The organism is Pseudomonas sp. WSY_20 (genome assembly GCF_043104335.1).
Classification (GTDB): Bacteria; Pseudomonadota; Gammaproteobacteria; order Pseudomonadales; family Pseudomonadaceae; genus Aquipseudomonas; species Aquipseudomonas parafulva_B.
On record NZ_JBICKP010000022.1, the window covers coordinates 56,903 to 114,573 of the forward strand.

General features: G+C 62.5%; 47 protein-coding genes (2 of these 47 running past the window's edge). 24 read left to right on the forward strand and 23 right to left on the reverse strand.

Going from position 1 to position 57,671, the window contains the following annotated elements; translation table 11 throughout:
* On the reverse strand, positions 1-85 hold the 5' portion of the coding sequence (locus ACF8E5_RS06950; RefSeq protein WP_326383280.1) for a tetratricopeptide repeat protein. The gene continues 872 nt to the left of window position 1, outside the view; 85 of the gene's 957 nt are visible here — the first part of the coding sequence; its start codon is at positions 83-85; its stop codon lies beyond the left edge, outside the window.
* A gap of 597 nt (positions 86-682) precedes the next feature.
* On the opposite strand from ACF8E5_RS06950, the gene ACF8E5_RS06955 reads away from it, so the two are divergent.
* The 10 genes from ACF8E5_RS06955 (at position 683) to ACF8E5_RS07000 (ending at position 11,393) form a co-directional block, all read left to right on the forward strand.
* Positions 683-1,144 carry an Lrp/AsnC family transcriptional regulator gene (locus ACF8E5_RS06955; protein WP_058603024.1) on the forward strand — a complete coding sequence of 154 codons (462 nt, stop codon included), beginning with the start codon at positions 683-685 and terminating at the stop codon, positions 1,142-1,144.
* 184 nt (positions 1,145-1,328) lie between these two features.
* Positions 1,329-3,011, forward strand: a complete 1,683-nt coding sequence (locus ACF8E5_RS06960; RefSeq protein WP_197844395.1) for an NAD(P)/FAD-dependent oxidoreductase — start codon at positions 1,329-1,331, stop codon at positions 3,009-3,011.
* Between the two features lie 13 nt (positions 3,012-3,024).
* Positions 3,025-3,831 carry a carbon-nitrogen hydrolase family protein gene (locus ACF8E5_RS06965; protein WP_197844396.1) on the forward strand — a complete coding sequence of 269 codons (807 nt, stop codon included), beginning with the start codon at positions 3,025-3,027 and terminating at the stop codon, positions 3,829-3,831.
* Between the two features lie 47 nt (positions 3,832-3,878).
* Positions 3,879-6,206 (forward strand): pyrroloquinoline quinone biosynthesis protein PqqF, encoded by a 2,328-nt coding sequence (pqqF, locus tag ACF8E5_RS06970; RefSeq protein WP_197844397.1) that lies wholly within the window; start codon positions 3,879-3,881, stop codon positions 6,204-6,206.
* 127 nt (positions 6,207-6,333) lie between these two features.
* Entirely contained in the window at positions 6,334-6,405 is a 72-nt protein-coding gene (gene pqqA / locus ACF8E5_RS06975) for a pyrroloquinoline quinone precursor peptide PqqA (protein ID WP_003243383.1), read from the forward strand.
* 84 nt (positions 6,406-6,489) lie between these two features.
* Positions 6,490-7,401, forward strand: a complete 912-nt coding sequence (gene pqqB / locus ACF8E5_RS06980) for a pyrroloquinoline quinone biosynthesis protein PqqB (RefSeq protein WP_078479231.1) — start codon at positions 6,490-6,492, stop codon at positions 7,399-7,401.
* 40 nt (positions 7,402-7,441) lie between these two features.
* Positions 7,442-8,197 (forward strand): pyrroloquinoline-quinone synthase PqqC, encoded by a 756-nt coding sequence (pqqC, locus tag ACF8E5_RS06985; protein WP_023532576.1) that lies wholly within the window; start codon positions 7,442-7,444, stop codon positions 8,195-8,197.
* Positions 8,194-8,469 (forward strand): pyrroloquinoline quinone biosynthesis peptide chaperone PqqD, encoded by a 276-nt coding sequence (gene pqqD, locus ACF8E5_RS06990; RefSeq protein ID WP_058603019.1) that lies wholly within the window; start codon positions 8,194-8,196, stop codon positions 8,467-8,469. Before pqqC ends, pqqD begins: the two co-directional genes overlap by 4 nt.
* A complete protein-coding gene (gene pqqE, locus ACF8E5_RS06995) occupies positions 8,441-9,601 on the forward strand; it encodes a pyrroloquinoline quinone biosynthesis protein PqqE (protein ID WP_392475061.1) in 1,161 nt (386 codons plus the stop codon). Before pqqD ends, pqqE begins: the two co-directional genes overlap by 29 nt.
* Positions 9,567-11,393: a S9 family peptidase gene (locus ACF8E5_RS07000; RefSeq protein ID WP_392475062.1), complete on the forward strand. Its 1,827-nt coding sequence runs from the start codon at positions 9,567-9,569 to the stop codon at positions 11,391-11,393. The genes pqqE and ACF8E5_RS07000 overlap by 35 nt, the downstream gene beginning before the upstream one ends.
* 37 nt (positions 11,394-11,430) lie before the next feature.
* Here the strand turns inward: ACF8E5_RS07000 and ACF8E5_RS07005 are convergent, their stop codons facing one another.
* Both ACF8E5_RS07005 and ACF8E5_RS07010 read right to left on the reverse strand, forming a co-directional pair.
* Complete coding sequence (locus ACF8E5_RS07005; RefSeq protein ID WP_023532725.1) at positions 11,431-11,589, reverse strand: YqaE/Pmp3 family membrane protein; 159 nt, start codon at positions 11,587-11,589, stop codon at positions 11,431-11,433.
* Positions 11,590-11,732: 143 nt separating this feature from the next.
* Positions 11,733-12,977, reverse strand: coding sequence for an aspartate aminotransferase family protein (locus tag ACF8E5_RS07010; protein WP_392475063.1), 1,245 nt, complete (start codon positions 12,975-12,977; stop codon positions 11,733-11,735).
* A 203-nt stretch (positions 12,978-13,180) separates the two neighbouring features.
* On the opposite strand from ACF8E5_RS07010, the gene ACF8E5_RS07015 reads away from it, so the two are divergent.
* On the forward strand, positions 13,181-14,104 hold the full coding sequence (locus ACF8E5_RS07015; RefSeq protein ID WP_058603015.1) for a LysR family transcriptional regulator: 924 nt from the start codon (positions 13,181-13,183) through the stop codon (positions 14,102-14,104).
* Positions 14,105-14,414: 310 nt separating this feature from the next.
* Here ACF8E5_RS07015 and ACF8E5_RS07020 read toward each other — a convergent pair whose 3' ends face one another.
* The 9 genes from ACF8E5_RS07020 to bioB all read right to left on the reverse strand — a co-directional run bounded on the left by ACF8E5_RS07020 (position 14,415) and on the right by bioB (position 24,745).
* On the reverse strand, positions 14,415-16,193 hold the full coding sequence (locus ACF8E5_RS07020) for an acyl-CoA dehydrogenase C-terminal domain-containing protein (protein WP_196121325.1): 1,779 nt from the start codon (positions 16,191-16,193) through the stop codon (positions 14,415-14,417).
* A gap of 122 nt (positions 16,194-16,315) precedes the next feature.
* Positions 16,316-17,599: a diguanylate cyclase gene (locus ACF8E5_RS07025; RefSeq protein ID WP_392475064.1), complete on the reverse strand. Its 1,284-nt coding sequence runs from the start codon at positions 17,597-17,599 to the stop codon at positions 16,316-16,318.
* 151 nt (positions 17,600-17,750) lie between these two features.
* Entirely contained in the window at positions 17,751-19,556 is a 1,806-nt protein-coding gene (locus tag ACF8E5_RS07030) for a phenylacyl-CoA dehydrogenase (protein ID WP_058639094.1), read from the reverse strand.
* 263 nt (positions 19,557-19,819) lie between these two features.
* Positions 19,820-20,116: a pyrroloquinoline quinone biosynthesis protein PqqE gene (locus ACF8E5_RS07035; RefSeq protein WP_145253952.1), complete on the reverse strand. Its 297-nt coding sequence runs from the start codon at positions 20,114-20,116 to the stop codon at positions 19,820-19,822.
* 171 nt (positions 20,117-20,287) lie between these two features.
* Positions 20,288-20,968: a dethiobiotin synthase gene (gene bioD, locus ACF8E5_RS07040; RefSeq protein WP_058639092.1), complete on the reverse strand. Its 681-nt coding sequence runs from the start codon at positions 20,966-20,968 to the stop codon at positions 20,288-20,290.
* Between the two features lie 9 nt (positions 20,969-20,977).
* Positions 20,978-21,796, reverse strand: a complete 819-nt coding sequence (gene bioC, locus ACF8E5_RS07045; RefSeq protein WP_392475065.1) for a malonyl-ACP O-methyltransferase BioC — start codon at positions 21,794-21,796, stop codon at positions 20,978-20,980.
* Positions 21,789-22,520 (reverse strand): alpha/beta fold hydrolase, encoded by a 732-nt coding sequence (locus tag ACF8E5_RS07050; RefSeq protein ID WP_196134814.1) that lies wholly within the window; start codon positions 22,518-22,520, stop codon positions 21,789-21,791. Before ACF8E5_RS07050 ends, bioC begins: the two co-directional genes overlap by 8 nt.
* Complete coding sequence (gene bioF / locus ACF8E5_RS07055; protein ID WP_392475066.1) at positions 22,513-23,685, reverse strand: 8-amino-7-oxononanoate synthase; 1,173 nt, start codon at positions 23,683-23,685, stop codon at positions 22,513-22,515. Before bioF ends, ACF8E5_RS07050 begins: the two co-directional genes overlap by 8 nt.
* A gap of 1 nt (position 23,686) precedes the next feature.
* Positions 23,687-24,745 carry a biotin synthase BioB gene (bioB, locus tag ACF8E5_RS07060; protein WP_392475068.1) on the reverse strand — a complete coding sequence of 353 codons (1,059 nt, stop codon included), beginning with the start codon at positions 24,743-24,745 and terminating at the stop codon, positions 23,687-23,689.
* A gap of 87 nt (positions 24,746-24,832) precedes the next feature.
* Between bioB and ACF8E5_RS07065 the strand changes: the two genes are divergently transcribed.
* The 4 genes from ACF8E5_RS07065 to rarD all read left to right on the forward strand — a co-directional run bounded on the left by ACF8E5_RS07065 (position 24,833) and on the right by rarD (position 28,433).
* Positions 24,833-25,567 (forward strand): ComF family protein, encoded by a 735-nt coding sequence (locus ACF8E5_RS07065; protein ID WP_196186069.1) that lies wholly within the window; start codon positions 24,833-24,835, stop codon positions 25,565-25,567.
* An 81-nt stretch (positions 25,568-25,648) separates the two neighbouring features.
* Complete coding sequence (locus ACF8E5_RS07070) at positions 25,649-26,413, forward strand: TOBE domain-containing protein (RefSeq protein WP_392475069.1); 765 nt, start codon at positions 25,649-25,651, stop codon at positions 26,411-26,413.
* 95 nt (positions 26,414-26,508) lie between these two features.
* Positions 26,509-27,483: a serine/threonine protein kinase gene (locus tag ACF8E5_RS07075; RefSeq protein WP_078479242.1), complete on the forward strand. Its 975-nt coding sequence runs from the start codon at positions 26,509-26,511 to the stop codon at positions 27,481-27,483.
* Between the two features lie 62 nt (positions 27,484-27,545).
* Entirely contained in the window at positions 27,546-28,433 is an 888-nt protein-coding gene (gene rarD, locus ACF8E5_RS07080; RefSeq protein ID WP_078479243.1) for an EamA family transporter RarD, read from the forward strand.
* 245 nt (positions 28,434-28,678) lie between these two features.
* On the opposite strand, the gene ACF8E5_RS07085 is transcribed toward rarD, so the two are convergent.
* The gene (locus ACF8E5_RS07085; RefSeq protein WP_392475070.1) at positions 28,679-29,197 is read right to left on the reverse strand and encodes a glycine cleavage system protein R; all 519 of its coding nucleotides are present in this window, start codon (positions 29,195-29,197) and stop codon (positions 28,679-28,681) included.
* Positions 29,198-29,641: 444 nt separating this feature from the next.
* Between ACF8E5_RS07085 and ACF8E5_RS07090 the strand changes: the two genes are divergently transcribed.
* The gene (locus ACF8E5_RS07090) at positions 29,642-31,819 is read left to right on the forward strand and encodes a malate synthase G (protein WP_392475071.1); all 2,178 of its coding nucleotides are present in this window, start codon (positions 29,642-29,644) and stop codon (positions 31,817-31,819) included.
* A 67-nt stretch (positions 31,820-31,886) separates the two neighbouring features.
* Here the strand turns inward: ACF8E5_RS07090 and ACF8E5_RS07095 are convergent, their stop codons facing one another.
* Positions 31,887-32,339, reverse strand: a complete 453-nt coding sequence (locus tag ACF8E5_RS07095) for a response regulator (protein ID WP_058603000.1) — start codon at positions 32,337-32,339, stop codon at positions 31,887-31,889.
* Between the two features lie 208 nt (positions 32,340-32,547).
* On the opposite strand from ACF8E5_RS07095, the gene ACF8E5_RS07100 reads away from it, so the two are divergent.
* The 3 genes from ACF8E5_RS07100 (at position 32,548) to ACF8E5_RS07110 (ending at position 38,106) form a co-directional block, all read left to right on the forward strand.
* A complete protein-coding gene (locus ACF8E5_RS07100; protein WP_392475072.1) occupies positions 32,548-34,485 on the forward strand; it encodes a putative nucleotidyltransferase substrate binding domain-containing protein in 1,938 nt (645 codons plus the stop codon).
* The gene (locus ACF8E5_RS07105) at positions 34,482-35,192 is read left to right on the forward strand and encodes a PolC-type DNA polymerase III (protein ID WP_078479247.1); all 711 of its coding nucleotides are present in this window, start codon (positions 34,482-34,484) and stop codon (positions 35,190-35,192) included. The genes ACF8E5_RS07100 and ACF8E5_RS07105 overlap by 4 nt, the downstream gene beginning before the upstream one ends.
* A 115-nt stretch (positions 35,193-35,307) precedes the next feature.
* Complete coding sequence (locus ACF8E5_RS07110) at positions 35,308-38,106, forward strand: dermonecrotic toxin domain-containing protein (RefSeq protein WP_197844408.1); 2,799 nt, start codon at positions 35,308-35,310, stop codon at positions 38,104-38,106.
* Here ACF8E5_RS07110 and ACF8E5_RS07115 read toward each other — a convergent pair.
* The 8 genes from ACF8E5_RS07115 to glnE all read right to left on the reverse strand — a co-directional run bounded on the left by ACF8E5_RS07115 (position 38,079) and on the right by glnE (position 48,128).
* The gene (locus tag ACF8E5_RS07115; RefSeq protein ID WP_196127751.1) at positions 38,079-39,521 is read right to left on the reverse strand and encodes a lipopolysaccharide kinase InaA family protein; all 1,443 of its coding nucleotides are present in this window, start codon (positions 39,519-39,521) and stop codon (positions 38,079-38,081) included. The two genes, ACF8E5_RS07110 and ACF8E5_RS07115, sit on opposite strands and share 28 nt — an antisense overlap.
* Positions 39,521-40,273, reverse strand: coding sequence for a lipopolysaccharide kinase InaA family protein (locus tag ACF8E5_RS07120; RefSeq protein ID WP_197844409.1), 753 nt, complete (start codon positions 40,271-40,273; stop codon positions 39,521-39,523). Before ACF8E5_RS07120 ends, ACF8E5_RS07115 begins: the two co-directional genes overlap by 1 nt.
* Positions 40,270-41,004 (reverse strand): lipopolysaccharide kinase InaA family protein, encoded by a 735-nt coding sequence (locus ACF8E5_RS07125; RefSeq protein ID WP_058602994.1) that lies wholly within the window; start codon positions 41,002-41,004, stop codon positions 40,270-40,272. Before ACF8E5_RS07125 ends, ACF8E5_RS07120 begins: the two co-directional genes overlap by 4 nt.
* Positions 41,004-41,810, reverse strand: a complete 807-nt coding sequence (gene rfaP / locus ACF8E5_RS07130; protein WP_058602993.1) for a lipopolysaccharide core heptose(I) kinase RfaP — start codon at positions 41,808-41,810, stop codon at positions 41,004-41,006. The genes ACF8E5_RS07125 and rfaP overlap by 1 nt, the downstream gene beginning before the upstream one ends.
* The gene (locus tag ACF8E5_RS07135) at positions 41,807-42,931 is read right to left on the reverse strand and encodes a glycosyltransferase family 4 protein (RefSeq protein ID WP_058602992.1); all 1,125 of its coding nucleotides are present in this window, start codon (positions 42,929-42,931) and stop codon (positions 41,807-41,809) included. The genes rfaP and ACF8E5_RS07135 overlap by 4 nt, the downstream gene beginning before the upstream one ends.
* Positions 42,931-43,989 carry a lipopolysaccharide heptosyltransferase I gene (gene waaC, locus ACF8E5_RS07140; protein WP_058602991.1) on the reverse strand — a complete coding sequence of 353 codons (1,059 nt, stop codon included), beginning with the start codon at positions 43,987-43,989 and terminating at the stop codon, positions 42,931-42,933. Before waaC ends, ACF8E5_RS07135 begins: the two co-directional genes overlap by 1 nt.
* A complete protein-coding gene (gene waaF, locus ACF8E5_RS07145) occupies positions 43,990-45,039 on the reverse strand; it encodes a lipopolysaccharide heptosyltransferase II (RefSeq protein ID WP_392475073.1) in 1,050 nt (349 codons plus the stop codon).
* A 155-nt stretch (positions 45,040-45,194) separates the two neighbouring features.
* Positions 45,195-48,128: a bifunctional [glutamate--ammonia ligase]-adenylyl-L-tyrosine phosphorylase/[glutamate--ammonia-ligase] adenylyltransferase gene (glnE, locus tag ACF8E5_RS07150; RefSeq protein ID WP_197844410.1), complete on the reverse strand. Its 2,934-nt coding sequence runs from the start codon at positions 48,126-48,128 to the stop codon at positions 45,195-45,197.
* A gap of 384 nt (positions 48,129-48,512) precedes the next feature.
* Between glnE and aceE the strand changes: the two genes are divergently transcribed.
* The 5 genes from aceE to ACF8E5_RS07175 all read left to right on the forward strand — a co-directional run bounded on the left by aceE (position 48,513) and on the right by ACF8E5_RS07175 (position 57,275).
* Positions 48,513-51,158, forward strand: coding sequence for a pyruvate dehydrogenase (acetyl-transferring), homodimeric type (gene aceE, locus ACF8E5_RS07155; RefSeq protein WP_058602988.1), 2,646 nt, complete (start codon positions 48,513-48,515; stop codon positions 51,156-51,158).
* A 13-nt stretch (positions 51,159-51,171) separates the two neighbouring features.
* Positions 51,172-52,821, forward strand: a complete 1,650-nt coding sequence (gene aceF, locus ACF8E5_RS07160; RefSeq protein WP_197844411.1) for a dihydrolipoyllysine-residue acetyltransferase — start codon at positions 51,172-51,174, stop codon at positions 52,819-52,821.
* Positions 52,822-53,144: 323 nt separating this feature from the next.
* Positions 53,145-55,832: a putative bifunctional diguanylate cyclase/phosphodiesterase gene (locus ACF8E5_RS07165; RefSeq protein ID WP_392475075.1), complete on the forward strand. Its 2,688-nt coding sequence runs from the start codon at positions 53,145-53,147 to the stop codon at positions 55,830-55,832.
* A gap of 151 nt (positions 55,833-55,983) precedes the next feature.
* Complete coding sequence (gene msrA, locus ACF8E5_RS07170; RefSeq protein WP_058639072.1) at positions 55,984-56,649, forward strand: peptide-methionine (S)-S-oxide reductase MsrA; 666 nt, start codon at positions 55,984-55,986, stop codon at positions 56,647-56,649.
* A 2-nt stretch (positions 56,650-56,651) separates the two neighbouring features.
* Positions 56,652-57,275 (forward strand): glutathione S-transferase, encoded by a 624-nt coding sequence (locus tag ACF8E5_RS07175; protein ID WP_392475076.1) that lies wholly within the window; start codon positions 56,652-56,654, stop codon positions 57,273-57,275.
* Positions 57,276-57,327: 52 nt separating this feature from the next.
* Here ACF8E5_RS07175 and ACF8E5_RS07180 read toward each other — a convergent pair whose 3' ends face one another.
* Positions 57,328-57,671, reverse strand: partial view of an ATP-dependent zinc protease gene (locus ACF8E5_RS07180; RefSeq protein WP_392475078.1) — the 3' portion only. 157 nt of this gene lie beyond the right edge of the window; the window shows 344 of its 501 coding nt (coding positions 158-501); the start codon falls outside the window, past its right edge; the stop codon is at positions 57,328-57,330.

Below are 57,671 nucleotides of genomic sequence, written 5' to 3' on the forward strand. Positions count from 1 at the left end.
TGTCCAGATCCTGCTCTCGGAACGCCGCCCAGCCCTGGTCATTGAGCGCAGTCGCCTGCTCGGCACTGAGTGTTTTCTTGTTCATGAACCACATAGTGTTTCCTGCCTTGCGAGGGCGTCCCATTCTAAAGGCGTGTATGGAAGCCAACAAGACAATGGCTCTGCTGGGCAGGTTTGAACCGTACCCGCCACACCCAGGCTGCGGCGGCGTGGATCCGAAGCGGGCGCAGCAGCAGGAAGCTAAATGAGTCTATGCATGGCTTTCAATGACTTAGCTTGAGGACATCGCCATCAACTGTTAATCCCTTGGTGGACGGTTCGCGTCCGTATGGGTCCAACCTTTGCCAAGCCGTGCATTCGCGCGGCTTTTGCTATTCACGGTGATGCAATCCGCGCCAAGCCTAGTCCGATCAATAATTGATGAGCCGATTAACCAGCCTATTCGGCTCATTTGATGAGCCGAATAGGCTGGTTAATCGGCTCAAGTGAATACCACTCATTGATAAACCGGCGCGTCGCTGGAGAAAAATGGCAAGCATGACCCCAAGCAGGACATCACCGCAGCACAACACCAAGCCGTGGCGAAGGCAACGAACGGCTGGGTTCACTCGTTCACTCCTCCTTGCCCCCACCCACCCACGCTAGCTAGGCTACCTCCCCCTTCCGCTCGCCGAGCCACGCCATGCCAGACCTTCGCCCATTTGCCCTGGATGAAATCGACCGCCAGCTGATCGCCCTGTTGCAGATCAATGCCCGCGAAAGCGTAGCCATGCTCGCGCGCCAGTTGGGCATCGCTCGCACCACGGTCAACTCACGGCTCGAGCGGTTGGAGAAGAACAAGGTGATTTCCGGTTACGGCGTGCGCTTGGGGCAGCAGGTGATGGGCGGTGGGCTACAGGCGTATGTGGGCATCAAGGTGCAGCCACGCTCGGGCAAAGAGGTCGTCAAACGGCTAAGCGCGATGGCCGCTGTGCGGCAGTTGTGCGCGGTGAGCGGTGAATTCGACTACGTGGCCTGGCTGCACACGGAGTCACCGGAACTACTGGACCAGTTGCTGGACCGGATCGGCAACGTCGAGGGCGTCGAAAAAACCACCACGTCGATCATCCTCAGCAGCAAGGTGGATCGCGGTCAGGCGCTTTGAAACCTGTATTCACAAACATGAATTCGTCAAAATACTCACAAACCACGCCACTATGACCAAAGAGGAGACATTTCGACCTCATTCTGCTTCTTAATAACGAAATGCCCCCTCTCTAAAATGACCGCCAGACGTCTCCTATACTCAGGCTCAGCACATCGCGCAGCCGCTCTGGCAAGGTCCTTTAATGAACAAGAACAACCGGCACCCTGACGACGGCAAGAAACCCATCACCATTTTCGGCCCTGACTTCCCATTCGCCTTCGATGACTGGCTGGAGCATCCGGCGGGCCTGGGCACGATTCCGGCGCAACGCCACGGCGAGGAAGTCGCGATCATCGGCGCCGGCATCGCCGGCCTGGTGGCCGCCTACGAGCTCATGAAACTGGGGCTCAAGCCAGTGGTGTACGAAGCCTCGAAGCTGGGTGGCCGGCTGCGCTCGCAAGCCTTCAATGGCACCGATGGCATCGTCGCCGAGTTGGGTGGCATGCGCTTTCCGGTGTCGTCCACGGCGTTCTATCACTACGTGGACAAACTGGGGTTGCAGACCAAGCCCTTTCCTAACCCATTGAGCTCGGCCTCCAGCAGCACGGTGATCGACCTCGAAGGGCAGACCTACTACGCCGAAACCCCTGCCGATCTTCCCAAGCTGTTCCATGAGGTGGCCGATGCCTGGGCTGACGCGTTGGAAAGCGGTGCGCAATTCGCCGATATCCAGCAAGCCATCCGTGATCGCGATGTACCACGCCTAAAGGCGCTGTGGAACAAACTCGTACCGCTGTGGGACGACCGCACCTTCTACGACTTCGTCGCCACCTCGCGCTCGTTCGCCAAGCTCAGTTTTCTGCACCGGGAAGTATTCGGCCAAGTGGGCTTCGGCACAGGCGGTTGGGACTCGGACTTCCCCAACTCGATGCTGGAGATCTTCCGGGTGGTCATGACCAACTGCGACGACCACCAGCATCTGATCGTGGGCGGCGTGGAGCAGGTACCGCAAGGTATCTGGCGCCATCGGCCCGAGCGCTGCGCCCATTGGCCCGAGGGCACCAGCTTGCGTTCCCTGCATGGCGGTGCACCCCGCACCGGGGTCAAGCGGATCCAGCGCGCTGCCGATGGCCGCCTGGCCGTCACCGACAACTGGGGGGACACCCGCCAGTACGGCGCCGTGCTCGCCACCTGCCAGACTTGGTTGCTGACCACCCAGATCGACTGCGAAGAATCGCTATTTTCCCAGAAAATGTGGATGGCACTGGACCGTACCCGCTACATGCAGTCGTCGAAAACCTTCGTCATGGTCGACAGGCCGTTCTGGAAGGACAAGGACCCGGAAACCGGCCGCGACCTGCTGAGCATGACCCTGACCGACCGCCTGACCCGCGGCACGTACCTGTTCGATAACGGCGACGACAAGCCGGGGGTCATCTGCCTGTCCTATGCCTGGATGAGCGATGCCTTGAAGATGCTGCCGCACCCGGTGGAGAAACGCGTGCAGCTGGCCTTGGACGCGCTGAAGAAGATCTATCCGAAAACCGACATCGCCGGCCACATCATTGGCGACCCGATCACCGTTTCGTGGGAAGCGGACCCGTATTTCCTCGGTGCCTTCAAGGGCGCCTTGCCGGGTCATTACCGCTACAACCAACGCATGTACGCTCACTTCATGCAAAAGAACATGCCCGCCGAGCAACGCGGCATCTTCATTGCTGGCGACGATGTGTCGTGGACGCCTGCCTGGGTAGAAGGCGCCGTGCAGACGTCGCTCAATGCGGTGTGGGGTATCATCAATCACTTCGGCGGGCACACCCACCCCGAGAACCCGGGGCCGGGCGATGTGTTCGACGAGATCGGCCCGATCGCGCTGGCCGACTGACCCAGGAGCTGTCATGCGCATAGCCTTGTTCCAAGCCCTGCCTGGCCCGCTGGATGTGCCCGGCAACCTGCAGCGGTTGCGCGATCAGGCTCAGTTGGCAGCCGGCCAGGGCGCGTCATTGCTGGTGTGCCCGGAAATGTTCCTGACCGGCTACAACATCGGCTCGGCTCAGGTGCAGCAACTGGCCGAAGCCTGCGATGGCCCGTCAGCACAGCACATCGTGCAGACCGCGCGCACCTGCGGTATCGCCATCGCCTACGGCTATCCGGAACGGGATCCGAACGGTGCCATTTTCAACAGTGTGCAATTGATCGCTGCCGATGGCCGCCGCCTTTGCAACTACCGCAAGACGCACCTGTTCGGCGAGCTCGATCGCACGATGTTCGAGCAGGGGCCGGATCACTTTCCGGTCGTCGAGCTGGACGGCTGGAAAGTCGGCCTGCTGATTTGCTACGACATCGAGTTCCCGGAAAATGCCCGTCGGCTGGCCTTGGCCGGCGCCGAACTGATCCTGGTCCCGACGGCCAACATGCAGCCCTACGACTTCGTTTGCCAGGTGACGGTGCGGGCACGGGCCCAGGAAAACCAGTGTTACCTGGTGTATGCCAACTACTGCGGCGCAGAAGACGCCATCGCCTATTGCGGACAAAGCAGCATCGTCGGCCCGGATGGCGGCGTATTGCGCATGGCAGGCCATGAAGAGTGCCTGCTGCTGGCCGAGCTGGAACAGCAAGCCGTGGTGCAGGGCCGTCGGGCCTTCCCCTACCTCACCGACCTGCGTCAGGCCTTACACGGACGAATGCCCCAGCAGGATCACTGACAGCGCACCGCTTGCAAGCTAGCATGGTCGGACCACACGGAGCCCCCATGCCTGACACCATCCGCCAGCTCACCCTTGCCAACGGCCTGCAGCTCAGCCTGCGCCACGCCCCTCGTCTCAAGCGCGCGGCGGCGGCGCTCAGGGTGCACGCGGGCAGCCATGATGCCCCTGCCAAATGGCCTGGGCTGGCGCATTTTCTCGAGCACCTGTTTTTTCTGGGTACAACGCGCCATCCCCTGGAAGATGGCCTGATGCGCTACGTGCAGGCGCTCGGCGGCCAGGTCAATGCCAGTACCCGCGAGCGGACGACGGACTTCTTCTTCGAAACCCCGCCCACAGCCTTGGCGGGCGGTTTGATGCGGCTGTGCCAGATGCTGGCCGAGCCGGACCTGGCCATCGCCCGCCAACGCGACGAGCGCGAAGTGATCCACGCCGAATTCATCGCCTGGTCGCGTAGCCGCCAGGCCCAGGCGCATCATGCCTTGCTGCAAGCCGTGGCGCCGGGGCATCCGTTGCGGGCCTTCCAGGCCGGTAACCGTTATACCTTGCCGCTGCAAGACCCCGCCTTCCAGCGAGCGTTGAGCGAGTTTCACCGAGGCTATTACCAGGGTGGTCAGATGGTGCTGGCGGTGAGCGGCCCTCAGTCCCTGGATGAGCTGGAACAGTTGGCGGTGCAATCCGCTCGACTGTTCGCCAGCGGCACGCGCGTGTTACAGCGCCCTCCACCCCCATTGGGCACAAGCTGCAACCGGCAACTGTTCGCCCATGAGCAGATGCCGGCTGGCGCTGAGCAGGCCCTGGCGCTGCTGATCAGTTGTCTGAACGACAGTCGCCCCGGCATGTGGCTCGCGGCCGCGCGCCAGCACTGCGGGTTGCAGGCCATCAAGGTGGAAACGCTCTACGCCTTTGCCGGGCAGCTGCTCTGGCACATTGACCTGACGCTGGGCGCCGGTATGCCAACTGGGCAGGCCATGGCCCTGCTGCACGGCTGGTTCGGATACATGCAGAACGCGGATTTTGCGCAGCTCAATCGAGAATTCGGGCGTCTGCAAAAGCGCCGTGAGCACAGCGCCAGCGCCATGGAGCTGGCACGCAGGGACAGCGCAGGGCTTCCCTTCACCGCGCTTGATACACAGGGGCAGCACGCCTTTACTGCGCTTCTGGCAAGCTTGCCGCGTTCGGACCTGGGCCGTTGGCAGTTCCCTTCGAGCGAGCCATTGCTGCACACGCGGTTGCCTGAAACCGGTGAGTGTTCGTTACCCGGCGGGCTGAGTATCAGCGACGCCTTGCCCACCGCGCGTCAGCACGCCGCCCTGCTTGTACGCTGGCAGGTGCCCCTTGCTTTGAAGGAATCACTGCATGCTGTTCTGGACCAAGCCCTTGCCCCACTCAAAGCGCGCTGTGAGCGCGCCTCGGTACAGCTACAGTTCAGCGGAGCGGGCCAGGGATGGGAGCTGCGCTGTGCAGGCGTAGCCTCGGCCGTGGTCACCGCCATCGGGATTGCCCTGCCCTTGTTGAAGGCCCCGCCGGCCGACTGTTGGGCTGACCATGCTGGGCCACCCAGTCAACCCATGCCCATCAGGGCATTGCTGGAACAGTTGCCAAACGCCGTGGCAGGCCTGGACGTGCAAGCGGTGGCCGGGTCACGACAGAGCCAGCCCCAACTCGACAGGCTCTGGCAGCAGGCCACCTGGCACGGGCTGGCCGTCGGTTTCGATGCAGATGCACAGCAGGCACTGTCAGCCGTCCTGCAAGGCCTGCCCGGCCATAGCGGCGCGCCTGTTCCCGTTCCGCCGCTCACCCGTCGTTGGTACACGGTGGGCGGGTACGGCAGCGAACATGCCTTGCTGGTGTTCTGCCCTTTGCCAGCGGGCATGGAGGCAGCGGGCAGGCTGCTGGCTCACCTGCTGCAAGGCCCTGTCTATCAACGTCTGCGGGTCGAGCTGCAACTGGGCTATGCGGTGTTCAGCGCCTTGCGCCAAGTAGAGGGGGTGCACGGGCTGATGCTCGGCGTTCAATCGCCTCACGCCAGCCCGGACATGATTCTGGAACAGGTGGTCACGCTATTGCGCGAGCGCGTCACGCTGGACGTTCCCTCGCAGCAACTGCTGGCCGATCAGTTCGATGAAGTGGTCATGAGCAATGTCGAGGTTGTGGAGTGGGCCTGGCAGACACACCTGGCTACACAACCCCGGACGCTAGATGACGTACGCAAGGCTATCCTCAACGTGCGGCAGCATGATCTGGAAAGGCTACAGGATGCATTGCTCGATGGGCAGGCGCCCTGGACCTGTCTGGCCAACGCTGCCGCGCCACCTGACTTTCAGGCGCAGCAGCGCGAGATTGTTGCACCTGGTGCAACGCTACTTTCCTGATACACAGTCTTCGGATGAACGGTTTTCTTGTAAGATAGCGCAACCCTGATTCAGGGAACCTCCTGCCTATGGCGGTACCCAAGTAGTAGTCAAGCGTTCCTCAAACCCATTCGGAAGGAGTAATCCCATGTGGACCAAACCTGCATACACTGACCTGCGTATCGGCTTCGAAGTCACCATGTACTTCGCCAACCGCTAAGCACGGCTTAGGGTACGACGCCTCGGCCTGCCGGGGCGTTTTCGTTTTTTGGACATGACTTTCCGCACAGCATAGAGAGCACCCATGTATATCCAGGTTCTCGGCTCGGCCGCCGGTGGCGGGTTTCCGCAGTGGAACTGCAACTGCGACAACTGCAAGGGCTTCAGGGACGGTACCCTGCGGGCCACTGCCCGCACCCAGTCATCCATCGCCCTGTCAGACGACGGTGTGCATTGGGTGTTGTGCAACGCTTCGCCAGACATTCGTGCACAGCTCCAGGCCTTCGCGCCCATGCAGCCTGCCCGAGGTCTGCGCGATACCGGCATAGACGCCATCATCCTGCTAGACAGCCAGATCGATCACACCACTGGCCTGCTCAGCCTGCGCGAAGGTTGCCCGCACCCGGTCTGGTGCACGGACATGGTCCACCAGGACCTGACCACCGGCTTTCCGCTGTTCACCATGCTCAGCCACTGGAACGGCGGCCTGCAATGGAACCGAATCGAGCTTGAAGGCAGTTTCGTCATCCAGGCCTGCCCTAACCTGCGGTTCACCCCTTTCCCGCTGCGCAGTGCGGCACCGCCCTATTCCCCACACCGCTTCGACCCGCACCCAGGCGACAACCTTGGCCTGCTGGTGGAGGACACCCGCACCGGTGGCAAGCTGTTCTATGCCCCGGGCCTTGGCCAGGTGGACGAGCAGTTGCTGGAGATGATGCAAGGCGCCGATTGTCTGCTGGTCGATGGCACCTTGTGGGAGGACGACGAGATGCAGCGCCGCGGGGTGGGCACGCGTACCGGCCGTGAAATGGGGCACCTGGCCCAGAACGGCGCCGGCGGCATGCTCGAAGTACTCGACGGCTTTGCGCGCCAGCGCAAAGTGCTCATCCACATCAACAACACCAACCCGATTCTCGACGAAGACTCACCCGAGCGCGCCGAAGTGCTGCGCCGCGGTGTGGAAGTAGCCTTCGACGGCATGAGCATCGAGTTGTAACGGGCCTGCCTGCCACCCCAGCCTTCCAGGAGCCAGCCGAATGAGCGATGCACTGCCAATGTCCCCTGCCGAGTTCGAGCAGGCCCTGCGCGCCAAGGGCGCCTACTACCACATTCACCATCCCTACCACGTAGCCATGTATGAAGGCCGTGCTACCCGCGAACAGATCCAGGGTTGGGTAGCCAACCGCTTCTATTACCAGGTCAACATCCCGATGAAGGACGCCGCCATCCTGGCCAATTGCCCGGATCGCGAGGTACGCCGGGAGTGGATACAGCGCTTGCTCGACCATGATGGCGCACCTGGTGAAGACGGCGGCATCGAAGCCTGGCTGCGCCTGGGCCAGGCGGTTGGCCTTGACCCTGAGCAGTTGCGCTCACAGGAATTGGTATTGCCGGGGGTGCGCTTTGCCGTGGATGCCTACGTGAATTTTGCCCGTCGCGCCAGTTGGCAGGAAGCGGCCAGCAGCTCGCTGACCGAACTCTTCGCCCCGCAGATCCACCAATCACGCCTGGACAGCTGGCCGCAGCACTACCCCTGGATCGACCCGGCAGGCTACGCGTATTTCCGCACGCGCCTTGGCCAGGCTCGCCGCGATGTTGAGCATGGCCTGGCCATTACCTTGCAGCACTACACCACCTGGGCTGGGCAGCAGCGTATGCTGGAAATCCTCCAGTTCAAGCTGGACATCCTGTGGAGCATGCTCGATGCCATGAGCATGGCCTATGAGCTGAACCGGCCGCCCTATCACTCCGTCACCCAGGAGCGGGTGTGGCATAAAGGAATCACTCTATGAAATTCGATCGTCAGCAAGTGCCCAGGTGGCGCCAGGGTTACCGCTTCCAGTACGAGCCTGCCCAGAAAGGCCATGTACTGCTCTACCCTGAAGGCATGATCAAGCTCAACGAAAGCGCCAGCCTGATCGGTGGGTTGATCGACGGCCAGCGCGATGTGGCAGCCATCATCGACGCACTCCAGCAGCAATTCCCCGATGTGCCGGAAGTGGCCGACGATATCGAGCAGTTCATGGAGGTGGCCCGTGCCGAACACTGGATCGAGCTTGCCTGAGCTACCGCCCACGCCCGAGGTCGGCCTGCCGCTGTGGCTGCTGGCCGAGTTGACCTACCGCTGCCCGCTGCAGTGCCCCTATTGCTCCAACCCCCTGGATTTCGCAGCCCAGGGCCAGGAGTTGAGCACTGCGCAGTGGTTCAAGGTCATGGCCCAGGCCCGCGAGATGGGCGCCGCGCAGATTGGGTTTTCCGGGGGCGAGCCGCTGGTTCGCCAGGACCTCGCCGAGCTGATCGCCGAGGCCCGCCGGCTGGGGTACTACACCAACCTGATTACCTCGGGTATCGGCTTGACCGAGGCGCGCATCGCCGCCTTCAAGCAGGCCGGCCTGGACCATATCCAGATCAGCTTCCAGGCCAGCGACGAGCAGGTGAACAACCTGCTGGCCGGTTCCCGAAAGGCGTTCGCACAGAAGTTGGAAATGGCCCGCGCCGTGAAGGCCCATGGTTACCCCATGGTGCTCAACTTCGTCACCCACCGGCACAACATCGACAAGATCGACCGCATCATCGAGTTGTGCATCGCCCTGGAAGCGGATTTCGTCGAACTGGCCACGTGCCAGTTCTACGGTTGGGCGCACCTTAACCGGGTTGGGCTGTTGCCCACCCGTGATCAGCTGGAGCGGGCCGAGCGGATTACCAACGAGTATCGCGACAAGCTCAAGACCGAAGGCAACCCGTGCAAGCTGATCTTCGTCACGCCGGACTACTACGAAGAGCGGCCCAAGGCCTGTATGAACGGCTGGGGCAATCTGTTCCTGACCATCACCCCCGACGGCACCGCCCTGCCATGCCATGGGGCCCGTCAGTTGCCGGTGCAGTTCCCCAACGTGCGTGAGCATGACCTGCGACACATCTGGTATGAGTCGTTCGGCTTCAACCGCTTCCGTGGCTACCAGTGGATGCCGGAACCCTGCCGCTCCTGCGATGAAAAGGAGAAGGACTTTGGTGGCTGCCGATGCCAGGCCTTCATGCTCACCGGTGATGCCAGCAATGCCGACCCGGTATGTGCCAAGTCGCCCGACCACGGCTTGATCCTCAAGGCCCGCGAGCAGGCGCAAGGCGCCGACCTCGCCATAGATCAGATGACTTTCCGAAATGAACGAAACTCCCGTGTCATCGCCCGAGGCTGAGTTCACCGCCGCCCAGGCCGTCGCCGCCGGCACCGATTTCGCCGAACTCAAGGTCGGTGATGCCGGCCTGTTCTGGGTTGAATTTCGGCCGGCCGACGACGCTTGCCGCATCTGGCACTGGCATCATCACCAGGCACGTTGCCTGACCCCGGACGGCTTCAGTGTACGCAGCCGTGTCTACGAATATGGTGGGGGCAGTTTCTGCCTGGGCGGGGACGGCCTCGTGTTCGTCAACGAGAAGGACCAGCAGGTTTACACCCAGCCCTTGGACAACACGCCGCCGCGCCCCCTTACCCAGGACCCCGCCTGCCGCTATGGCGATGTGCAATGGCATGACGGGCAGGCTCTGGCTGTGGAGGAGCGCCATGGCGAAACCGTGGAGCACCGCCTGGTGGCTTTGGCCGAGGGGACGCGTCAGGTGCTGGGCGAAGGCGCCGATTTCTACGCCTCGCCCACAGTCAGCCCGGACGGGCAGCGCCTGGCCTGGATCGAATGGGACCGCCCGGCGCAGCCGTGGACGGTAACGCGGCTGATGACCTGCCGTCGCGAGGCCAGCGGCCAATGGGGGGCAGCGCAAACGGTAGCAGCGGGCGATGAATCGCTGCAGCAACCTCGCTTCGATACGGCTAACCGCCTGTACTGCCTGTCCGATTGCAATGGTTTCTGGCAGCCGTGGGGTGAGCTTGATGGCAGCTGGCAAGCGCTGGCAAGCGAGCCTGCCGACCATGCCGCAGCACCGTGGCAACTGGGCGCCAGTACCTGGCTGGCACTCGGACCACAGCATTACCTGGCCACTTGGTTCGAAGCAGGTTTCGGGCAACTGGGCCTGCGCACGCCCGATGGTCGCAGCGAGCGGTTCGCCAGCGCCTACACCCGCTTTCGCCACCTGGCCATGGACGCCACCTGCGTGTATGCCATCGCCGCCTCGCCTATCAGCCCTGCGGCGGTCATTGCGATTGCCCGTGACACCCATGAAGTGAACGTACTGGCCGGTGGCGCCGAGGTATTACCGGCGCATCGGATCAGCTTGCCCCAGTCATTTCATTGCGGGGCTGGAGAGGCGCTGGCCCATGGCTTTTTCTATCCGGCTGCCGGCAGTATCACGCCATCGCCGCTGATCGTCTTCGTTCACGGCGGCCCGACCTCGGCCTGCTATCCCGTGCTCGACCCGAGAATCCAGTTCTGGACCCACCGAGGCTTCGCCGTTGCCGACCTCAACTACCGCGGCAGTAGTGGCTATGGCCGTGAGTACCGCCATGCCCTGCACCTGCGTTGGGGCCAAAGCGATGTAGAAGATGCCTGCTCAGCCGTCGAGCGTCTGGCTGCCGATGGCCTGATCGACAGGACCCAGGTGTTCATCCGGGGCGGCAGCGCCGGCGGCTACACCGCTCTTTGCGCACTGGCGTTCACGGACGTATTCCGGGCAGGCGCGAGCCTGTATGGCGTCAGCGACCCGGTGGCACTGGCGCGTGCCACGCACAAGTTCGAGGGTGACTACCTGGACTGGCTGATCGGTGATCCGGTCCAGGATGCCGAGCGCTACCGGCAGCGCACGCCGCTGCTGCACGCCGAGCGAATCAAGGTGCCGGTGGTGTTCTTTCAAGGGGAACTGGATGCGGTCGTGGTGCCAGAGCAGACCCGCGCCATGCTCGCAGCGCTCAATGCCAATGGCATCGAAGCCCAGGCACATTTCTACGAGGGCGAACGGCACGGGTTTCGCAAGGCCCGTAACCTGGAGCATGCGCTCGATCAGGAATGGCGATTCTACTGCAAGGTGCTTGAGCAGCATTAAGCCGGCGGCTCACGGCTATCCGTGAGCCGCACCGAATTCAGCGCCTGGCGATGATGTACACCGCGTGCACGATGCCTGGGATATAGCCCAGCAAGGTCAGCAGAATGTTCAGCCAGAAGGCTCCACCAAACCCCACCTGCAGAAACACGCCCAAGGGCGGCAGAATGATTGCGATGATAATCCGGATAATGTCCATGCGAGTCTCTCCGTAAGGGGTTACATCACAGACTCGCCGCCGCTTGCAGAGGTTCCACAGCCAAAAAAAACGCCCAGGGCCGAATGTGACAGGCCCGGGGCGGTGCGCAGAAACGCCAGACGGTTCGGTTTTACGTGGGTGGCCTAGGCGGGCATCTTTCGTCCCGAGGCCTGGACAGCGTGCAGTCGCGCGAACGCGCGCGAAAGCCTCAACAGCATTTCGTCGACATTGCCGCGGGTCACCGTTAGCGCCGGCGAGAACCGCAGCACATCGGCCTGGGGCGCACCGACCAGCAGGCACTCTTGCAATGCCGCACGCTCCAGCGCCCGTGCCAGGGGTTCGTTGAGCTGCAACGTCCACAACAGCCCATTCCCGCAGATCTGGCCCTGGCCAAAGCGGCCCGCCAGGCGGCTAAGTCCCTCACGTAGATGACGGCCAGTGTCCTGCACGTGCTCAAGGAAGCCTGCATCCAGCACCGTCTTCAGGACTGCCAGGCCTGCTGCGGCCGTCACCGCATTGCTGTACCGGGCACCCGGCAGCCCTGCCAACGGCGCGCAGCAAGCGCTGTTGCGCACCAGCACAGCGGCAAGTGGCACACCCCCACCAAGGCCGGCACCCAGCACCAAGATGTCGGCTTGCACGCCGTACAGGGTTTCGGCCAGCAATGCACCGCAGCGGCCCATGCCTGTGCGCGCTTCATCAAGAATCAGCAGAATGCCCAGCTCGCGGCAAAGGGCCTCTGCGCCCTTGAGGTATTCGGCGGTTGCAAGAACGATCGCACCCTGGCTTTGCAATGGTTCCAACACGATGGCTACCGTGCGCGACTCAACTGCGGCGTGCAGTGCAGCCAGGTCATTGAACGGCACATGGCTCAGATGGGCGTGTTCCGTTTTGCTATGGCTTGCACTGCTGGCCACAGGCGCACCGTATACGTCTTCCCCGCCCTGGCGGGCAACGATGATATGGCCCGCGCCGTGGCGGTGGCGTTCACCCCAGTGGCGAGCCAGGCGAATAGCGGCTTCATGTGCCTGTGCCGCGCTGTCGAAAAGCAGGGCACGTTCACTCCCGGTCGCTTGGCAGAGCTGGTCGCTCAATGCCAGAACGCCCTCGTGCGAGCGCCCTACACCGGGATTGATCAAGGCCTGAGCCTGGTTCGCCACCGCCTTGACGATCGACTCGGGGCTGTGCCCCAGCGTGTTGACCCCGTCGCCTTGGTTGAAGTCCAGACAGGCTTGGCCTTGGTCGTCCCAAAGCCACGCGCCTTGCCCTCTGATGAAAACAGGTGAGTCAGGAGCCTTGGCATCAATACGAGGCCGAGCGCGTGCTGGCTCAGGCAACGTTTCAATCCCGACAGCACGCGCTGGACGGCGAAGGTTGAACAGGTTCATCGAAGTTATGCACGCTTGGATGATGGGCAGGGCTGGAACGGCCTTGGTATAACTGAAATGCCGTGCCTATGGATAGGGAGTCAGACCGCGGTAAGGATAAGGTCCTCGTAAAGCCTGTAACCCGTTGTTATACCGCGATAGACTAGGCGCCGGATGCTGATTCCGACATTTCGATTTAGCAGTATTTTCAATAAGTAGAACTTATGGATTTTCGCCAACTGCGTTATTTCGTCGCGGTCTATGAAGAAGGCCATGTCGGGCGTGCCGCCGAGCGCCTGTCATTGTCTCAGCCGGCCCTGTCTCAGCAGATTCGCCAGCTCGAGCATGGCCTGGACCTAAGCCTGTTCGAGCGCAGTAACAAGCGCCTGCTGCCTACACTGGCGGCGCACACCTTGTACAACCATGCCCTGCCCTTGCTCGATGGCTTGCAAAGGGCCCACGAGGCGATGCGAAACTTCAAGGGGCAGGCACTGCGAACCCTGGCGATCGGCGTCTTGCAAACGGTTCGGCCGAGCCTGGTACCGCAGCTTCTGGAACGACTGCGCAAGGCCCAGCCGCATCTGGTAGTGCAGATCTATGAGTTGTCGGGGTTGGAAATCGAGAAGCGCCTGATCAGCGGCACGCTGGACATCGGCATCAGCTACCTGCCCGCGCGCCAACCTGGGCTGCATGGCGTGTTGTTGTACGAGGACGAATTGCAGTTGGTCATCCCAGCGACCCACCCGCTCAAGGACTTCAAGAAGGTGTCGATCCGCCAGGCGGCGGAACTGCCCATGCTGATGCTGGGCGAGGAATTCCAGATGCGTCAGATCTGGCAGGCACAGCTGGCCAGCCAAGGTCGTCGCCCGCAGGTTCAGGCAGAAATGAATAACATGGCAGGCATTCTCGACAGCCTATCGCACACCTCACTGGCGACCATCCTGCCGGGGCGGGCCAAGGAAGCCGAACAGGCGCAGCAAGGGCTGCTGTGGAAGCCGTTGAGTGAACCCAGGGTGCCCTTGAAGGTAGGCCTGGTGTTCCGTGACGCTCAGCGTCAGCAGGCCTCAATAGAACTTCTGCGTGGCCTGCTCGAAGAAGAGACTGACTTGCGTGGACCGGCGGCTTCGCCACTCGATGCACTGGGCTGAACGTGACGCACAAGAAAAACCCCGCCGAGGCGGGGTTCTTCAGACTGTTTCCCTGTGACATCCGTATCGCCCCACCATCCTGGCAGGAAATCCTTCGTCGTCTTCCGTGATCTGTCCTATGCGCTTCCTGCGCAACGTCCATGGAATAAAGATAACCCTGGATCCAATCTGAGAACAGTGGTGAAAAGTCACCACGTGCTGTAGGAAAAGGCTTACAAAGGGTAATCATTCCTATCTGCACCCTTTGTAGTGGCGCCCACCCTGAAGCGGGCGCCCTTAGCTACGGCCGTATTCAACGTCTGCGCCAGTCCTAGAACTGCTCCGCATCCAACAGGTACAGCGTTTCGCTACCCGCCTTGACCGAGGCGATGAGCGAGTCGACGCGCGGCAGCAAGCGAGCAAAATAGAAGCGTGCCGTGCCGAGCTTGCCTTGGTAGAACGCTTCATCACCCTCGCCTGCCAGGGCAGCCTGGGCCATCAATGCCCACATGTAGGCATAGGCGACATAGCCGAAGGCATGCAGGTATTCAACCGACGCTGCCCCGATCTCGTTCGGATTGCCCTTGGCTTGTTGCAGCACCCAGTCGGTCACACCGTCCAGCTGGTCGAGCGCGGCGCCTAGGGGAGCGGTAAACGCAGCCATGTCAGCCCCGGCACCGGCAATGAACTGACGCACTTCGTCGGAGAACAACTGGTAGTACGCGCCACCACTGGCCACCACCTTGCGGCCCATCAAGTCCAGCGCCTGGATACCATTGGTGCCTTCGTAGATTTGGGTAATGCGCACATCGCGCACCAGCTGCTCCTGCCCCCATTCGCGGATATACCCGTGCCCACCGAACACTTGCTGGCCGTGAAGGGTGCACTCAAGGCCCAGGTCCGTCAGAAATGCCTTGGCCACAGGAGTTAACAGCGCGACCAATTCTTCGCTGCGCTTGCGTACGGCACTGTCTTGCGCGTATTTGGCGCTGTCCAGCTGCATGGCCACGTAGCTGGAAAACGCCCGCCCGCCCTCGGTCAGCGCCTTCATGGTCAGCAGCATGCGCCGCACATCCGGGTGCACGATGATCGGGTCAGCAGGCTTTTCCTTGGCTTGCGGCCCAGTCGGCGCACGACTTTGCAGGCGCTCGCGGGCATAGTCGACAGCATTCTGATAAGAGCGCTCGGCCGAGGCGAGCCCCTGGATACCAACGCCAAGCCGCTCGTAGTTCATCATGGTGAACATCGCGGCCAGGCCCTTGTTGGGCTCCCCAACGATGTAGCCGACCGCCTCGTCGAAATTCATCACGCAGGTGGCCGAGGCCTGGATACCCATCTTGTGCTCGATGGACCCGCAGGTCGCCGGGTTGCGGGCACCCAGGCTGCCGTCGTCGTTGACCAGGAATTTGGGGACCAGAAACAGGGAGATCCCCTTGGGGCCGGCCGGTGCGCCCGGTAGCTTGGCCAGAACCAGATGGATGATGTTCTCGGTCAGGTCGTGCTCGCCACCGGTGATGAAGATCTTGGTGCCGGTCACCCGGTAGCTGCCGTCAGCCTGAGGCTCGGCCTTGGTTCGGATCATGCCAAGGTCAGTGCCCGCATGGGGTTCGGTCAGGCACATGGAGCCTGCCCACACACCTGAATACATGTTCGGCAAATACGTGTGCTTGAGCGCCTCGTCGGCGTGCGCGTTGATCGACAGGCAGGCGCCTGCGGTGAGCATGGGGTACAAGCCAAACGACAGGCTGGCTGCGTTGACCATCTCCTCGACCTGGGCCGATACCGCCTTGGGCATGCCCATGCCGCCGAAGGCTGGATCACCACCCACGCCTACCCAACCACCTTGAGCATAGGTGTCATAGGCTTCGATGAACCCCGCGGGCGTATGCACCGCGCCACTGTCCCAGCGGCAGCCTTCCTCGTCGGCAGCGCGGCTGAGCGGTGCGATGCTGCGTGCGGTGACCTTGCCCGCCTCTTCAAGCACCGCCATGGCCGTTTCGACATCGACCAACTCGGCCAAGCCCGGCAGCTGCGCCCACTGCTGGCCTACGTTGAAGACTTCATTCAGTACGAAGCGCATGTCGCGCAGGGGCGCTTTATATTCAGCCATGACAACCTCTCGCTGGTCAGGACGGGCGGCGATGAGTACCGCAGCACGGGTAGTAGGACCAGTGTAACCGAACAACTTTTACGACACATAGGGTCATCAACAGACTGTAGAGTCAGCAATGGTCACGCTTCCCGCACCGCTCCACGACGGTTTCTCAGGCCGTGAACCATCAAACAATTGCGCCCTGCGGCCTTGGCAGCGTAAAGCGCCTGGTCGGCAGCCTTGAGCACCTCATCAACGCTACGGTTGTCGCCCTGCCGCTCGGCCACACCCAGGCTGATGGTCACCGTAACCGTGTCGCCACTGCTGCCCGCGCGGCGCTGGCGCCCGGTGATGTCATCCAGCGGACGCGCACTTTGGTCACGCAAGTGCATGCCATAGCCTGCGATCGCCTCTCGAACCGCTTCCAGATGCGGCACGCACTGCTCGGCCGTCTTGCCCGCGAACACCACGGCGAACTCTTCGCCGCCGTAGCGATAGGCGCGGCCTCCCCCTTTGACCTTGCCAAGCCGGCTGGCGACGAGGCGCAATACCTGGTCGCCGACATCATGCCCGTGGGTATCGTTGAAGCGCTTGAAATGGTCCACGTCGGCCATGGCAATCACATAGGAGCGCCCTAGTCGCTGCAGGCGCTCATTGAGCGCGCGACGGCCCGGCAACCCGGTGAGCTCGTCACGAAATGCCATCTGGTACGCTTCATGGGCGACTGCCGTGGCAATCATCAGCATGACCTGACTGCACATGATGTTAAGCGTGAAGGGCAACACGAACGTCTTGGGCAGCATCCAGAAAATACCGATCAGGCCCACGATCAAGGCGCCATGCAGGGGCCTGGGCGCACGCAGGTACTGCACGACGAGTAGCGCCAGCATGCCCATGAACACCGGGTAAGCCAGCTGAATCAGGCTCATCCACTGGCCGTGCAGGACCGGCCAGCGGATTTCCGCCAGGCTGGCCAGCAACGCCTCGGGAAAGCTTTGCTCGAAGCCTGCCGCCACCGCGGCCGTGGCCACCAGCACCGCACACCGGGCGACCAGGTCCTGGAGCAGATGCAAGCGCTCCTGCCAGATGCCATAAAGGCCATACAACGCCGGTAGTAGCAGGCACACCAGGTGGAAGATCACGGCAGCGTCTTCACGAACGCGGCCGTTGTCCCGGTAGAAGTCGGTCTGGGTATCGAGCAGGAAATAGGCGATGTACACCGTGAGCATTAGAAACAGCTCCCGCTGGCGCCTGTATACCGCGCAATAGGCGCCGCCCATCAACAGCACGAGGGTTGGCAAAACATTGAAAAGCGACGTGAAGAAAACGCTGAGGTCCTTGACGTAAGCCGCAGCCAAGCCTGCCCCCAGCAAGACGAGAGAGGGTACGAAATGGCTTGCGCGAACAGCGTCAAGGCGAAGCAAAGGCAATTCCAACCTGGCAGACCAATAGTGGCATTGTGCCCTTAGTTGATCGGCCATTCACCTGTACACTTGAGCACCTTTGCTATTGACTTGCGCCAGACATAAAAAACCGTCTGCCGGAGCAGACGGTTCGCGTACAACCTGAGGTAACTCAGTAAGCCAGGCCGAAGTGTTCTTCGTCCATGGCCATCAGGTTGTCCGCACCGGACAGCATGGCAGCCACATGCGTGCGGGTGCGCGGCAGGATGCGCTGGAAGTAGAAGCGTGCCGTCTGCAGCTTGGCGGTGTAGAACGCCGCTTCACTGGTACCTGCTGCCAGCTTTTCGGCAGCCAACCGGGCGATGTCGGCCCAGAAGTAAGCCAGGCAGGCGTAGCCGGAGTACATGAGGTAGTCCACCGAGGCCGCGCCAACTTCCTCACGGTCCTTCATGGCGGCCATGCCTACCTTCATGGTCAGCTCACCCCATTCCTTGTTCAACGCGGCCAGGGGCTGAACGAACTCGTTGACGGCTTCGTTGCCTTCCTGCGACTGGCAGAACTTGTGCACGATCTTGGTAAAGCCCTTCAGGGCCTCGCCTTGGGTCATCAGCACCTTGCGGCCCAGCAAGTCCAGGGCCTGGATACCTGTGGTGCCCTCGTACAGCATGGAAATACGGCTGTCACGAACGTTCTGCTCCATGCCCCACTCGGCGATGAAGCCGTGCCCACCGTAGACCTGAACCCCATGGTTGGCAGCCTCGAAGCCTACTTCGGTCATGAAGGCCTTGGCGATTGGGGTCAGGAACGCCAGCAAGGCATCGGCCTTCTTGCGCTCTTCCTCGTCCTGGCTGTACTTGACGATGTCCACCTGCTTGGCGGTGAAGTACACCATCGCACGGGTGCCTTCGGCAAAGGCCTTCATGGTCAAGAGCATACGACGCACATCCGGGTGGACGATGATCGGGTCGGCGGCCTTCTCAGGCGCCTTGGGCCCGGTCAGCGAACGCATTTGCAGGCGCTCGCGGGCATACTTCAAGCCCCCCTGGAAGGCCACTTCGGCATGGGCCAGACCTTGCAGCGCAGTACCCAGGCGTGCCGTGTTCATGAAGGTGAACATGCAGTTCAGGCCTTTGTTGGCCGGGCCAATCAGGTAACCAGTGGCTGCGTCGAAGTTCATCACGCAAGTGGCATTGCCATGGATGCCCATCTTGTGCTCAAGGGAGCCGCAGCTCACACCGTTGCGCTCACCCGCTGCGCCTTCGGCGTTAGGCAGGAACTTCGGCACGATGAACAGGGAAATGCCTTTGGTACCAGCCGGTGCATCGGGCAGGCGTGCCAGCACGATATGCACGATGTTCTCGGCCATGTCGTGCTCACCGGCCGAAATGAAGATCTTGGTACCGCTGACTTTGTAGCTGCCGTCGGCCTGGGGTTCGGCCTTGGTGCGCAGCATGCCCAGGTCGGTGCCGCAATGGGGTTCGGTCAGGCACATGGTGCCGGTCCACTCACCCGAAACCAGCTTGGTCAGGTAGGTGTGCTGCTGCTCGGCAGTACCGTGGGCCGAGATCGTGTTCATCGCGCCGTGGGACAAGCCTGGGTACATGCCCCAGGACCAGTTGGCACCGCCTACCATTTCGCTCAGGGCCAGGCCCAGCGACTCGGGCAGGCCCTGACCACCATGCTCCACATCGTGCGCCAGGCTTGGCCAGCCGCCTTCGACGAACTGCTGGTAGGCTTCCTTGAAACCGGTCGGCGTCTTCACGCCCGACTCGCTCCAGGTGCAACCTTCCTGATCGCCTACGCGGTTGAGCGGCGACAGTACCTGCTCACAGAACTTCGCACCTTCCTCGAGGATCGCGTCCACCATGTCGGGCGTGGCGTCCTGACAGCCTGGCAGGCTTTGATAGTGCGCCTCGTAGCCGAGCAATTCGTCACGCACGAAGCGAATATCACGCAGGGGGGCTTTGTAGTCAGGCATGGCGATGAACCTCTAGGTGAGTTCTGTGGGGGACCGGCACACGCGGCAGGGTCTATCAAACAGTTGTTTGAAACTTACGTTTACCGCTGCCGGATGTCAAGAAGGCCCCAAGATGCCATTTACGCCACGAAAAATGGCGAATCTGCCATCCGCACACATGCCCGCGTCCCCGCAGGGACGAGGACGCTTCGAGCGAAGAAGAGAAAACGAGGCAGTGCAAGCTTCTGAGCGTTGCGTGTCAGGCGAGAACGCGCTATTGACCGTCAGGCATAGGTGTCGATGATACGACCCAGCATTTCGTCGGATGCCTTGACGACTTTGGCGCCAAGCTCGACTTCGGTTCTGCCCAAGGCCATTTGCACGGTGCTGGTGGCCATGTCCATTTGCTGACTTCTGTCGACGGCACGCAGCCGCTCGGCCTGAAAATCACTCGATTGACTGGTGGCGGAACGTTCGGCGGTGGAGTTGGCGATCTGGCTGGCGGCCTGGTCGACGCGATTCTGACCAGTGTGAATGGCGCCTAGGCCGGCGTAGAAGGCGGAGCTACCGGTGATTTCCATGTCAGGACTCCATCGACACTGGATGACGGTGAGGCCCCATTAAAGCAAGCCAGCCACAAAAAAACCCGTTTAAATCGCTAATGGCTCGGTGCCACTTGATAGACCTTGACCATGCCAGCGTCGGGTAACCTTCATACGCTCGACCCTATCCGCAGCGCAGGTACGCGCAGGTTATGCCAGCAGGTCCAGCTGCAAATGCTCGGCCACCTTGTCCGCCGTGGCTTGCTTGAGCTTGGGCACACGGCCCAGACAAGGCGCTGGCAGCCGTTCAGCCAGGCTGGCCAGGTTATCTTCGAGCCGCGACGTTCTTGGCTCGATGATGTTCGCCACCCATCCGGCGAGCTGTAGTCCGTCACGCTCGATGGCTTCGGCACTGAGCAGCGCGTGGCTGATGCAACCCAGCCTTACCCCTACCACCAGGATGACCGGCAGCTTCAATGCAACGGCCAGGTCGGACAGGTTCTCAAGGCCCGAGAGCGGCACCCGCCAGCCACCGGCACCCTCGATCAAGGTGAAATCGGCCTGCTGCTCCAATACCGTGTGCATGTCTGCCAGCAACTTCGCCACCGCCAGCGTCACACCGGCCTCCCGCGCGGCGACATGGGGGGCGATGGCTGGCTCGAAGGCGAATGGGTTGACCTGCTCGTAGGCGAGCTTGATGGTGCTTTCGTCGATGAGCGCCAAGGCGTCGCTGTTGCGCAAGCCCTTGGCTGTCATGTTGCAGCCCGATGCCACCGGCTTGGCGCCCAGGGTGCTCAACCCCTGCAACTTCGCTGCATGCAGAAGACCGGCGGCAATGGTGGTCTTGCCGACATCGGTGTCAGTTCCGGCAATGAAATACGCCTGACTCATGAAGTACTCCTATGCCACAGGTTTGCGCAGCACGCCGTAGACCACTTGATAAGTGGCAGGCAGCCCTTGTGGCTGGCGATAGGCTTCGTATGCCTGGAGCATACCCTGTAGACGGGCGCGTCCGGTGAGCCCGGCGGGACGACCCGGGTTGAGATTGTGTGCCCCCAGTGCTTTGAGCTCATGGGTCAATGTGCGCACGTCCGCATAATGCAATACATGCGGCAACTGTTGCAGGGTCAGCGTCTCGAGCGTGCTGGCTGCACATGAATGTTGGTATTCGTCGAAGCGCCTGAAGCGGTTGACATGCACTTGGCCATCCACGGCCTGCCAACTGCCGCGCAATTCATCCAGCGTACCCACGCACAGGCTGCTGAAGGCCAGGACACCGCCCGGTCGCAAGATACGCAACGCTTCATCCAGCACTTGGGCGAAATGGTTGCACCACTGCACGGCCAGGCTGGAAAAGACGAGATCGACGCAACCCTCGCCCAGCGGCAGGCGCTCGGCATCGCCGACGATGTAGCACTGGGCGCCATCGGCTCGACCGCGAGCATGGCGCAGCATGCCTTCGGCGATGTCCACGGCGATACCGCTTGCAGGCCCGTAACGCTCTGCAAGCGCCCGGCTGAAATGGCCCGTGCCACTGCCCAGGTCCAGCCAGCGAGCCGGTTCGAGGTCAGATGGCAGCATCGTCAACAGGTTCATGCCGACCGCACGCTGCAGGGCTGCCACGCTGTCATAGCTGGCGGCCGCACGCGAAAACGACGCGGCCACCTGGCGTTTGTCGGGCAAGGCGCCAGGCAAACCTGGCTGGGATAGATCAGTCATCGCCACTCTCATGCAGAAAACTTTTGATACCGCTGGCCAGCTCTTGGGGATACTCGAGCACGAACGCATGAGAGCTGTCCTCCACAAGGCCCACTTCCACGTCGGGCAACAGCTCGCTCAACCCCTGCGCAGCTTCGGCTGGCACCAAGGCATCTGCGCCGGCAAAAAGGTGAAGCTGCGGGCCGGCGAATGCCTCCAGGGCTGCGCGGGTATCCAGCTGGGCCAGTACCTGCAGCGCCGTTGCCAGGTACAGCGGGTCAGTGTCTGGAACGCCTACGCCCAGCTGCCGAAGCAACGTGCGCGGTTGCATCGCCCCATCGCTGCACAGGGTGCGAAAGCGCTTGAGCGTGACCGAAGGATGGCTGCGACAACCATCAAGAAACGTTCCGAAAGTGTCTTCGGCCATCCCGTGAGGCCAATCGGCACGGGCCACGAAACTGGGGTTGCTGGCCAGGGTGAGCAAGCCGCAGCAGTGGTCGCCGCGCTTGTCGGCCAGGGCACTGGCCAGCATGCCGCCCAATGACCACCCCCCAAGCCACACATCGTGGGGTACCTTGCGATCCAGGTGGTCGACCCACCCCTGCACATCACAGTGATCCAGCTCCGGCAAGGGCATCAGCGTCACCTGAAGCCCAGGGTCCTGGGCGCGCAGGCTGGCTGCAAGCGGCTCAAGGGAAGCGGTTCCCAGGCCCCAGCCTGGTAGCAGTACGAGTCGGTTACGCATCGGCGCGCTCCAGCTGTGGATAACACTCTGCCAATGCATTCAACAATAGCTGCACCTGGGCTGCCGTGTGGGCGGCGCTCAAGGTAACGCGCAATCGCGCACTACCGACCGCCACCGTAGGTGGCCGGATAGCCGTCACCAACAGGCCGCGCTCGCGCAGTAACTGCGACAGGCGAAGCGCTTGGGCGCTGTCACCGATGACAATCGGCTGGATCGGCGTCTGGCTCTCCATCAGGCGCAAGCCCAGTTGTTCTGCGCCCTTGCGAAATTGTTGTATCAGTGCCGCCAGGTGCTCGCGCCGCCAGGCCTGTGTCCGCACCAGCTCAAGGCTCTTGAGGGTGGCACAGGCCAAAGCGGGCGGCTGGCTGGTGGTGTAGATGTAAGGCCGGGCGAACTGGATCAGCGCCTCGATCAACGTTTCACTGCCTGCCACAAACGCACCCGCCGTACCGCACGCCTTGCCCAGCGTACCGACCAGTACCGGGACATCGTCCACGCCAAGGCCATAGTGCTCGACGACCCCACCGCCGCCCGCACCCAGGGTGCCCAGGCCGTGGGCATCGTCCACCATCAGCCAGGCGTCGCGCGCACGGGCCGCCTGGGCCAGCGTCGGCAAATCGGCTACATCACCGTCCATGCTGAACACGCCATCGGTCACGACCAGCGCATTGCCTGTAGCCTTGGCCAGACGGTCACTCAGGCTGCCAACATCATTGTGCAGGTAACGGCTGAAGCGCGCGCCGCTAAGCAGGCCGCCGTCGAGCAACGAGGCATGGTTCAGGCGGTCCTGCAACACCGTATCGCCCTTGCCCACCAAAGCGGTGATCACCCCCAGGTTGGCCATGTAGCCGGTGGAGAACAGCAGCGCTCGCGGCCGCCCGGTTAGTTCGGCCAATGCTTCCTCAAGTTGGTGGTGTGCCGTGGTGTGGCCTATGACCAGGTGCGAAGCCCCCCCACCTACACCCCAGCGATCGGCACCCGCCTGCCAGGCAGCGACCACGTCGGGGTGATTCGCCAGGCCCAGGTAATCGTTGCTGCAGAAGGCCAGCAGCGGCTGGCCATCGACCACCAGCCTTGGCCCTTGTGGGCCTTCCAGCAAGGGGCGCTGTCGGTAAAGGTCCGCCGCGCGCCGTTCGGCCAGCCGCGCGGCCAGGTCGAAGGCCATGTCAGGCCGACGCTGCGTCGTAGAACAACGCGTCGTTGCGCTGCTCGACCAGCGCCTGCTCGATCGCAGCCTGGTGCACTTCGTCGGCGTGCTCTTCACGGGCTTCAGGCTGGATCCCCAGGCGTGCGAACAGCTGCATGTCCTTGTCGGCCTGGGGGTTGGCCGTTGTCAGCAACTTTTCGCCGTAGAAGATCGAGTTGGCACCGGCCAGGAAGGCCAAGGCCTGCATTTGTTCGTTCATCTGCTCACGGCCTGCCGAAAGGCGCACGTGCGACTTGGGCATGAGGATACGGGCCACCGCCAGCATGCGGATGAAGTCGAACGGATCGACGTCGGCCTCATCGGCCAGCGGCGTACCGGCCACCTTGACCAACATGTTGATCGGCACGGACTCCGGATGCTCGGGCAGGTTGGCCAGTTGGATCAGCAGGCCTGCGCGGTCATCGAGTGTCTCGCCCATGCCGAGGATGCCGCCAGAGCAGATTTTCATGCCGGCATCGCGCACATAGGCCAGGGTCTGCAAGCGCTCGGCGTAGGTGCGAGTGGTGATGATGCTGCCGTAGAACTCGGGGGAGGTATCGAGGTTGTGGTTGTAATAGTCCAGGCCCGCCTGGGCCAGCGCCTGGGTCTGTTCCTGGTCGAGCTTGCCGAGGGTCATGCAGGTTTCCAGGCCCATGGCTTTGACACCTTTGACCATCTCCAGCACATAGGGCATGTCCTTGGCCGAAGGGTGCTTCCACGCAGCGCCCATGCAAAAGCGCGTAGAACCAATCGCCTTGGCGCGCGCGGCCTCCTCGAGCACCTTATGCACCTCCATCAGCTTCTGCTTTTCCAGGCCGGTGTTGTAGTGGCCGGACTGCGGGCAGTACTTGCAGTCTTCGGGGCAGGCACCGGTCTTGATTGACAGCAACGTGGAGACTTGCACCCGGTTGGCATCGAAATGCGCACGGTGTACGGCCTGTGCGTTGAAGATCAGGTCGTTGAACGGCTGTTGGAACAGCGCCTTGACCTCGGCCAGGGACCAGTCGTGACGTGTTGTTGCAGTTGTGCTGGCGCTCATCGGCGTTTCCTTGTTTAGGCTCTAGCAGGCGCCGGGCAAGGAGAACGCCCGCGCTTCACGGATAGCCGAAATAGTCAGGGAAGGCACATGAACTGTCAACTTAAGCTTAAAAGACTGGTTTACAAATGGTCAGTAATTAACCAAACATGTGGTTTATGCAGTGCACCTGCGTTGCAACCTTACGCACTGTGCGAGCCATGTGAACAACAATTGCCCTGGCTGGATGATGACCACTGCATACGCTGCGCCCTGCCTCTGGCCATGGCAGGCATGGAGTGCGGGCAGTGCAACCGCAGGCCGCCAGCATTCGAACGGGTGCTTGCACCCTGGCATTTCACCTTTCCGGTGGACACCCTGATCAGTCGATTCAAGCACAACCGCCAGTGGCCGCTGGGACGCCTGATGGCTGAGATTGCCGGTCATGCATTGAGCCATCACTACGCCGAAGACCTGCCCCGTCCCGACGTGCTGGTTCCCGTACCCATGGCACAGCGCCGGCTGCGCGAACGGGGATTCAACCAGGCCGCGATGCTGGCGCGTTGGTGGTCCAGGCAATTGGCAGTGCCCTGTGTCGAACATCTGCTGGTACGCACCCGCCACACCACGGCCCAACAGCATTTGAGCGCCAAGGCTCGATGGCGCAACCTGCGCCAGGCGTTCGCCGTGTGCGATGGCCTGCACGGCCAACATGTCGCGCTCGTCGACGATGTACTGACCACCGGTGCGACGGCGCAGGCTATTGCACAGGTCCTGCGCAAGGCAGGTGCCGCACGTGTGGACGTCTATTGCCTGGCACGTACACCCAAGCCCGGCCATGCATAGCCTGCAGACCAGTGATGGCGACGCAGTGGTACGCTACGCCCACCCCGTACACTGGCCCATCACCGAACCGGTCGGATGCCCATGCCCCTACCTGTCCCACTGACCCACCACATTACCTGCCGCCCACAGCGCGTGGCCCTCTTGCAGCATATTGCCGAGCAGGGTTCCATTACCCGCGCCGCCAAGGCTGCCGACATGAGCTACAAGGCTGCCTGGGATGCCATCGATGAACTCAACAACCTGGCCAGCAGCCCCCTGGTGGAGCGCAGCACTGGTGGTCGCGGTGGCGGGGGGGCACGCCTGTCTGCCGAAGGCGAACGGGTGCTGCGGCTGTATCAGCGGCTGCAAGCCCTGCAGGCTCAGTTACTCGAAGCCACCGATGATGTGAGCGACCTTGACCTGCTCGGTCGCCTGATGCTGCGCACCAGCGCCCGAAACCAGCTGCAAGGGCAGGTCAGCGACCTGCATCGCGTGGGATGGCATGACCGGGTCGGCCTCGCACTAAGTGGGGGGTTACAGATCCAAGCCTTGATCACCCACGACAGCACCGAGCGCCTGGGGCTAACCCTGGGCACGACGGTGGTGGCCTTGCTCAAGGCAGGCTGGGTGCGCCTGCTGGGCCACAGCGACCAGGCGGATCAACAGCACAATTGCCTGCAGGTGACCGTGGACGCGCTTCTCACGGGCACCGACGGCCCCCACGAAGTGCGCCTTGCGCTTGGCAATGGTCAGATCCTGTGCGCCTTCGCCGAACCGGCCTGGCTGGCAGAGCACCAGGTGACAGTGGGTAGCGCCCTGCGTGTGCAGTTCTCTGCCGCTGATGTGGTGATTGGCATCCCGGCCTGACCTGTCGCGGCCCTGGCAAATGGCCGAGTGCCCTGCGGCGCCTGGCTGGCCAACGCGGTAACATGAGGACCACGCTGCCTACCGCCGGAGTCATCATGTCCCACCCGTTCGCCACACTTACCCCCGACTTGGTGCTCGACGCCGTGGAATCCCTGGGGTTTCTCAGCGATGCGCGGGTATTGGCGCTCAACAGCTATGAAAACCGCGTTTACCAGGTGGGTATCGAGGGCGAGCAGCCCTTGATCGCCAAGTTCTACCGGCCCGGACGCTGGAGCGATGCAGCCATCGTCGAGGAGCACCGCTTCACGGCCGAACTGGCCGCCTGCGAAGTGCCGGTGGTAGCGCCCCTGCAGCATCAAGGCAACACGCTGTTCGAACACGGTGGCTTTCGCTTTACGCTGTTTCCGCGACGTGGTGGCCATGCCCCGGAACCCGGCAACCTCGACCAGCTGTACCGCCTTGGCCAGTTGATCGGTCGTCTGCATGCCGTGGCTGCCAGCAGACCGTTCGAACACCGGGAGGCGCTGGCTGTGGATAACTTCGGGCATGACTCGCTGGATACACTGCTCAAGGGCGATTTCGTTCCCCGAGAATTGCTGCCCGCATTCGAATCGGTTGCGCGCGATGTGCTGGCACGCGTGGAAGCCGCCTATGCCCGCACCCCGCACCAGACCATCCGCCTGCACGGTGACCTGCACCCGGGCAACCTGATGCACCGCGACGAGATCTACCATGTAGTTGACCTGGACGACTGCCGCATGGGCCCTGCGGTGCAGGACCTGTGGATGCTGCTGGCGGGCAATCGGGATGAGCGTCAGGGCCAGCTGGCCGAATTGGTTGAGGGCTACAACGAATTTCACGACTTCGACCCGCGCGAGCTGGCGTTGATCGAGCCGCTGCGTGCCCTGCGTCAACTGCACTACAGTGCCTGGCTGGCGCGTCGCTGGGATGACCCGGCATTCCCACCCAGCTTCCCCTGGTTTGGTCAGCCGCGGTACTGGGGCGATCAGATTCTGGCGCTGCGTGAGCAAATGGCCGCCCTCGATGAGGCCCCACTCAAGTTGTTCTAGATCGACCGTCGGCTCTGTCTACAATAACTGCCGTTAATCAGCATCTTAAGCAAGGACTCTGCATGCACGCTGCAAACCCGCGTCGCGGGTATCTCCTGGGCCTGAGCGCCTACATCATCTGGGGCCTGTTCCCCCTGTACTTCAAAGCCATCCAGAGCGTGCCCGCCGTGGAGATCATCGTCCACCGTGTGCTGTGGTCAGCACTGTTCGGCTCGGTACTGCTCGCCTTCTGGAAGCACCCCGGCTGGTGGCGTGACCTGCGCGACAACCCGCGGCGCCTGGCCATCCTGGCGTTGAGCGGCACATTGATCGCAGCTAATTGGCTGACGTATGTCTGGTCGGTGAACAATGGACGCATGCTCGAGGCCAGCCTTGGCTACTACATCAACCCGCTGATCAACGTCCTGCTCGGCATGCTCATCCTCGGCGAGCGACTGCGCCGCCTGCAGTGGCTGGCGGTCGGCCTGGCCGCGCTCGGCGTGATGCAACAGGTCTGGCAAGTGGGCAGCTTGCCCTGGGTATCCTTGGCACTGGCGCTGACCTTCGGGTTTTACGGGCTGATTCGCAAACAAGCCCCCGTGGCGGCCCTGCCTGGGCTGGTGGTCGAGACCTGGATGCTGGTACCGCTGGCGCTTGGCTGGCTGCTGCTGCACCCTGCCGCCATGAGCGCGCAAGGCACGTTCTACACCACAAGCGAGGCCTTGTGGCTCATGGCTGCAGGCCCTGTGACGCTGGTGCCGCTGGTGTGTTTCAACGCTGCCGCACGGCACCTGCCTTACACCACGCTGGGCTTTCTGCAGTACCTGGCACCAACGCTGGTCTTGCTCCAGGCCATATGGCTGTTCGACGAGCATCTGTCCCCAAGCACGCTCACGGCATTCATGTTCATCTGGGCGGGGCTGGCGCTGTACAGCGTCGATGCGTGGTGGAGTTTGCGTAAAAGCCGCTGATCAAAAAACGATCATGTCTCTGTATACCTTGATTTCCAAGGGCTGCAGAGACATCTCCAGAGCTTATCCACACCCTCTTCCCCGTCGTTTGTGAACAACCCCCTCTGCATTGATCAATTTTCGATCAAATCTTCGCAGCCCTTGCAAGCCGGGCGCTCGGGCGCGATAGCCCCAGCTTATCCACAAGGCCGTCCCCTTTAAATAGGGATAACCCCTGCAAGCTTAACTGCAAGCGCGATCGGCATTCACTCATCCGCGCGTAGTCGCAACTCCACCATCAAGTCATCGGCCAGGGCCTCCAGACGTTGCTGCAGTTGCTCAAGAGGGAGGGACGCGGGCAATGCCAGAAGGGCCTCGGCATGGAACAGCGGTTCGTTGCTCATCGGTGCCGGACGTACCTGCGTGGCGATCCGTTCGACGTTCACGTTCAGCTCGGCCAGCACACGGGTGATATCGCGCACGATCCCTGGCCGGTCGTTACCAACCAGGTCCATGCCAAAGGGTTTGGATGCATGGGTAGGCTCGCCGCCACTTTCTGCCAATTGCACGCGAATGCCATGTGCGGACAATGCCCCGAGCGCGTCTACCAACGCGTCATACCGATCCGCCGGCACTGCTACCCGCAGGATGCCGGCAAATTGCCCAGCCATGCGCGACATGCTGCTTTCCAGCCAATTGCCCTCGAAATCAGCGATGCACTGGGCGATCCGCTCGACTTGGCCAGCCTTGTCCGGGGCGATCACGGTAAGCACAAGATGTTCCACGGGATGTTCCTCGAGTGGGTTCAGGCCCTGCAGGGGCCAGGGTGTCGCCACAGTATAGGCATGGCGCGTCAACCTGCCGCAGGGCAATCTGACTTATAAATCGTGTACTGTTTTTAGATTTATCTGGAACAATCACTCCTTTTTTTGCGAACATGGCGCTTCCTTGCATGATCCTGTGCGACCAACAGGTCGCCTGACGCCGCTTTTAGTCTGATAGTGCCCAGCCGGCTGCTTCATGTAGTATCCGTGGGCGCGGACTACACAACGTCGTTTGAAGGTCTGTCGAGGCGCCTGTGAAGAATGCACGCTGCTTGCCGTCAGGCAGGCAAACCGCACCCAGCCGCGTCCGGGCTCCTACCGGAGGCATGCACTGGTGCCGTGCGAGGAGAAGCGCTACAGGCTCAATACAAAAGAGCGAAATAGCTGAGCAGAGTGAGGCAAGCAATGACTGGATACGTTCAAGTCGGTGGCCTTCAGGTCGCCAAGGTCCTGTACGACTTCGTGAACAACGAAGCCATCCCCGGAACCGGCATCGTCGCCGAGCAGTTCTGGGCAGGTGCTGAAAAGATCATCAACGACCTCGCTCCAAAGAACAAAGCCCTCCTCGCCAAGCGCGACGAGCTGCAAGCCCAGATCGACGCCTGGCATCAGGCCCGCAAAGGCCAGGCCCACGACGCCCCGGCTTACAAGGCTTTCCTTCAGGAAATCGGTTACCTGCTGCCACAAGCCGACGATTTCCAGGCCACCACGCAAAATGTGGACGAAGAAATCGCCCACATGGCCGGTCCGCAGTTGGTGGTACCGGTCATGAACGCACGCTTTGCCCTGAACGCCGCCAATGCCCGCTGGGGCTCGCTGTACGACGCGCTCTACGGCACCGACGCGATCAGCGACGAAGGCGGTGCCGAAAAGGGGCAAGGCTACAACAAGGTACGTGGCGACAAAGTGATCGCTTTCGCCCGTGCCTTCCTCGATGAAGCGGCACCGCTGGCGGCAGGTTCGCACGTCGATTCCACGGCTTATCGCATCGAGGCCGGCCAATTGGTCGTCACCCTCAAAGGCGGTAGCAACACCGGCCTGCGCGACGATGCCCAACTGGTTGGATTCCACGGCGACAGCAACGCCCCGACCGCTGTGTTGCTCAAGCACAACGGCCTGCACTTCGAAATCCAGATCGATGCCAGTACCCCGGTGGGCAGCACCGATGCCGCAGGCGTCAAGGACATCCTGATGGAATCGGCACTGACCACCATCATGGACTGCGAAGACTCCGTGGCGGCCGTCGACGCCGACGACAAGGTAATCGTGTATCGCAATTGGCTGGGGCTGATGAAAGGTGACCTGGCCGAAAGCGTCAGCAAAGGCGGCAAGACGTTCACCCGCACCATGAACCCTGATCGCGAGTACACAGCGCCCAACGGGGGCAGCGTCACCCTGCATGGTCGCTCGCTGCTGTTCGTGCGCAACGTGGGTCACCTGATGACCAACCCGGCCATCCTCGACGCCCAAGGCAACGAAGTCCCGGAAGGTATCCAGGACGGTCTGTTCACCAACCTCATGGCGCTGCACAACCTCAACGGCACCACTAGCCGTCGCAACACCCGTACCGGCAGTGTGTACATCGTCAAGCCGAAGATGCATGGCCCGGAAGAAGTGGCGTTCGCCGCCGAGATATTCAGCCGGGTCGAAGACCTGCTGGGCATGAAGCGCAATACCGTCAAAGTCGGCATCATGGACGAGGAGCGCCGCACAACGGTCAACCTCAAATCCTGCATCAAGGCCGCTGCCGAGCGCGTGGTGTTCATCAATACGGGCTTCCTCGACCGCACTGGCGACGAAATCCATACCTCCATGGAGGCAGGCCCGGTGGTGCGCAAAGGCGCCATGAAAAACGAGAAGTGGATCGGCGCCTATGAAAACAACAACGTCGATGTAGGCCTTGCCACCGGCCTGCAAGGGCGTGCGCAGATCGGCAAGGGCATGTGGGCCATGCCCGACCTGATGGCCGCCATGCTGGAGCAGAAGATCGCTCACCCGCTGGCCGGTGCCAATACCGCGTGGGTGCCTTCCCCAACGGCCGCCACCCTGCACGCCCTGCATTACCACAAGGTGGACGTGCAGGCGCGCCAGCGCGAGCTGGCTTCGCGCACACCGGCTTCGGTCGATGACATCCTGGCCATTCCGCTGGCGACCAACCCCAACTGGTCGGACGAGGAAATCCGCAACGAGCTGGACAACAATGCCCAGGGCATCCTGGGCTATGTGGTTCGCTGGATCGACCAGGGCGTGGGTTGCTCCAAGGTGCCCGACATCAACAACGTGGGGCTGATGGAGGACCGTGCCACCTTGCGCATTTCTGCCCAGTTGCTGGCCAACTGGCTGCGCCATGGCGTAGTTAGCCAGGAGCAGGTGCTCGAAAGCCTCAAGCGCATGGCGGCGGTGGTCGACAAGCAGAACGCCAGCGACCCGCTGTATCGCCCGATGGCGGGCAACTTCGACGACAACGTTGCCTTCCAGGCGGCAGTCGAGCTGGTACTCGAAGGCGCCAAGCAACCCAACGGCTATACCGAGCCTGTGCTGCATCGCCGTCGCCGTGAGTTCAAGGCACGCAACGGACTTTGAACGACCGGTGGGTAAAGTGAGCTGCTTGCAGCGTTGATCGGCGGGGCCTTAGGGCCCCGCTTGCGCGTCAGGCCATCTTCAGTTCGCGCTTCACCAGTTCGAGCAGCTTCGTGAGGTCCACGGGCTTCAACAGAAAGTCCACAACCCCCAGGTGCATGACATCAACGGCCTCTTTCACATCGGTATCGCCTGATACCACGATGATCGAAAGCGCGGCCCGGTCCGCCTCCGGCATCTCGCGCACCTTGTGGATAAGGGACAGCCCATCCTCGGGCTGCATCCGCAGATCGGTGATCATCAGCGCGATTCGAGGTTCGTAATGAAGCTTGAACAGCGCCTCCTGGGCGCCATCGGCCGTCATGCCGTCGATACCCTTGCTTTTGAGGTACAACATCAAGGCTTCGCTGTTGACCGGATTGTCGTCGACCACGAGCACCACCGGCCGGGCAGGCGGTGGCGCGCTCACAGCAGCCAGTGCCGCGCGCTCTGCGTCGCTCAAAATGTCGGTGTGCTCAGACATGGTCGTCTCGTATCCATTCGCTCTACAGGTAGGACCGCGGATTTTCCGACACCCGATTTACCTTTCGTCGGATTATTGACGTGGTCGCGCCCTAGACTTACGTCCAATGGGCACCACGCCCCTGCAGGCCGACCATGAACGCCGAAAACAACAAAGCCGGCCCTATAGATAGATATATATAGTTCGGCGTAGCGATACGGTCAGGTCGATGAGCAAAAAAGACGCCTACCAGCAAGCGGGTAGAACTGCGGTGCTGCAGAACATTCAGGGCACCCTGCAATTCCTCCAACGCTTTGCACCCTTCAATCAGATGGAGCAGAGCCATCTGGCCTATCTGGTCGAGCAGTGCCAGCTGCGCTTCTACGCCAGCGGCGAAAGCATCATCAAGCCAAGCGACGGGCCGGTTGAGCATTTCTACATCGTCAAGCAGGGCCGCGTCGTCGGTGAACGGCAGCACCTGGTCAAACCGGGGGTTGAGACCACGTTCGAGATTACCCATGGCGAGTGTTTTCCATTGGCGGCCCTGCTCGGCGAGCGAGCCACGCGTACGGAGCACCTGGCCGGTGACGACACCTTCTGCCTGCAACTGAACAAAGCGGCATTCATCCGCGTCTTTTCCCTCTCCGAGGTGTTCCGCGATTTCGCCTTGCGAGGGGTCAGCAGCCTGCTGGACCAAGTCAACCAACAAGTCCGTCAGCAGGCGGTGCAGACCCTGGGCACCCAGTATTCCCTCAATACACCGCTGGGCGAACTGGCCATGCGTCATCCCGTGGTCTGCGCCCCTGAGACTCCGCTGCGCGAAGCCGTAAGGCTGATGCATGAGCAGCAGGTTGGCTCGATCGTGATCGTCGATGGGCAGCGCCAGCCCACGGGCATTTTCACCTTGCGCGACCTGCGCCAGGTGGTGGCCGCAGCCGATGCCGACCTGGGTGCACCCGTGGCGCGGCACATGACCGCCGCACCGTTCTACCTGAGCCCCCAGGCAAGTGCCTTCGATGCCGCCATGGCAATGACCGAGCGGCACATCGCGCACGTCTGCCTGGTGGAGAACCGGCGATTATGTGGGGTGGTGTCCGAGCGCGATCTGTTTTCCCTGCAGCGGGTAGACCTTGTTCACTTGGCACGCACCATTCGTCATGCACCGCGCCTGGACACCCTCGTTTCCCTGCGAGGCGAAATCAGCCAGTTGGTCGAGCGCATGCTCGCACACGGTGCTTCCTCTACACAGATCACCCAAATCATCACCTTGCTCAACGACCACACGGTGTGCCGAGTCATCGAACTGGCGCTGGCAGAGCGTGGCGATCCGGGGGTGCCATTCAGTTGGCTCTGTTTTGGCAGTGAGGGGCGGCGCGAGCAGACCCTGCACACCGACCAGGACAACGGCATTCTTTTCGACGCGGCCGATGACAGCGAAGCCCAGGCCATTCGGGCGCGGTTGCTACCGTTGGCGCAGTACATCAACCAATGCCTGGCGCAGTGCGGTTTTACGCTGTGCAAGGGCAATGTCATGGCCGGCAACCCTGCGCTGTGCCTGTCGCACAGCGAGTGGTCACGGCGCTTTGCCGGCTTCGTGCGTGACGCGAGTCCGGAAAACCTCCTGGGCTCGAGCATTTATTTCGACCTGCGGGTGGTCTGGGGCGATGAGCACACCTGCGAGGCGTTGCGCAGCACATTGCTGAAGCAGATAGCCGACAACCGTATCTTCCAACGCATGCTGGCTGACAACGCCCTGCGCCAACGCCCGCCTGTGGGCCGTCTGCGCGACTTCGTGCTGACCCGCCAAGGCACTGACAAGGCTGGCACGCTGGACCTCAAGGTTCAGGGCCTGACGCCCTTCGTCGATGGTGCACGTGTGCTGGCGCTGGCTCACGGGATCGGCGCCTGCAATACCCTGGAGCGCATTCGCCAACTGGTGGGCAAGGGCGTGATCGACCCACTGGACGGCGCCGCATACGAAGAGGCGTACCATTTCATCCAACAGACCCGCATGCAGCAACATCAACGCCAGGCACGCGAGCACCTGGCCTACTCCAACCGCCTGGACCCAGATAGCCTCAACCACCTGGACCGGCGCATCTTGCGCGAGTCCCTGCGCCAAGCTCAGCGGTTGCAGAGCAGCCTGGCCATGCGGTACCAGCTGTGAGCTTGTTCGCATGGCTGCGTCCCCATGCTCCGCAGCTTGCGCTTTCGCAGCGTGAACGCCTGGCGGCCTTGCCTGCACCCACTGCGCTTGGCACCTGCACCCTGCGCGAGCAGCGCTGGGTGGTGCTTGACCTGGAAACTAGCGGCCTGAACACCAACCGCGATCAAGTGCTGTCCATAGGCGCAGTGGCTATCGAGGACGGGGCGCTGGACTTCTCGCAGCAGTTCGAACAAACCCTGTACCGACCTGAGCAGAAAACCAACCCCAGCGTCCTGATACACGGCCTGGGCCCAAGCGCTCTGGCAGCGGGGTGCGACCCAGGGCACGCACTGCTTGACCTGCTCGAGTTCATTGGCACCAGCCCGGTACTGGCATTCCACGCGCCATTCGACGAACGCATGCTTGCACGGGCCCTCAAACAGAGCCTGGGTTATCGTCTGCAAATACCCTTCCTAGATGTGGCCGAGATGGCACCCATGCTCAATCCCGACACGGTGTTGCGAGAGGCCGGGCTCGATGACTGGGTGGCGCGTTTCGGGCTGCAGGTACAGGCGCGTCATCACGCCAGCGCCGACGCACAGGTGACCGCCGAGCTGGCGTTGATTCTGCTGAGCCAGGCGCGCCGCCAGCACATCCAGAGCCCGGCGCAACTTGAGCAATGCCTACACAACTGGCGACGCCGGATGGCCCAGCGCCACGGCCTATAGGCAACGGGGGCGTGGTCTGGCAGCCGCGCCTTACTGCGTAATGGCAGTAGCGGGTTAGCACGCATGCCCCTGCCATATCGCCCAGGCTCGCGATCTCTCTAAAGGAGCTTGCATCATGCCATCCGTCTCACCCTTGCAACATTTCGAGTCATTCGACGCGGCAATCACTGCCCTGTTGTCCCCCCTGCCCTCACCAGACTTGCAGCTTCCACCGGTGGCGGGCCGGCAACAGTTCTTCGGCGCGCTTGCAGACTACTGGAACCTGCCGGACGCAGCAGGCAATAACCGCCGTACTCGGCTCATTGCGCTTCGGCGACAACAGCTTCAGGCCGAAATGGACCTGCGCATCACTGACGCAACACTGGAGCCTGTGGCGGCATCGCTGTTACAGACGTGCCTTGACCAACCCATGTCCTGGGCTCGCCAAGGCATCGAGGCGTCCAGGCGTCCACAGCTCTATCGCCTGCTGCTCGACTGCTCACGACCCAACTGGAGGGCCTACTTGCCAGGCGCCGTACTGCTTGTACAAGGCGGTGTCGAGGGGCAGATGATGACGGGCGATGCGGTCAGCGGCCCAGCCTTGTTATGCAGCCTCTCCCACGGCATCGAAGCGTTCGCCGATGTTCAGAGCCTGCACCTGGAGCTGTGCGAGCGGCTGGATGATCCCCTGCAAAGTCAGCCGATGCTCACGCTGCTGGCGCCGGCTGATGCCGACCGCGCCCATAACGCACAGCGACTGCGTTACGACTGGCTGCCCGACGATCTTGTGGAAGTCCAGATCCAGGCCTTGATCGATGCCCAGCATGGGCGATTGAACGAGGCATGGAGTAGCCAACCCATGGATCAACCGGGTTTTGCCGAGCGCCTGACCAAGGCCGCAGACCTGCTGCCCTGGGTGACCAGCAAGGCAGCGATGCCGACGCGTTATGGCCTGCTGCTTGAAAAGCATGCTCCTGCCTGGCTCAAGAAGACCTCTACCCAAGGGCTCACGCATATCATGCAGACGATGCAAGAGCTGATCGTGGCCATTGATCAGGCCGCAGCGCCGGGCATTCCTACGCTTGAACAATTCACCGAACGTAACAGCCTGCTGCAGTGGACCCGTGCCCGCCTCAGCGAGCGCCTGAGATTGGACCACCAACTCGATCTGGCACCGGAGCAGATCTTCATCAGTGTCACCATTGCCCGTCAGACCGGCCCGGTGATGCCTCCCGGTCAGCCCAGCAGCTATATACCCATCGCTAGCCGACCGCAGACAGGGAACACCGTGGAGTTGGTCAGGCAAACCTACAGCCTGGATCAGTTGGCGTTGCTGAACGTGGGCTTGCTAGACCTGGACTATTGGCTAACCGCTCGCGTCCACCATAAGGACGAGACGAACATTCAAGGCTTGTCCCCTGCGCAGGCTCGCCAGATGGTCCGTGAACTCAATGTCGGCGACAGCTATTCGCGTTTCCTGCGCAGCCACCTGATCGACCTCGCGCAAGGGCAGTGGCGACGGGATGCACATGCCCGAATCAACTGTGCTCGCATGCGGGCAGAGGCCGCCAAGGCCCGCTATGCTGGCCACTTCATACCCGACCCGCTCGAACAGGGCTATCGCTGGAGCAGGGCCGTTCTCAACTACCCCGACAGCGACTGGCGCCCCTTGGTGCAAGAGAACCGCCTGAGTGTCCGGCAGTTGTTGATTGCCGGGCACACCGTACAGGGGGTATTGCTGATCACGCCTGAAACACCCCAGATGCAGCGCTTTCTGGTGTATGCGCCAGATGCACCGGATCGCAGGCCATGGCGCGAATACGCCAATGCGCGTGCGCTGCTCCGATCGCTTCGCGCCAGCCCGGATCTACGCACTTACGTGATCGACCGCATGCCCTTGGCCCGGCGCAAAACCGTCGAGCGCCTGTTGAGCAAGGGCGGGCTCGCTCAACGGCTGAGTCGTCCGGTCATCTCCGGCAATTTTTTGCATGCCTGTTATTTGGCAGAGGTCCGCGCGTTCATATCGGCGGTCGATGCCAGCACTAATACCAAACAGGAGCTGCTGGGCGAGGCCAGCCTGCATGCCTTGTGGATCATGCTCGATTTGATCAGCTTCGTGATTCCGGTGCGTGCCCTGGCGCCGCTGGCATTCGCCCGCGCTGTGCTGAGCGTACTGGACAGCCTTGAAGCACTGGAAAAGGAGGATCAGGTAGGCGTGCTCAAGCATATGGTGGAGGCTTTTACCCATATGAACGATGGCATCAACAGCATCGGCGGCACGACAGTGATCAGGCGCGCCATTCGCGCCATGCCTCCTACTCCGCCATTGATGCTACCACCTACCTTCCAGGTACGCCCGGACACCGCCAAGTTGCGTTACCGAATCGATGGTATCCATAGCGAAGGCGTGTATGAAAAGCCATCCGAACGTGCAGGGCTGGCTCTCTACTACATCCGGGACAAGCAAGGCCGGTACTACCAGGTGGCGTTCGACGGTTATCGCTGGCGCGCCATCGATCCCAGGCAACCCGATGCCTACAGCAAGGTGGCGGTCAGACGGAGCGCTGAAGGCGAGTGGATCGTCGACTCACCCGTCCTGTGGCACGACGGCCTGCCAGACCTCACCGCATTGCTGGAACACTGCCAGCTTCCCGCGACCCCGGATGGGGTACCACTGGAAGGGGCGAGTGAACTGTACGAGAGCGATGGCCAACCCTACTTGCTCGCCGGTGGCCATGCCTTGCCCGTGCGTGCCCACCTGCTAGCCGATCACTACCATCTGCTGATACCCGGACAGCCTGCCGCGACCACCACCGCCTGGGCAATCCTGCGCTGGCGCGACGGCCAGTGGCGTATACGTGTGCGCCAACCGGGGCGAAGCAGCGACTGGCTGGCTCTGCCTGCCGCTTATGCCGCCAACGTGGGCAGCACCTGATCCAGCCGTTGGTGCAAGGCACTTTCAGCCGGCCAGTTGCGCAGCAATCGTGCCCGGTCCCGAGCGAAGGCCGGCGCGAAGCTGCCCTGGCTGCTGTGCTGGCACACGGCGTCCAAGTCGATCAGCGACCACCGACCCTGATCCCAAAACAGGTTGTGGCCCTTGAAGTCACCGTGGCTGATGCGCTCGCGGATCAGCTGTTGCATGAGCTGCACCAGGGCCTCCACCTGTTCGGCCGGCGCATCGCCCTGCTCGACGAAGGGGGCAAAGCATTCGATGAGGTCGGGGCCGTCGATGTAGTCGGTGACCAGGTAGGCACGCGTGCGCAATCCCAGCACTCGCTGCTCCAGCACCGCCAGTGGGCGCGGGGTAGCGATGTCGAGAAATGACAGGCGATGCCCTTCGATCCATGAGTGCCAGGCCCTGCTCGGTCGCCAGAAGCGCTTGAGCCAGTGGACAGTGTTCTTGATGTTGTAGCGTTTGATGACCCGTTTGCGGCCATCCACCTCGACCCGTGCCACGCTGGCCGCGCCGCCAGTCTTGTACAGGTGCCCACGATCGATCAGCGCATCCGCCTGTTCAAGCACTGGCAACAGGGCCTGGGCCTCGCTACGGACCACCGCCCGCAGGGCGGTCAGGCTGCGCTCGACACTGAACAGGCTACAATCGCGGCCGGCCTTGTCCAGGAAGTCGCGTTGGCGCCAGGCGCGGACTTTGTCTATTTGCTTCTGCAAGGCCTCCATGGGCAATGCGTGCTCGGCATTGGCCAACAGGTAATGCACCAGCAGCTCTTCGGTGAACGGCTCCAGCCGCTTGGGTAGCTGCGCGAAGAACACACCCAGGTTTTCCAGTACGCGAGGACGCGAAAGCTGCTGGCCTGGCGTTTCAGCCTTGATACCGGCCCCATCGATCAGGTACAGCTTGCCTGCATGACGCAGCAGGTTGTCCAAGTGCAGGTCTTCCTGCCACAGCCCCCGGCGGTGCATCTGCGCCACAGCCGCCAGGGCCTCGCCCAGCACCTGCTGCTGCTCGTCGGCAAGCACAGGCAGGTGCTCGACCACGGACCAGGCATCGGCCAGGCTTTGGGCGCCATCGAGGTACTCGAACAACAGCCAGCCGCCCTCGCCTTCCACCAGGCCATCGGCGAGCAGTACCGGCGTGGTCAGCCCCTGCGCCGCGAGCAGCTTTACCCCTTGCAGCTCACGCTGGAAGTGACGCGCGGCATTGCTGCCCACCAGCAACTTGGCCAGGACCGGCCTGCCACGCCAAACCCCGGCCCCCACGTAACGCTGGCCCGGCAGCACGCGCAGCAGGCTGAGCAATTGCAGCTCAGCGCTACCGGCGGCATCGGCGAGGTTGACGGCAAGCGGCAGCGATGGGCTGCGACCTGTTTCCTTCAGCTCGGAAAGCTGCATCAGCGAGCCTCCTTATGATGACGGCGTTGTACCAGGCGGTTGACCCAGGTTTCGACCAGCGTGCTGTCGATGGGTTGTGCGAGGTAGGCTGCCAGCAATGTACGTATCTCGCCGTCACTCCATACCGGCGCCCGGCGCAGCAAGGGCTCGAGGTCCTTGAGGCGGTCACGCATGCCAAAGAGCAAGGGACGGGTTTTCTCCAGGTCGATCAACTGCGCGTCCCAGCCTTCTCTGCGCTTACGCAGAAAAATGTGCTTGGGATAGAAGCAACCATGCACCTGCCCAGCACCGTGCAGCGTGCGCGCCAACTGGCCGCAGGCCTGGAGCATGCCAATGCGCACCGATGCATCGAGTTCGGGCCATTGCAGCAACTGGCTGTCGAGGTCGTGCCAGTCGTCCAGCGCGCGGGTCATCAACAAGGCTCGATGCTGGCCACCTTGCTTGCGCTCGCCGTAGAACACGGCTTCCAACGCAGGGATGTGCAGCTTCTGGTAGCGAACGATATTGCGAAATTCGCGGGCGAAGGTCGGCTCGCCAAGGGGCTTGTGCAGGCTGCGGGTAAGGTAGTCGCTCTGGCGCTTGAGGTAATAGCCCTTGCCCTCGAGTTCCAGGCGGTAAACGCTGCTCCAACCGCCGCGGCCGGTATTGGGCTCGTCCACCGCGTCGAGTTCGAGTGCCCACAGCGCCTCGAAGTCGTCCAGGCCATGGCGCTGGAGCAAGGCACGGTCTGCACTGGCCATATAGTCGGTCATTCCCTTCCCTCGAAAAAGCCCAGCACCTGACGAATGCGCTTCTTGTCCCGGGCGTTCAGCCGGTCGCGGCCTCGGTACTGCAAGTAAAAGCGCAGGCGCTGGGTTGCCGAAAGGTGGTACTTGGCGACCTTGTCCAGGCAGGCCAGGTCCTTGATCAGGCGATGGCGCCACATGAACCCACGCCAGAAATCACCTGTGGGGCAGTCGATGAAGAACAGCGTCCCTTGGTCATCGACCAGCAGGTTGCGCCACTTCAGATCGTTATGGGCGAAGCGGTGCTCGTGCATGACCCGGGTATGGCGTGCCAGCTGGCGGCTGATGTGGTCCACCCAGGCGCGATCGGCCAGGCGGGCATCGTTGCGCTCGGCCAGCGCCGAGAGGTCCTCGGTGTTGGGCAGCTCGCGGGTAATCATCGCGCCACGGCCGAACGCCAGGCCATTGCGTTCGAGCCCCCAGGCGACCACCTCGGCCGTGGGAATGCCCCACTTGGCGAACTGCTTGAGGTTCTGCCATTCGGCCTTGATACGTGGGCGGCCCAGGTAGCGGCGCATGTGCTTGCCAGCGCCGGTGTAGCGCTTGACGTAATAGTTGACGCCTTCACGCTCGACACGCACCACTTCGCTGAGCGGATCACGGGTCAGGCGTTCGCCCTGAACGGCGAATACCGCCTCGAGGCTGCCAAAATCCTTCGCCAGGTGCTCGTAACCTGGCGCCAGTGTCCAACTGGCCATCAGAGTGCATCCCCATAGCGTTGTTTACGGTCGTAGAGTTTCTGCGCCTTGCGCTCAAGCCAGGCGAGCAGTGCAGCTTCGTCCTTCATGACCTGACGCAGCGGGCGCTGGAAGTAGCTGCGCAGAAAACGCAGCTTGTCGCGTTGGGTCAGGCCAATGTCCAGGGCTGAGAAGTACAGGGCGGCCAGGTCCTTGTTACGCCAGCGGCGGCTAATGGCGGGGCGTGTCTGGGCGCGGTGCAGGTCGATCACCGACAGCTTGAAATCATCGGCCGTCACGGGCCGGTCGGTGTGCAGCAGGAAGTGACAGATGTAGCAGTCCCGGTGGTTGACGCCGGCACGGTGCATGCCACCGGTCATCTCGGCCACGCGCGCGATCAGGGCACGCTTGAGGCGTGGCGCAGGCGGCTGCCGGAGCCAGTCGATGCTGAAGTCTTCCAGGCTGACGGTCGGCGCCAGTTCCTCGGTGATGATGAAGGAGTGCTGGGTGGCCGGGTTGCCGCCCCGCTCACCGAAGGCCACGGCCGTCATGGTTGGCACGCCGACCTGATGCAGGCGCTCGATGGCTTGCCACTCCTGGCCGGCGCCCAGTACCGGCAACTTGGCCGTGAGCAGGTTCTTGAAGATCTCGCCCCAGCCGATGCCACGATGGATCTTCACGAAGAAGCCTTCGCCGGCGACCTCCGTACGCAGGGTACGGCGCCCTTCAAGTTCCCGATAGACTTCGCCTTGCAGCGCTTCTACCGCCTCGAAGGCATCGCGCCCCGCCCAAAGCCGCTTGAAGGGCTCTGCCACGATCAACTTCATGCGCCCTCCTGCCCTAGGATCACATCGGCGGCATGCTGCGGCATGCTGTAAAGGTCGGCCGTATCGGCATACGCCAGGCCGTTGCGCGACCAATCGGCCCGCGCCGCGGGGTCATCGAGCATACGCTGCAGGTAGCGGTTGAGCTGCTCCTGCTCGAACGGCTCGTCCAGCACCAGACCGCAGTCGGCCTCGGCGATGTAGTGGGCATAGCCGCACACGCGCGACACCAGCACCGGCAAGCCCGCGACCAGGGCTTCGAGCAGCACGGTACCGGTGTTCTCGTTGTAGGCCGGGTGGATCAGCAGGTCGGCGCCCAGCAGGAAGCGCGGGATATCGCTGCGCCCTTTGAGAAACTGCACCTGGTCGCCCAGGCCCAGCGTCGCGCTCTGCAACTGGAAGACCTTGGGGTCATCCTGACCGATCACCAGCAATCGGGTGCGCTTGCGCAAGGCCGTGGGCAATGCCGCCAACGCCTTGAGGCTGCGGTCCACGCCCTTGGTCTTGAACCCTGAACCGATCTGCACGATCAGCAACGCATCCTCGGCCAGATCGAACTCCCTGCGCAGGTCGGCACGGATTTCAGCGGCGTTGGGCGGTGCACGACGATCCTGGGAGATGCCCGGCGGCAGCAGGTGAAAACGCTCGACCGGCGTGCCGTAGTGCTTGATGAACAGCGGCTGCTGCACCTCGGAGATCATCAGGATCTCGGTACCGGCCTCCTTGGCGAACACCGCCCGCTCGTATTCGGCGAAATGCCGGTAGCGGCCCCAACGCCGGTACAGGTCGCTGCGCAGGTTCTGCGCCTTGTCCTCGAAGCAGCCGTCGGCGGCGTAGTACACATCCAGCCCAGGCATCTTGTTGAAACCGATGAGCCGGTCCACCGGACGCTTGGCCAGGTCGGCCTGCATCCAGGCGGTGAGTTTCTCATTGCGCCGATGATTGAAGATCGCCTTGACCGGCGCCACCAGCACTTCGAAACCTGGCGGAATATCGCCCTCCCAGATCAGCGTGTAGACGCGGATCTGGTGGCCGCGCTGCTGGCATTCCAGGGCGATGCGCATGAAATCGCGCTGCAGGCCGCCAAAGGGGAAGTATTTGTAAAGTACGAAAGCCAGTTGCATCAACGGACATCCTCAGCCAGCAGCAGCGCGCTCAGGCGGCTCGCTACATGCTCGGGATTCAGGCGAGTGAAGCACAGTGGCCACTCGCGGTTCAGATCGTACCGGCGCAGGTCTTCGGCGCTCGGTTTGTAGGTGCACTTCTTCTGCAAGCAGGGTGCGCACGGCCAGTCACTGGCCTGGTGGATCTGGGTCCGTCCATAGGCGCCGGTCAGGCCCGGGTTGGTCGGGCCGAACAGCGAAAGCGTCGGTACATCGAGGGCTGCGGCCAAGTGGCCCAGGCCGGTATCGACGGCGACGCAGGCCTTTGCAGCGGCCAGCACCCTTGCGACGCCAGCCAGATTCAATTTGGGCAGCACTTGGCAATGGTTCAAGCCTTGGGCAATGCGCTCGGCCCTGGCCTTCTCGGCCGGGTTGCCCCAGGGCAGGCGCACTTCCAGCCTGCGCCGGCCCATGCGCTCGGCCAGCTCGCGCCAGTAGGCCTCGGGCCAGTGCTTGGTGGCCCAGGTGGTACCGTGCAGGAAAACCACGTAGGGCGCTGCCGGCGGCAACTGCAAGCGTTCAAGGTCCAGGCCGTAACGGCCGATGCCCTCGGGCAGGTCATAGGCCAGTGCCATGGCGAACAACTGGCGCACACGCTCGACGGCATGCTGGCCGACCGCGACCGACAGGCGTCGGTCGTAGAAGCGGCTGGCCCAGCCTTCACGGGCCGAATACCGGTCCAGGCCTGCGACCGGTGCCTTCACGTAGCGTGTCAGCCATGCTGACTTGACCAGGCCCTGGGCATCGATCACCAGGTCGTATTGGCGCTCGCGCAGGCGCTGCTTGAAGGCCTTCCACTCGCCGCTGCGAACGGTCTGCCAGAGGTGCTTGCGCCAGCGACGGATGGCCACCGGAATGACCTGATCGACCGCCGGATGCCAGCTGGGTATCTCGGCGAAACCTTCCTCGACGACCCAGTCGAAGCGGATGCCGGGGATGGCATGGGCTGCATCGGTGAGCGCTGGCAGCGTGTGGATCACATCACCCAGCGAGGACGTCTTGATGATCAGTACCCGCACTTAGTCGACCTCGGTCAGCACGTCGATGATGTTCGCACCGCCCAGGCGGGTCAGCGCGGCTATGACCTGACCGGGTTCGAGCAGACGCAGGCAGTTGTAGTGACCGAAGCGGCAGGTGCGATCGAAACACGGACTGCATTCGATGCCCAGGCGCACCACCTCGACCTGGCTGGCCAGCGGCGGTGTGAAACCAGGCGATGTGGAGCCGTACACGGCGACCAGCGGGCGATTGAGCGCCGCCGCAACATGCATCAAGCCAGAATCGTTAGAGACTACGGCGTCTGCGCAGGACATCAGGTCGATCGCCTCGGCCAGGGAGGTTTCACCGGCCAGGTTCACGGACTCTTCGCGTAGCCCAGGGATCAGCCGTTCGCGGATCTGCTCACCCCCTGGGTGATCGCTTTTCGAACCGAACAGCCAGACCTGCCACCCCTGGCGGATCATGGCATCGGCCACGGCGGCATAGTGCTCGGCCGGCCAGCGCTTGGCTTCGCCGAATTCAGCGCCTGGGCATAGCGCCAGCACCGGACGGTCCAGCTCCAGGCCGAACTTGGTCAGCGCCGCTTCACGGCTGTGTGGCTCGATCTGCAGGCTGGGCTGGGGGTAGGGCTTTGGCAGCTCGGCACCGGGGGCATAGGCCAAGGCCATGAAGCGCTCGATCATCAACGGGTAACGCGCTTTGTCCAGCTTGCGGACATCGTTGAGCAAACCGAAACGCATTTCGCCACGCCAGCCGGTGCGTTTGGGGATACCGGCAAAGAACGGTACCAGCGCCGATTTCAGCGAATTGGGCAACAAGATGGCCTGGTCGTACTGACCGCTGAGCGACTTGCCGATGCGCCGCCGTGTGGCCAGCTCCAGCGCACCGTGGCCGAGCGGGAAGCTCAAGGCCTGGCGCACCTCGGGCATGCGCTCAAGGATTGGCCGGCTCCATTCGGGGGCCAGCACATCGATCACGCAGTCGGGGTGCTGCTGTTTCAGGCACTGGAACAAGGTCTGCGCCATCACCATGTCGCCGACCCAGCTGGGGCCAATGATCAGTATTCTCATGCTAGGTCCAGAAACGCTCGGGGAGGCGACAGGCTGCAATTCAGCCCGGCCTCCCCTCTTTATATTCAGGCTATGTGGCCGACAGTGTAACACCGGGGCTGCTTCACGCCTCAATCGCGGCGGATCCTCACCCTGAGGAGCCGCCTCGACTGGGCTCAGCTCAGGCCGAGCTCGCTCCAGATACGCCGCACCTGGCGGCGCTCATCGGCAAACTGCGCAGCATCGATCACCCCGGCCTGCTTCTGCAGCGCCTGGCGGTGAGAGGCCGAGCGAAATGCCTTGTACACCTCGCGCAGCAACACCGCGTCGGCGGCAGGCATCAGCCCCACTTGCTCCAGCTCTTCAAGAATACGGATGTTATCGGTCCATCGAACCAGGCCCGTGTGGTCATGGGACCAGGCCAAAGCGGCGTATTGCACCATAAATTCGATATCGACGATACCGCCCGCATCCTGCTTGATGTCAAAGGGCATACCCGGCTCGAAGGCGTTGGGTGCGGTGCCGGCGACCGTGGCCTTCGTGCCCAGGCTGGCGCGCATCTTGGCGCGCATTTCACTGACTTCGATACGCAGCTTCTCAAGGTCGCGGGGTTGTCCCAGCACCTGCGCCCGTACTCTCTCGAACGCCTGTCCAACCCGCGGGCAGCCCACCAGCACGCGGGCACGGACCAGTGCCTGGTGCTCCCAGGTCCAGGCCTCGCTTTGCTGGTAGCGCTCGAATGCGCCCAGCGAGCTGACCAACAGGCCCGCGGCGCCTGAGGGCCGTAGACGCATGTCCACGTCATACAGCTGGCCCGAGTTGGTCTGGGTGGTCAGCAGGTGAATGATGCGCTGCCCCAGCCGCGTGAAGAACTGGGCACCGTCGATAGGCTTGGCGCCGTCGGTTTCGGCCTGGGGGTCGCCATCATGGATGAACACCAGGTCCAGGTCCGACCCGTGTCCCGTCTCCAGGCCGCCAACCTTGCCGTAGCCGATGATGACGAAACCCGGGTCGCAGGGTATGCCGTCGCTGCCCATCGGCTGACCGTGGCGGGCAACGGTCTGGCGCCAGGCCAGGGCAAGCACCTGGTCGAGGATGGCCTCGGCCAGCCACGTCAGGTAGTCGCTGACCTTCATCAACGGCAGGTTGCCACTGATTTCCGAGGCGGCCACGCGCAAGCTATGCGCCAGCTTGAAATGACGCAGCGCCTCCATTTGTTGTTCCAGGTCATCTTCCGGAATGCGCGTGAGGCGCTCGCGCAATTCGCTGGCCAGCTCCGGTGCCAGGGGCGGGCTGAACAGGCGGCCTTCATTGAGCAACTCATCGAGCAACAACGGGTAGCGTGCGATCTGCTCGGCAATCCATGGACTGGCTGCGCACAGGGTCAGCAGACGGCGCAGGGCACCGGGGTTCTCGGTGAGCAATACCAGGTAGGCAGAGCGCCGGGCCACGGCCTCGACCAGCGGCAGTACTCGCTCAAGCACCAGGTCGGGGTTCTCGTGCTCGACCGCCTGGGCCAGCAATCGCGGAATGAAGGCGTCCAGCCGCTCGCGCCCAAGGCGCTGCATCGAACGCAACTGCGGGCTGGCACGCAGAGCTGCCAGGCGCCGCAAGGCCTCGCCCGGCAGCTTGAAGCCGGCCTCCTCCAGCTGACGGCCAGCAGCCTCTTCATCCTGGGCCTGCTCCCATAACGGCGACCATTCACCGCCGACCACCAACTCGCTTTCGCTTTCGTCTTCGTCGGGGTCGGCGATGACCTGCCGGAAGTGCCAGTCAATGCGCTCACGCCACTGGCCAAGTTGAGCCTCGAAGGCTTGCCAGTCGGCGTAGCCCAGCATGTAGGCGACACGGGCCTGATCGGTTTCGTTCTCCGGCAACATCTGCGTCTGGCGGTCGGCAATGGCCTGGATGGCGTGCTCGGTGTAGCGCAAGAATGCATAACCCTCCCGCAGCTCGGTGACCACGGCAGGGGGCAGGTAGCCTTGGCCCTCCAGGGTAGCCAGCACCTTGAGCAGAGGCCGCTGCTGCAAGCTGAGGTCGCGACCGCCGTGAATCAGCTGGAAGGCCTGGGCGATGAACTCCACTTCGCGAATGCCGCCTGCTCCCAGCTTGATGTTGTCCGCCATGCCCTTGCGCCGCACTTCCTGCTGAATCAGCTGCTTCATGGTGCGCAGGGCTTCGATGGCCGAGAAATCCAGGTACCGCCGGTAGACGAACGGGCGCAGCATGTCCTGCAGCTGAGCGCCGGCGGCCTGATCGCCTGCAACTACCCGTGCCTTGATCATGGCATAGCGTTCCCAGTCGCGGCCCTGGTCCTGGTAATACTGTTCCAGCGCGTTGAAGCTGAGCACCAGTGCACCGGACGACCCGTAAGGGCGCAGGCGCATGTCGACGCGAAACACGAAGCCATCGACCGTGACCGGGTCCAGGGCCTTGATCAGGCGCTGACCCAGGCGGGTGAAGAACTCCTGGTTGTCCAGCGAGCGTTTCACGCCTTCGGTTTCGCCGCCTTCGGGGAATGCGAAGATCAAGTCGATGTCCGAGGAGAGGTTCAGCTCGCGTGCACCGAGCTTGCCCATGCCCAGCACCACCATGTGTTGTGGGTGGCCGCTGCGGTTACCGATCGGCGTGCCGAATTGCTGGCAGTGCCGTGGGTACAACCACTGGTAGGCCTCGTCGATGGCGGCATCGGCCAGGTCGGAGAGATCGCGGCAGGTCTCACCGAGATCGGCCTGGCGGGTAATGTCACGCCAGATGATGCGTACCTGCTGGCGGTTGCGCTCGCGACGCAGGTTGCGGGCAAGCTCGTCCTCGCTTTGAGCCGCCTGGGCAACCTTGGCAACATGGCCGCGCAGCTCGCCTGGCCCGTAGCTGCGCTCCAGCTCGCCGCTGCGCATCAGCCCGCAGAGCAGGCCCGGGTCGCGCTGCACCTGGGTCAGCACGAAGTCGCTGACGGCCGCCACCTGGTCGAACTGCCGAGCATGCCGCTCGCTCCAACTGCCCAGGTCCAGTTCGGGGTGTGCGGCCACCGCCTCGTGCAGAAACTGTTGGTTGCGCAGGGTCAGTGGTTGAAGAACGGCAGGCAGCTGGCAAGGCAAAGGCAGGCGCATGGGCTATCCTTGATCGGCGTGAAATGGATGAGGAAAGGCGGCCAAGGGAAAGCCGGACCACGGTTGGACTGTCATACAAAAGTTGGAAATAGCTGAAAACATCGAATTCGTGGCATGGAACATCAACAGTTACCCGTTCGTGGAACATTGCCAACCAACATGAACGTTTTTCCTCACAAGCCAGGATGCGACCAAACGTCGCACAAATGTAGTTTTACTACTGTGCCTGTCGCGCAAAAGCATGAAATGCGAAAGCAAATGTAGTAAAACTACACGGCGCCGGACGAAGATCCCGGTAATCCAAGAATTCACGACGTCTGCCCATAAGGCCAGTCGCAATCTCAGGCAATCGATTCTGGTTGCCTTTCCGCCCTGGAGCAAGCCATGCAAGACCTCGATCCAATCGAAACCCAGGAATGGCTGGATGCCCTGGAGTCGGTCCTCGACAAAGAAGGCGAAGACCGCGCTCATTACCTGATGACCCGTATGGGCGAGCTGGCCACCCGCAGTGGCTCCCAGCTGCCATATGCGATCACCACGCCATACCGCAACACCATCCCTGTCACCCACGAAGCACGCATGCCTGGCGACCTGTTCATGGAACGCCGCATTCGCTCGATGGTGCGTTGGAACGCCCTGGCCATGGTCGTGCGCACCAACCTGAAAGACTCGGACCTGGGCGGACACATCTCCAGCTTCGCCTCCAGCGCCACCCTGTACGACATCGGCTTCAACTACTTCTTCCAGGCGCCGACCGAAGAGCACGGCGGCGATCTGATCTTCTTCCAGGGCCACGCCTCGCCGGGCGTCTACGCCCGCGCCTTCATGGAAGGCCGCATCAGCGAAGAGCAGATGAACAACTTCCGCCAGGAAGTCGATGGCAACGGCCTGTCCTCGTACCCACACCCCTGGCTGATGCCTGACTTCTGGCAGTTCCCGACCGTTTCGATGGGCCTGGGCCCAATCCAGGCCATCTACCAGGCACGCTTCATGAAGTACCTGGAAGCCCGTGGGTTCATTCCGGCAGGCAAGCAGAAAGTCTGGTGCTTCATGGGCGACGGTGAGTGCGACGAGCCCGAATCCCTGGGCGCAATCGCCCTGGCCGGCCGCGAGAAGCTGGACAATCTGATCTTCGTCATCAACTGCAACCTGCAGCGCCTCGACGGCCCGGTTCGCGGCAACGGCAAGATCATCCAGGAACTCGAGGGCGTGTTCCGAGGCGGTGGCTGGAACGTCAACAAAGTGGTCTGGGGTCGCTTCTGGGATCCGCTGCTGGCCAAGGACACCAACGGTGCCCTGCAACGCCGTATGGACGAAGTCATCGACGGCGAGTACCAGAACTACAAGGCCAAAGACGGCGCTTACGTGCGTGAGCACTTCTTCAACACCCCAGAACTCAAGGCCATGGTCGAAGACCTGTCCGACGACGAGATCTGGAAGCTCAACCGTGGCGGCCACGACCCGTACAAGGTCTATGCGGCCTACCACCAGGCGGTCAACCACAAGGACCAGCCTACCGTCATCCTGGCCAAGACCATCAAGGGTTACGGTACCGGTGCCGGCGAAGCCAAGAACACCGCGCACAACACCAAGAAGGTCGATGTCGACAGCCTGCGTCACTTCCGTGACCGCTTCGATATTCCCGTCAAGGATGCGGACCTGGAGAACCTGCCGTTCTACAAGCCCGAAGAAGGTTCTGCCGAGGCCCGTTACCTGGCCGAGCGCCGTGCAGCCCTGGGCGGCTTCGTGCCCCAGCGCCGCGCCAAGAGCTTCAGCGTGCCAACCCCGCCTCTGGAAACCCTCAAGGCAATCCTGGACGGCTCGGGCGACCGCGAAATTTCCACTACCATGGCGTTCGTGCGCATCCTGGCGCAGTTGGTCAAGGACAAGGAAATCGGTCAGCGCATCGTGCCGATCATCCCTGACGAAGCCCGTACCTTCGGCATGGAAGGCATGTTCCGCCAGCTGGGCATCTACTCGTCGGTTGGCCAGCTCTACGAGCCGGTCGACAAGGACCAGGTGATGTTCTACCGCGAGGACAAGAAAGGCCAGATCCTCGAAGAAGGCATCAACGAAGCCGGCGCCATGTCGTCGTTCATCGCTGCCGGTACTTCGTACAGCTGCCACAACCAGCCGATGCTGCCGTTCTACATCTTCTACTCGATGTTCGGCTTCCAGCGTATCGGCGACCTGGCCTGGGCCGCTGGCGACAGCCGTACCCGTGGCTTCCTGATCGGCGGCACCGCCGGCCGTACCACGCTCAACGGCGAAGGCCTGCAGCACGAGGACGGTCACAGCCACATGATGGCCGGTACCATCCCGAACTGCCGCACCTATGACCCGACCTACGGCTACGAGCTGGCGGTGATCATCCAGGACGGCATGAAGAAGATGACCGAAGAGCAACAGGACATCTTCTACTACATCACCGTGATGAACGAGTCCTACCAGCAGCCAGCCATTCCGGCCGGTGCCGAGGAAGGCATCATCAAGGGTATGTACCTGCTCGAGGAAGACACTCGAGAAGCCGCACACCACGTGCAGCTGATGGGTTCGGGCACCATCCTGCGCGAAGTGCGCGAAGCGGCGAAGATTCTGCGTGAAGAGTTCAACGTCGGTGCCGACGTGTGGAGCGTCACCAGCTTCAACGAACTGCGTCGCGACGGCCTGGCCGTGGAACGTGCCAACCGCCTCAAGCCTGGCCAGAAGCCACAGCAGACTTACGTCGAGCAGTGCCTGAGCGGCCGCAAGGGGCCAGTCATCGCTTCCACCGACTACATGAAGCTGTTCGCCGAGCAGATCCGCCAGTGGGTGCCGAGCAAAGAGTTCAAGGTCCTGGGTACCGACGGTTACGGTCGCAGCGACAGCCGCAAGAAGCTGCGTCACTTCTTCGAAGTAGACCGTCACTTCGTGGTACTGGCTGCCCTGGAAGCGCTGGCTGACCGTGGCGAGATCGAACCCAAGGTTGTGGCTGACGCCATCGTCAAGTTCGGCATCGACCCGGACAAGCGCAACCCATTGGACTGCTGAGGAGTATTTTTAAGTGAGCGAACTCATTCGCGTACCTGACATCGGCAGCGGTGAAGGTGAAATCATCGAGCTGTTCGTCAAGGTCGGTGACCGTATCGAGGCTGACCAAAGCCTGCTGACCCTGGAGTCCGACAAGGCCTCCATGGAGATTCCGGCGCCAAAGGCCGGCATCGTCAAGGAACTGAAAGTCAAGCTGGGTGATCGCCTGAAAGAAGGCGACGAACTCCTGGTTCTGGAAGCCGAGGGTGCCGCTGATGCGGCCCCTGAGGCACCTGCGGCCGAACAGAAGCCAGCACAGGCCGAAGCGGCCGCACCGGCACCTGCTGCCGAGGCCGCGCCAGCATCCGCTGCCGCTCCGGCTGCCGCTAGCGTGCAGGACATCCACGTGCCGGACATTGGCTCGTCGGGTAAGGCCAAGATCATCGAAGTGCTGGTCAAGGCAGGCGATACCGTCGAAGCCGATCAGTCGCTGATCACCCTGGAGTCCGACAAGGCCTCCATGGAAATCCCTTCGCCTGCCGCTGGCGTGGTCAAGGAAGTCATTGCCAAGCTTGATGACGAAGTGGGCACCGGCGACCTGATCCTCAAGCTGGAAATTGCAGGTGCAGCGCCTGCCCCAGCGCAGGCTCCAGCCGCCGCTGCACCGACCAAGACCGAAGCCGCACCCGCCGCTGCCCCTGCCGCTGCTGCCCCGGCTGCCGCTGCGCCTGCGCCAGCCGCAACCGCCCCGGCTGCCGGCAACAACGCCAAGGTGCATGCCGGCCCAGCCGTGCGTCAGCTGGCCCGTGAGTTCGGCGTAGAGCTCGGTGCCGTGGCAGCGACCGGCCCACACGGCCGCATCCTGAAAGAAGACGTGCAGGTTTACGTCAAGGCCATGATGCAGAAGGCCAAGGAAGCGCCGGCAGCTGCCGGTGCAACCGGCGGCGCTGGCATTCCGCCGATTCCGGTGGTCGATTTCAGCAAGTTCGGTGAAGTCGAAGAAGTGGCCATGACCCGCCTGATGCAGGTCGGTGCTGCCAACCTGCACCGCAGCTGGCTGAACGTGCCGCACGTGACCCAGTTCGACTCCGCTGACATCACTGAGCTCGAAGCCTTCCGCGTTGCCCAGAAAGCCGTCGCAGAAAAGGCCGGCGTCAAGCTGACCGTCCTGCCGCTGCTGCTCAAGGCCTGCGCCTTCCTGCTCAAGGAACTGCCAGACTTCAACAGCTCGCTGGCACCAAGCGGCAAAGCGGTCATCCGCAAGAAATACGTGCACATCGGTTTTGCCGTGGACACGCCCGATGGCCTGCTGGTACCGGTAATCAAGAACGTCGACCAGAAGAGCCTGCTGCAGCTGGCTGCCGAAGCGGCTGCACTGGCCGAGAAGGCGCGCACCAAGAAGCTGTCGGCGGACGAGATGCAGGGCGCCTGCTTCACCATCTCCAGCCTTGGTCACATTGGCGGCACCGGCTTCACGCCGATCGTCAACGCCCCCGAGGTGGCCATCCTGGGCGTCTCCAAGGCGACCATGCAGCCTGTCTGGGACGGCAAGGCCTTCCAGCCCAAGCTGATGCTGCCGCTGTCGCTGTCGTACGATCACCGTGTGATCAACGGCGCCGCCGCTGCGCGCTTCACCAAGCGTCTGGGCGATGTGCTGGGCGATATCCGCACCATGCTGCTGTAAAGCAGCGCACTGCCCCTCCTGGTGAGGGGCAGCTTCTTTTTCGAGCTGCCACGCTCGTACCTCAACCCCGTCGATTGACGGGGCTTTTTTTGCCTGGAGCAAAGTAGGCGCTGAGCGGGAACAGGATGGTCCCGGCGCACGGCCGCGTTGCCGAGCATCGCTGCAAACCCGCACTTAACAGCCGTCCTACAGATTCCGTGGTGTCGGCCGATAACCCTGTTACAGCTTCGTACATGGCCGCTTGCCAGCTATAGGGACATGATGCAACCTTGCCAGATTCGACGCGGTCCAACGGGCGCGTTCCCTCTTCAAGCGAGTCTTCGATGAAAAGCCAACCCGATGCTGGCAACCGTGTGACGGGCGAGGTCGTCACGCAGTTACCCGTGCCCTCGCGGTTGGGCATGCTGCGCTTCGAAAGGCTCAACGAAGCCAGTTGGTCGCTGCTCTACCTGGACCCAGCCTGCGAGCGCCAGTTCGGCGTTCATGCCAGTGACCTCTGCGCGCTGGTCGATGCCCCTTACGCCAGCCTCATGGAACCCGAGGCCCGCTACCGACTTCATGACGACATCCAGCTGCAACTGTCGCAACGCGGCTATTACCGCGTGCGCTACACCCTGCACACGCCAGGCGCCTGCGTGCGCATGCTGGAGGTCGGCGAAGTTTTCAAACAGCATGCCCGCCAGTTGTTATGTGGTTACCTGAGCGTACTCGACGATCACCCGGAAGACACGGGCGAGACCGCCAGTGACCTGGAATCACGCAACAACCGCCTGCAGTTGGCCCTGCAACTGAACCAGCGTGCCCAGCGTGAGCAGCTCGAGCACCTGGAGCGCGTGCGCAGCCAGCAGGACCTCATCCTGCGCCTGGCCCGTCAACGCTACAGCGCCGAGAACTCGTTGCTCGAAGCCGCCGAACTGATCACCCGTAGCGCTTGTGAGATCTACAAGATCGACTGCGCCGGTATCTGGCACTTGGAAGGCCAACGGCTTGAGCCGATCACCGCCTGGTACAGCGACGTGCAAGCGCACCGCCAGCCCGAAGCCATCGATGCCAGCCGTTTCCCGGATTACCTTGAGGCCCTGCATGCCAGCCGTGCGATCGACGCGCACAACGCCGGGCACGATCCCCGTACACGTGCATTAATGCAGAGCCTGGGGCCTGGCAACAAGGCGATGCTCGATGCCAGCATCCGCGTCGACGGACAGGTGGTGGGCGTCTTGTGCCTGGAGCAGGCCGGCCAGCCACGCGCCTGGCAGTCCGATGAGATCGCCTTTGCCGGTGAGCTGGCCGACCAGTTCGCCCAGGTCATCACCAACCACAACCGCCGTGCGGCGACCAGTGCGCTGCACCTGTTCCAACGCGCCGTGGAGCAGAGCGCCAGCGCCTTCCTGCTGGTGAACCGGGATGGGCAGGTTGAGTATGTGAACCCAAGCTTCACCGCCATCACCCAATACAGCACCGAGGAAGTGCAAGGGCGTCACCTGGGTGAATTGCCCGCCCTGGAGAACCTCAACGAGCTGCTGTTCGACTCGCCTTCGAGCCTGGCCATGGGCAACAGCTGGCAGGGCGAATTCAAGAGCCGGCGCAAGAATCTGGAGCCCTACTGGGGGCAGCTGTCGATTTCAAAGGTGTATGGTGACAACCGCGAGCTGACCCACTACATCGGCATCTACGAAGATGTCACCCAGAGCAAGCTTGCGCAGCAGCGCATCGAGCGGCTGGCCTACACCGACAACCTGACCAACCTGGGTAACCGTCCCGCGTTCATCCGCAGCCTGGACGAATGCTTCGCCCGGGATGTGCAGAATCCGATGTGCCTGCTGCTGGTGGACATCGACAACTTCAAGCGCATCAACGACAGCCTGGGCCATCATACGGGCGACAAATTGCTTATCAGCCTGGCCAGGCGCCTGCGCAACAGCCTGCATGCCGGCGGCATCCTGGCCCGATTTGCCAGCAACGAGTTTGCCGTGTTGCTCGACGACACCAGCCTGGAGGCCGGCCAGGGGGTTGCCCAACAACTGTTGCGCACCCTCGACAAACCAATGTTCGTCGACAACCAGCTGATCAATGTCACTGCATCGGTGGGCCTGGCCAGCGCTCCCCAGCATGGTGCCGACCCCACCAGCCTGATGAAAAACGCCGGGTTGGCACTGCACAAGGCCAAGGCCAACGGCAAGCACCAGGTGCAGGTATTCACTGAGGTCCTCAACGCCGAAGCCAGCTACAAACTGTTCGTCGAGAACAACCTGCGCCGCGCATTGACCCAGAACGAGCTGGAGGTGTTCTATCAGCCCAAGCTGTGCCTGCGCAGCGGCCGGCTGCTGGGCTTGGAAGCCCTGCTGCGCTGGAACCATCCCGAACGGGGCATGATCCGCCCTGACCAGTTCATCAGCGTGGCCGAAGAAACCGGTCTGATCATTCCCATCGGCAAATGGGTGGTGCGCCAGTCGTGCCGCATGAGCAACGATCTGCGTGCAGCAGGGCTTGGCAACCTGCACGTTGCGATCAACCTGTCGCCCAAGCAGTTTTCCGACCCTGATCTGGTCGCCTCGATCAGTAGCATCATCGGGGAAGAAGGCTTGCCTGCGCACCAACTGGAGCTGGAGCTGACCGAAGGGTTGCTGCTCGAAGCCAGTGAAGACACCCATCGGCAACTCGACGAGCTCAAGGCATTGGGCCTGACCCTGGCCATGGATGACTTCGGCACCGGTTACTCCTCGCTGAGCTACCTGAAGAAGTTTCCGATCGACATCCTCAAGATCGACCGCAGCTTCATCAAGGACATCCCCGACAACCAGGACGACATGGAAATCACCTCGGCGGTGATCGCCATGGCCCATAACCTCAAGCTGAAGGTGGTGGCCGAGGGCATTGAAACTCCTGCGCAGCTGGGTTTCCTGCGTCGACACCGGTGTGACATCGGGCAGGGCTATCTGTTTGACCGGCCTATCCCGGGGCGAGAGCTGGCAGAGCGCCTGCAACGCTACCCGCGAGGCCCAGCCGCCTGACAGCAGCGCAAACCTCGGGCACACTAGAAACCATTCGGGCTGCATCGCAGGCAGGTCCGTCCTCACAGATCGCGCAGGTCATGTGATCGGGAACGGACTTGGCGGCGATGGCCCTGACGCTATCCAACTGAATAGACACAGAGGAACGGCCATGGTCCTGCGTTCGGAAATACTGGTGAACAAAAATGTCATGCCCACTGCGGAGCAGGCCCTGCCCGGCCGCGAAACGCCGATGAGCCTGCCCGAGTTCCACTACGTGTTCAAGGAGACGCCGCTGCTTGGGCCATTCTTCGAGGACGTGGATTTCGCGATTTTCGGCCTGGGGTGTTTCTGGGGCGCGGAACGCCGATTCTGGCAGCGTGAGGGGGTGGTCAGTACCGTTGTGGGTTATGCCGGCGGCTTTACGCCGAACCCGACCTACGAAGAGGTCTGCTCAGGCCTGACCGGGCACACCGAAGTGGTGCTGGTGGTCTTCGACAAGAGCAAAGTGAGCTACGGTGAACTGCTGACCATGTTCTGGGAACTGCACAACCCGACCCAGGGCATGCGCCAGGGCAACGATGTCGGCACGCAGTACCGCTCGGCCATCTACTGCACCAGCCCCGAACAGTTGGAACAAGCCAAGGCCAGCCGCGACGCTTTCCAGGCCGAACTGAGCAAGGCTGGCTTCGGCGAAATCACCACTGAAATCGACCAGGCACCGACGGTGTACTTCGCCGAGGCCTACCACCAGCAGTACCTGGCCAAGAACCCGGACGGCTACTGCGGTATCGGCGGCACGGGCGTGTGCATGCCGGCCAGTTTGCAAGGAAACTGAGCATGAGCACCATGACCCTGTTCCACTCGCCCCTGTCGCCATTCGTACGCAAGGTCATGGTGGTGTTGCACGAGACCGGCCAACTGGACCGAGTGGCACTTGAGCCTGTGAACATCAGCCCGGTCAAAGGGGACGAGCAGCTCAACGCCGGCAATCCGATTGGCAAGATTCCGGCGCTGCGCCTGGCGGACGGTACCGTGCTGCACGACAGCCGGGTGATCTGCGAGTACCTGGATCAGCAACATGTGGGGTTGCCGCTGCTGCCCCGTGAAGGCTCTGCTCGCTGGCGACGCATGACGCTGGCCTCCCAGGCGGATGCCATTCTGGATGCGGCCGTCTCGAGCCGCTACGAAACGTTCGTGCGGCCGGTCGAGAAACGTTGGGACGGGTGGCTGGAGGCGCAGGGTGACAAGATCCGCCGCAGCCTGGCCAACCTTGAGCAAGCCCACTTGGCGGAGCTTATGTCGGGGTTTGACTTGGCAGCGATCGGCGTGGCTTGCGCGTTGGGTTACCTGGACTTGCGTCAGCCGGCGTTCGGGTGGCGTGAGCGCCAGCCTGGACTGGCGGCTTGGTATGCCGAGGTGAGCAAGCGGCCTTCGATGGTGGCAACGGCACCGGCTGCCTGACAGACGGGCCAGTGGAGCGGCCTCACCGATGCGCCTGCTCAGGCAACGATGATCAGCAGTCAGGCTCGCCAGCGGTGAATCGTTTTGCCGGATTCACCGCGCCCTTGAACTCACGCAGCGCCTTGGCACCCACCAGCAGCGGGTAGTTGAAGTTGCTGCGATCCACCAAGTTGACCTCCACGGTTCGTTTCACGTCTCCCAGGCACAGTTCCAGGTCTACCACCGGGCGCTTGGCACTCTCGGGTGTATCGCCCTCATCCTCGTCATCGGCACGGCCCTTGATCTTGCTGATACGCGAGACTTGGTGCTCGTAAACCTTGCCGTCGGCATCCTCGGTCGCCAGGCGGAAACGTACCCACTCCTGCCCATGGCGGGTGAACAACTCGATGTCCTTGG

Coding starts and splice junctions, on each gene's coding strand:
- bioB (WP_392475068.1), bottom strand. CDS start 24,745: ATGAGCGCCAGCACAACTGCAACAACACGTCACGACTGGTCCCTGGCC.
- pqqF (WP_197844397.1), top strand. CDS start 3,879: ATGCCTGACACCATCCGCCAGCTCACCCTTGCCAACGGCCTGCAGCTC.
- glnE (WP_197844410.1), bottom strand. CDS start 48,128: ATGCGCCTGCCTTTGCCTTGCCAGCTGCCTGCCGTTCTTCAACCACTG.
- ACF8E5_RS06960 (WP_197844395.1), top strand. CDS start 1,329: ATGAACAAGAACAACCGGCACCCTGACGACGGCAAGAAACCCATCACC.
- ACF8E5_RS07035 (WP_145253952.1), bottom strand. CDS start 20,116: ATGGAAATCACCGGTAGCTCCGCCTTCTACGCCGGCCTAGGCGCCATT.
- ACF8E5_RS07090 (WP_392475071.1), top strand. CDS start 29,642: ATGACTGGATACGTTCAAGTCGGTGGCCTTCAGGTCGCCAAGGTCCTG.
- ACF8E5_RS07010 (WP_392475063.1), bottom strand. CDS start 12,977: ATGAACCTGTTCAACCTTCGCCGTCCAGCGCGTGCTGTCGGGATTGAA.
- ACF8E5_RS07120 (WP_197844409.1), bottom strand. CDS start 40,273: ATGACCGACTATATGGCCAGTGCAGACCGTGCCTTGCTCCAGCGCCAT.
- ACF8E5_RS07015 (WP_058603015.1), top strand. CDS start 13,181: ATGGATTTTCGCCAACTGCGTTATTTCGTCGCGGTCTATGAAGAAGGC.
- ACF8E5_RS07165 (WP_392475075.1), top strand. CDS start 53,145: ATGAAAAGCCAACCCGATGCTGGCAACCGTGTGACGGGCGAGGTCGTC.
- ACF8E5_RS07110 (WP_197844408.1), top strand. CDS start 35,308: ATGCCATCCGTCTCACCCTTGCAACATTTCGAGTCATTCGACGCGGCA.
- bioC (WP_392475065.1), bottom strand. CDS start 21,796: ATGACTGATCTATCCCAGCCAGGTTTGCCTGGCGCCTTGCCCGACAAA.
- ACF8E5_RS07175 (WP_392475076.1), top strand. CDS start 56,652: ATGAGCACCATGACCCTGTTCCACTCGCCCCTGTCGCCATTCGTACGC.
- bioF (WP_392475066.1), bottom strand. CDS start 23,685: ATGGCCTTCGACCTGGCCGCGCGGCTGGCCGAACGGCGCGCGGCGGAC.
- msrA (WP_058639072.1), top strand. CDS start 55,984: ATGGTCCTGCGTTCGGAAATACTGGTGAACAAAAATGTCATGCCCACT.
- rfaP (WP_058602993.1), bottom strand. CDS start 41,810: ATGAAGTTGATCGTGGCAGAGCCCTTCAAGCGGCTTTGGGCGGGGCGC.
- pqqD (WP_058603019.1), top strand. CDS start 8,194: ATGAAATTCGATCGTCAGCAAGTGCCCAGGTGGCGCCAGGGTTACCGC.
- ACF8E5_RS07125 (WP_058602994.1), bottom strand. CDS start 41,004: ATGGCCAGTTGGACACTGGCGCCAGGTTACGAGCACCTGGCGAAGGAT.
- rarD (WP_078479243.1), top strand. CDS start 27,546: ATGCACGCTGCAAACCCGCGTCGCGGGTATCTCCTGGGCCTGAGCGCC.
- ACF8E5_RS07005 (WP_023532725.1), bottom strand. CDS start 11,589: ATGGACATTATCCGGATTATCATCGCAATCATTCTGCCGCCCTTGGGC.
- ACF8E5_RS07095 (WP_058603000.1), bottom strand. CDS start 32,339: ATGTCTGAGCACACCGACATTTTGAGCGACGCAGAGCGCGCGGCACTG.
- ACF8E5_RS07075 (WP_078479242.1), top strand. CDS start 26,509: ATGTCCCACCCGTTCGCCACACTTACCCCCGACTTGGTGCTCGACGCC.
- ACF8E5_RS07135 (WP_058602992.1), bottom strand. CDS start 42,931: ATGCAACTGGCTTTCGTACTTTACAAATACTTCCCCTTTGGCGGCCTG.
- aceE (WP_058602988.1), top strand. CDS start 48,513: ATGCAAGACCTCGATCCAATCGAAACCCAGGAATGGCTGGATGCCCTG.
- ACF8E5_RS07000 (WP_392475062.1), top strand. CDS start 9,567: ATGAACGAAACTCCCGTGTCATCGCCCGAGGCTGAGTTCACCGCCGCC.
- ACF8E5_RS06965 (WP_197844396.1), top strand. CDS start 3,025: ATGCGCATAGCCTTGTTCCAAGCCCTGCCTGGCCCGCTGGATGTGCCC.
- waaF (WP_392475073.1), bottom strand. CDS start 45,039: ATGAGAATACTGATCATTGGCCCCAGCTGGGTCGGCGACATGGTGATG.
- ACF8E5_RS07115 (WP_196127751.1), bottom strand. CDS start 39,521: ATGCAGCTTTCCGAGCTGAAGGAAACAGGTCGCAGCCCATCGCTGCCG.
- bioD (WP_058639092.1), bottom strand. CDS start 20,968: ATGAGTCAGGCGTATTTCATTGCCGGAACTGACACCGATGTCGGCAAG.
- pqqB (WP_078479231.1), top strand. CDS start 6,490: ATGTATATCCAGGTTCTCGGCTCGGCCGCCGGTGGCGGGTTTCCGCAG.
- ACF8E5_RS06955 (WP_058603024.1), top strand. CDS start 683: ATGCCAGACCTTCGCCCATTTGCCCTGGATGAAATCGACCGCCAGCTG.
- pqqC (WP_023532576.1), top strand. CDS start 7,442: ATGAGCGATGCACTGCCAATGTCCCCTGCCGAGTTCGAGCAGGCCCTG.
- ACF8E5_RS07065 (WP_196186069.1), top strand. CDS start 24,833: ATGAACTGTCAACTTAAGCTTAAAAGACTGGTTTACAAATGGTCAGTA.
- ACF8E5_RS07070 (WP_392475069.1), top strand. CDS start 25,649: ATGCCCCTACCTGTCCCACTGACCCACCACATTACCTGCCGCCCACAG.
- ACF8E5_RS07100 (WP_392475072.1), top strand. CDS start 32,548: ATGAGCAAAAAAGACGCCTACCAGCAAGCGGGTAGAACTGCGGTGCTG.
- ACF8E5_RS07020 (WP_196121325.1), bottom strand. CDS start 16,193: ATGGCTGAATATAAAGCGCCCCTGCGCGACATGCGCTTCGTACTGAAT.
- ACF8E5_RS07050 (WP_196134814.1), bottom strand. CDS start 22,520: ATGCGTAACCGACTCGTACTGCTACCAGGCTGGGGCCTGGGAACCGCT.
- ACF8E5_RS07030 (WP_058639094.1), bottom strand. CDS start 19,556: ATGCCTGACTACAAAGCCCCCCTGCGTGATATTCGCTTCGTGCGTGAC.